The organism is Mycobacterium cajalii, assembly GCF_045809005.2.
GTDB lineage: Bacteria > Actinomycetota > Actinomycetes > Mycobacteriales > Mycobacteriaceae > Mycobacterium.
The window spans coordinates 1-55,951 of the sequence record NZ_CM141436.1; the positions used below are offsets into that span (position 1 = coordinate 1).

Sequence of the window (55,951 nt, forward strand, 5' to 3'; positions counted from 1 at the left end):
TTGACCGATGACCCCGGTTCGACCTTCACGACGGTGTGGAGCGCGGTCGTTTCCGAACTCAACGGCGACTCCGCGGGGGACAACGCCACCGGCAACCGTTCGACGCTCGTCACTCCCCTCACCCCACAGCAAAGGGCGTGGCTGAACCTCGTTCAGCCACTCACCATCGTCGAGGGCTTTGCTCTGTTGTCGGTGCCGAGCAGCTTCGTGCAAAACGAGATCGAACGTCATCTGCGCGAGCCCATCACCGACGCGCTGAGCCGCCGGCTCGGACAACAGATCCAACTCGGGGTGCGCATCGCTCCGCCCCCCGACAGCCCCGACGAAGGCGCCGTCGCACCGACGGAACACCTGGCCTACGACGCCGAACTCGACGCCGACGAGATCGACGAGGCCGACGAGAACGGCGACGTGCCCGTCGGCGCAGAGCACAGCTGGCCCAACTACTTCTCCGAACGCCCGCGCAACTCCGATTCCGCGGTCGCCGGCGGGACCAGCCTCAACCGCCGCTACACCTTCGACACGTTCGTCATCGGCGCCTCCAACCGGTTCGCCCACGCGGCCGCCCTGGCGATCGCCGAGGCACCGGCGCGCGCTTACAACCCCTTGTTCATCTGGGGTGAGTCCGGCCTGGGCAAGACCCACCTGCTGCACGCCGCCGGCAACTACGCGCAGCGGCTGTTCCCCGGGATGCGCGTCAAGTACGTCTCCACCGAGGAATTCACCAACGACTTCATCAACTCGTTGCGCGACGACCGCAAGGTCGCCTTCAAGCGCAGCTACCGCGACGTCGACGTGCTGCTGGTCGACGACATCCAGTTCATCGAGGGCAAGGAAGGTATCCAGGAGGAGTTCTTCCACACCTTCAATACCTTGCACAACGCGAACAAGCAGATCGTCATCTCCTCCGACCGGCCGCCCAAACAACTCGCGACCCTCGAAGACCGGTTGCGGACCCGGTTCGAGTGGGGTCTGATCACCGACGTCCAGCCGCCCGAACTCGAGACCCGCATCGCCATTCTGCGCAAGAAGGCACAGATGGATCGGCTTGCGGTGCCCGACGACGTCCTCGAGTTGATCGCCAGCAGCATCGAACGCAACATCCGCGAGCTCGAGGGGGCGCTGATCCGCGTCACCGCGTTCGCCTCGCTCAACAAGACGCCCATCGACAAGTCACTGGCCGAGATCGTGCTTCGTGACCTCATCGCCGACGCCAGCACGATGCAGATCAGCGCGGCGACGATCATGGCCGCCACCGCCGAATACTTCGACACCACCGTCGAGGAGTTACGCGGTCCGGGCAAGACCCGCGCGCTGGCTCAGTCCCGCCAGATCGCGATGTACCTGTGCCGCGAGCTCACCGATCTCTCCCTGCCCAAGATCGGCCAGGCATTCGGGCGTGACCACACCACGGTCATGTACGCCCAACGCAAGATCCTCTCCGAGATGGCCGAGCGGCGTGAGGTCTTCGATCACGTCAAGGAGCTCACCACACGGATCCGGCAACGGTCCAAGCGCTGACCGCGCCTCTTTTTTCGAAAAAACTTCTCACTCCCCTGTCACAACAGTCACAGCGGTGCATTGTGCGCAGGCATGTGCACAACCCTGCCGAACAACCGATCGCTGATCACACTCCAGTGCACACCCGGCGTTCATCCCCAGCCACTCAACGACCGACGCACAACCGCCGAGCGTGTCATCCACAACCCGATGAGTCCCCTAGCTGCGCCGACCCCTGCTGTCCCCAGCATGCACACGCCTTATTACTGGTACTGAGATATCTTCGATCTTCCTTCTTTGAAAACCGGCCCTGGGGACGTTCGGATCACACGGGTCCGCACCGTCGACGAACCGGCGCCTTGTCGGGCCCTGCGATTAGCTTTCAAGATGGCCCCCGACGATCTACGGTTGTTCTTCGGCTGCCGTTGCGGTCGTCATGGCTCGCTTTGTGCCATCGACGTTCGTCGCGGGGACCCACGCTAGTGGGAGGGCTAGCCCGGGGATTTGGACACGTGGCAGGTGAAGGGACGCTTTATGGACGTGGCGACGACAACAGCTGGCGTCACCGACCTGAAGTTTCGGTTGGTGCGGGAGTCCTTCGCCGATGCGGTGTCGTGGGTGGCGAAGAATCTGCCGTCCAGGCCGGCGGTGCCGGTCCTTTCCGGGATCCTGTTGTCCGGCGCCGACGACGGCCTGACCATTTCCGGGTTCGACTACGAGGTTTCGGCGGAGGCGCAAATCGCAGCCGAAATCGCTTCTCCGGGAAGTGTTTTGGTGTCGGGACGGCTGTTGTCCGACATCACGCGGGCGTTGCCCAACAAGCCCATCGATTTCTACGTCGACGGCAATCGTGTCGCATTGGCCTGCGGGAACGCCCGGTTCTCGCTGCCGACGATGGCGGTCGAGGATTACCCGACGCTGCCCGCCCTGCCGGAGGACACCGGAACTTTGCCCGCGGATTTGTTCGCCGAGGCGATCGGACAGGTCGCCATCGCCGCGGGCCGGGATGACACTTTGCCGATGCTGACGGGTATCCGCGTCGAAATCTCGGGTGACAAGGTGGTTCTGGCGGCCACCGACAGGTTCCGGTTGGCGGTGCGCGAGTTGACCTGGTCGGCGTTGTCCCCCGACGTGGAGGCGGCGGTGTTGGTACCGGCCAAGACGCTGGCCGAGGCCGCGAAAACCGGCACCGACGGATCCGAGGTGCGGCTGTCGTTGGGAGCCGGTGCCGGGGTCGGCAAGGAAGGCCTGCTCGGTATCAGCGGGAACGGCAAACGCAGCACCACCCGGCTGCTGGATGCGGAATTCCCCAAGTTCCGCCAGCTGTTGCCGGCCGAGCACACCGCGGTGGCCACCATGAACGTGGCCCAACTGACCGAGGCGATCAAGCTGGTTGCGCTGGTCGCCGACCGCGGTGCGCAGGTCCGCATGGAATTCGCCGACGGCATGCTGCGGCTCTCGGCGGGCGCCGACGATGTCGGGCGCGCCGAGGAGGACCTGCAGGTAGATTTCGCCGGCGAGCCGTTGACGATCGCGTTCAACCCGACGTATCTGACCGACGGCCTGGGGTCGGTGCACTCCGAGCGGGTGTCGTTCGGCTTCACGACCCCGGGCAAACCGGCACTGCTGCGGCCGGCGTCGGCCGACGACGGCCACCCGACCGGCCCCGGCCCCTTCGCGGCCCCGCCGACGGATTATGTCTACCTGCTCATGCCAGTTCGGCTGCCCGGCTAGGTGTACGTCCGGCATTTGGGACTGCGTGATTTCCGGTCCTGGGCGCAGGCCGACCTCGAACTGAGACCGGGACGCACGGTGTTCGTCGGTCCGAACGGATTCGGGAAGACGAACCTGATTGAGGCGCTGTGGTATTCGACGACGTTGGGTTCGCACCGAGTGGGCACCGACGCGCCGTTGATCCGGGCGGGCGCCGATCGGGCCGTGATCTCGACGATCGTCGTCAACGAAGGCCGGGAGTGTGCCGTCGATCTGGAGATCGCGGCGGGGCGCGCCAACAAGGCGCGACTGAACCGCTCGCCGGTGCGCGGCACGCGCGAGGTGGTCGGGGTGTTGCGGGCGGTGCTGTTCGCCCCGGAGGATCTGGCGCTGGTCCGCGGCGACCCGGCCGACCGGCGGCGTTACCTCGATGATCTGGCAACCGTGCGCCGGCCCAGGATCGCCGCGGTGCGTGCCGACTACGACAAGGTGCTGCGCCAGCGCACGGCGTTGTTGAAAGCCCTTGGCGGGGTAAGGCATCGGGGCGACCGGAGCGCGTTGGACACTCTCGACGTGTGGGATGCCCGGTTGGCCGAGCACGGTGCCGAGTTGATGGCCACCCGTATCGATCTGATCGAGCAGCTGGCGCCCGAGGTCGAAAAGGCCTACCAGTTGCTGGCGCCCGGGTCGCGTCCGGCCTCGATCGCTTACCGCCCGAGCCTGGGCGGGGACTGGGCGGGCGGCGGCGACCGTGAGGAGCTCGAGGCCGCGCTGGTCTCGGCGCTGTCGGTACGGCGCGATGTGGAGCTGGAGCGCGGGATGTCCCTGGTCGGGCCGCACCGCGACGACCTCGAGCTGCGGCTCGGCGAGCAGCCCGCGAAAGGCTTTGCCAGCCACGGCGAGTCGTGGTCGTTTGCGGTGGCGCTGCGGCTGGCCGCTTACGAGTTGCTGCGGGCCGACGGCGGAGAGCCGGTGTTGTTGCTCGACGATGTCTTCGCCGAACTCGACACCACCCGGCGCCGCGCCCTGGCCGGGGTCGCCGAATCGGCCGAACAGGTTCTGGTGACCGCGGCGGTGCTGGAAGACATTCCGGCGGACTGGGATGCTGAACGGGTGCACATTGAGTTGCGTGACGGGGAGTCTGGGCCCATGTCGGTGGTACGGCCGTGACCGGTGACGTCGACGGCAGCGACGACGGCGGCACCCCGTTGCCTGCCGGGTTGACCGGTATCGACCTGGTGCGCCGCACGCTCGAGGAGGCGCGCGCGGCCGCGCGCGCCCAGGGCAAGGATGCCGGACGCGGCCGGGCGGTCCCACCAACCCCGCGCCGGGTCGCCGGTCGGCGGCGAAGCTGGTCGGGCCCGGGGCCCGACGGGCGGGATCCCCAACCGCTGGGCCGGCTGGCGCGCGACCTGGCGAAAAAGCGTGGTTGGTCCGCCCAGGTCGCGGAAGGCACCGTCCTGGGCCACTGGTCGTCGATGGTGGGCCAGCAGATCGCCGACCACGCCACACCGGTCTCCCTCAGCGACGGGGTCCTGAGCGTGGCGGCCGAGTCCACCGCCTGGGCCACCCAGCTGCGCATGATCCAGGCGCAGCTGCTGGCCAAGATCGCGGCGGCGGTCGGCAATGGCGTGGTGACCTCCCTCAAGATCACCGGGCCGGTCGCCCCGTCGTGGCGGAAGGGCCCGCGGCACATCGCGGGCCGGGGACCCCGCGACACCTACGGATAGGTGGCGGGGGGCGTCGTTGGGGGCTGTCTCAGATCCGCCAGGACGAAACGGACCCGGGTCACGCACGTCAGGACGCGACCCAAATGAAGAAATCGAGCACACGGCGCGGCCAGGTGGGCAGAAACGCGCCCAGAAAATCGGTCCTGGCGGCCCCTCACGGTAGACTTGACCGGATGCGACCGCTGCGGTGACTGAACCGCTCGCATGAAACCCCGAGGAGATCATTCCGACCGTGGCTGCCCAGAAGAAGAAGGCACAAGACGAATACGGCGCTTCAGCCATCACCGTGCTGGAAGGGCTGGAGGCTGTCCGCAAACGCCCCGGCATGTACATCGGCTCCACCGGTGAACGCGGTCTGCACCACCTCGTCTGGGAGGTGGTCGACAACTCGGTGGACGAGGCGATGGCCGGCTACGCCAGCAAGGTCGACGTCCGCCTGCTCGACGACGGCAGTGTGGAGGTCGCCGACGACGGCCGCGGCATTCCGGTGGCGATGCACGCCACCGGCGCCCCCACCGTCGACGTGGTGATGACCCAACTGCACGCCGGTGGGAAATTCGGCGGCGAGAACAGTGGCTACACCGTCAGCGGCGGCCTGCACGGCGTCGGTGTGTCGGTGGTCAACGCGCTGTCCACCCGACTGGAAGTCAACATCCAACGTGACGGACACGAGTGGTTCCAGTGCTACGACCGCGCCGTCCCGGGCACCCTCAAACAAGGGGAGGCGACCAAGAAGACGGGAACGGTGATCCGGTTCTGGGCCGACCCCGAGATCTTCGAAACCACCCAATACGACTTCGAAACGGTCGCGCGCCGGCTTCAGGAGATGGCGTTCCTGAACAAGGGCCTGACGATCAACCTGACCGACGAGCGGGTCAGCAACGAGGAAGTCGTCGACGAGGTCGTCAGCGAGACCGCCGAGGCGCCCAAGTCCGCGCAGGACAAGGCGGTCGAATCGACGTCGCCGCACAAGGTCAAGCACCGCACGTTCCATTACCCGGGCGGTCTGGTGGATTTCGTCAAACACATCAACCGTACAAAGAGCGCGATCCACAGCAGCATCGTCGACTTCTCCGGCAAGGGCGAGGGCCACGAGGTCGAGATCGCGATGCAGTGGAATGCCGGCTACTCCGAGTCGGTGCACACCTTCGCCAACACGATCAACACCCACGAGGGCGGTACCCACGAAGAGGGCTTCCGCGCCGCGTTGACGTCGGTGGTCAACAAGTACGCCAAAGACCGCAAGCTGCTCAAGGACAAAGACCCCAACCTCACCGGCGACGACATCCGGGAAGGCCTGGCGGCCGTGATCTCGGTCAAGGTTGCCGAACCCCAGTTCGAGGGTCAGACCAAGACCAAGCTGGGCAACACCGAGGTCAAGTCGTTCGTCCAGAAGGTGTGCAACGAGCAGCTGACACACTGGTTCGAAGCCAACCCCTCGGACGCCAAAGTCATCGTCAACAAAGCGGTTTCCTCGGCACAGGCGCGCATCGCGGCCCGCAAGGCGCGAGAGTTGGTGCGCCGCAAGAGCGCCACCGATCTCGGCGGCCTGCCCGGCAAGCTCGCCGACTGCCGCTCCACCGACCCGCGGAAGTCCGAACTCTACGTGGTGGAGGGTGATTCGGCCGGCGGCTCGGCCAAGAGCGGCCGCGATTCGATGTTTCAGGCCATACTTCCGTTGCGCGGCAAGATCATCAACGTCGAGAAGGCGCGCATCGACCGCGTGCTGAAGAACACCGAAGTCCAGTCGATCATCACCGCGCTGGGCACCGGGATCCACGACGAGTTCGACATCAGCAAGCTGCGCTACCACAAGATCGTGCTGATGGCCGACGCCGACGTCGACGGGCAGCACATCTCCACGCTGCTGTTGACGCTGCTGTTCCGGTTCATGCGGCCGCTGATCGAAAACGGGCACGTGTTCCTGGCGCAACCGCCGCTCTACAAGCTGAAGTGGCAGCGCACCGAACCCGAGTTCGCCTACTCCGATCGCGAGCGCGACGGCCTGCTCGAGGCGGGGCAGAAGGCCGGCAAGAAGATCAACAAGGACGACGGCATCCAGCGCTACAAGGGTCTGGGTGAGATGGACGCCAAAGAGTTGTGGGAGACCACGATGGATCCGTCGGTGCGGGTGCTGCGCCAGGTCACCCTCGACGACGCCGCGGCCGCCGACGAGCTGTTCTCCATCCTGATGGGCGAGGACGTCGACGCGCGCCGCAGCTTCATCACCCGCAACGCCAAAGACGTTCGTTTCCTGGATGTCTGACCGGTCGGACGCGCCAACCCCAAACGAGGAATAGATGACTGACACCACCCTGCCGCCGGGTGACCAGCCCGGCGAGCGGATCGAACCCGTCGACATCCAGCAGGAGATGCAGCGCAGCTACATCGACTACGCCATGAGCGTGATCGTGGGCCGCGCGCTGCCCGAGGTGCGCGACGGCCTCAAGCCGGTGCACCGGCGCGTGCTGTATGCGATGTACGACTCCGGTTTCCGCCCGGACCGCAGCCACGCCAAGTCGGCGCGGTCGGTGGCCGAGACGATGGGCAACTACCACCCGCACGGGGACGCCTCGATCTACGACACCCTGGTGCGCATGGCCCAGCCGTGGTCGCTGCGGTATCCGCTGGTGGACGGGCAGGGCAACTTCGGCTCCCCGGGCAACGACCCGCCAGCCGCCATGAGGTATTGCGTCACTGAAGATGCGTTGGTGCGCTTACCGTTCGGGCAGTCCGTACGGATTGGGGATGTGGTTCCGGGTGCTGCGCACAATTCGGACAACGCGGTCGAGTTGAAGGTTCTGGATCGGCACGGCAACCCCGTTCTGGCGGACACACTGTTCCACTCGGGCGAGCATCAGACTTTCAGGGTACGGACGGTTGACGGCTACGAGGTCACGGGTACGGCCAACCATCCCTTACTGTGCCTGGTCGACGTCGGCGGCGTACCCACCTTGCTGTGGAAGCTGATCGAAGAGATCCGCCCCGACGACCACGTCGTGTTGCAGCGCACGCCACCGGTGGAACTCGGACCTGGTGACTGGCATGACGTGCTGGAAGCCCTGCTGCTGGGTGCTTTCATCAGCGAGGGCTTCGTATCCGAAACTCGCGCCGGGTTCAACAACCTCGACCGCGACTACTTCGACATGGTCGTCGGTGCGTACGACGCGGTCGTCGGAGGCCGGCGGTATGTATCCGCGCGGGTGATCGCCTCCGGTTCGATGTTGCACGAACTTGACGTGCAGAATCTGTCGGAACTGAGCAAGACACGGCTTGGTGGGTTGATCGGGCAACGCTCGGCCGACAAGTCGGTTCCGCATTGGCTCTGGCAGTCCCCTGCCGCAGTGAAACGCGTCTTCTTGCAAGCGCTGTTCGAGGGTGACGGCTCGTGTTCGGCGCTACCGCGCAACACAATTCAAATATCTTACTCGACACGCAGTAGGCAGCTTGCCATCGACGTTCAGCAGATGCTGCTCGAGTTCGGAGTCGTCTCAAGGCGATACCGGCATGCTGTTGGCGAGTACAAGGTCGTCATCACCAATCGTGCTCAGGCCGAATTATTCGCAACCCGTGTGGGTTTCGGCGGTGTTAAACAAACCAAGTTGACCAGCGTTCTCGCTGAGATGCCGACTTGTCGCGGACGGGACGGAGATTACGTACCCGGACTAGCTGCGTTCATCCGCAAGTCCGCCGGCGGCTCCTGGGCCGACCGCGACTGGCTCAACCGCCACAACGTCGACCGCATCCAACGCTGGCGCACGCGCGGCGACGAGATCCTGGCCCACATCGCCGACCCCGACGTCCGCGCCATCGCCACCGACCTCACCGACGGCCGGTTCTACTACGCGCGGGTTGCCTCCGTCACCGACGCGGGCGTGCGACCGGTGTACAGCCTGCGCGTCGACACCGAGGACCACGCGTTCCTCACCAACGGTTTCGTCAGCCACAACACCGAAGCGCGGCTGACCCCGCTCGCGATGGAGATGCTGCGCGAAATCGACGAGGAAACGGTCGATTTCGTCCCCAACTACGACGGCCGGGTGCAGGAACCGACGGTGCTGCCCAGCCGGTTTCCCAACCTGCTGGCCAACGGGTCGGGCGGCATCGCGGTCGGCATGGCGACCAACATCCCGCCGCACAACCTGCGCGAATTGGCCGAGGCGGTCTACTGGTGCCTGGAGAACCACGAGGCCGATGAAGAAGCCACCCTGGCCGCGGTCTGCGAACGCGTCAAGGGACCCGACTTCCCGACGCACGGGCTGATCGTCGGGTCGCAGGGCATCGCCGATGCCTACAAGACCGGGCGCGGGTCCATCCGCATGCGCGGTGTGGTGGAGGTGGAAGAGGATTCGCGCGGCCGCTCGTCGCTGGTGATCACCGAATTGCCCTATCAGGTCAACCACGACAACTTCATCACCTCGATCGCCGAGCAGGTCCGCGACGGCAGGCTCGCCGGAATCGCCAACATCGAAGACCAGAGCAGCGACCGGGTGGGGCTGCGCATCGTCATCGAGCTCAAGCGCGACGCCGTCGCCAAGGTGGTGCTCAACAACCTCTACAAGCACACCCAGCTGCAGACCAGCTTCGGCGCCAACATGTTGTCGATCGTCGACGGGGTGCCGCGCACCCTGCGGCTCGACCAGATGATCCGCCACTACGTCGCCCACCAGCTCGACGTGATCGTCCGGCGCACCACCTACCGGCTGCGCAAGGCCAACGAACGCGCCCACATCCTGCGCGGTCTGGTCAAGGCGCTCGACGCGCTCGACGAGGTGATCGCGCTGATCCGGGCGTCGGAAACCGTCGACATCGCCCGGGCCGGGCTGATCGAACTGCTCGACATCGACGACATCCAGGCCCAGGCCATCCTGGACATGCAGCTGCGGCGCCTGGCGGCCCTGGAACGCCAGCGGATCATCGACGACCTGGCCAAGATCGAGGCCGAGATCGCCGACCTCGAAGACATCCTCGCCAAGCCGGAGCGCCAGCGCGCCATCGTCCACGACGAGCTCGCCGAGATCGCCGACAAGCACGGCGACGACCGGCGCACCCGGATCATCGCCGCCGACGGCGACGTCAGCGACGAGGACCTGATCGCCCGCGAGGACGTCGTCGTCACCATCACCGAAACCGGGTATGCCAAGCGCACCAAGACCGACCTGTACCGCAGCCAGAAGCGCGGCGGCAAGGGCGTGCAGGGTGCCGGGCTCAAGCAGGACGACATCGTCAGGCACTTCTTCGTGTGCTCGACGCACGACTGGATCCTGTTCTTCACCACCCAGGGGCGCGTGTACCGGGCGAAGGCCTACGAACTGCCGGAGGCCTCACGCACCGCGCGCGGCCAGCACGTCGCCAATTTGCTGGCCTTCCAGCCCGAGGAGCGCATCGCCCAGGTCATCCAGATCCGCGGGTACGAGGACGCGCCGTACCTGGTCCTGGCCACCCGCAACGGCCTGGTCAAGAAGACCAAGCTGACCGACTTCGACTCGAATCGATCCGGCGGGATCGTGGCCGTCAACCTGCGCGACGGCGACGAACTGGTGGGCGCGGTGCTGTGCTCCGCTGACGAGGACCTGCTGCTGGTGTCGGCCAAGGGCCAGTCGATCCGGTTCTCGGCGACCGACGAGGCGCTGCGACCGATGGGGCGCGCCACCTCCGGCGTGCAGGGCATGCGGTTCAACGCCGACGATTACCTGTTGTCGCTCAACGTGATTCGTGAGGGGACCTTCCTGTTGGTCGCCACGTCGGGTGGTTACGCCAAACGCACCGCGATCGAGGAGTACCCGGTGCAGGGCCGCGGCGGCAAGGGCGTTCTGACGGTCATGTACGACCGCCGGCGCGGCCAGCTGGTGGGCGCGCTGATCGTCGACGAGGACAGCGAGCTCTACGCGATCACCTCCGGAGGCGGCGTGATCCGCACCGCCGCGCGCCAGGTCCGCAAGGCGGGCCGGCAGACCAAGGGCGTCCGGTTGATGAACCTCGGCGAGGGCGACACGTTGCTGGCCATCGCGCGCAACGCCGAAGCCAACGCCGACGATGTCGTGGAGGAAGCCGAGAATGCCGGGGAAGCCGACGACTCCGACGAGTAGCCGGTAACGATCCGGGCGGGCGCTGCCGCGCGGGCGCGCCGGGCAACTACACTCGGCCCGGTGACGAAGCGGGCCACTGCACGGCCCGAGCGCGATCCGACTGCCACCGCCTGGGTTGGCCGAGGTAGGACGGTAGGGAACGTTAGGAGTCGGGGTGACCTCACCGAGCGAGCCGGGCGCCCCCAACAAGGGCGACGGCCTTAATGGGGATGGTTCGGCCGAGCGGAGCGGCGCGCACCGCGCGACACCCGCACCGGGCGGCCGGGGTCAGGACACCGCGGAGTCCCCGCCGTGGCAGCGGGGCGCGTCCAGGGCCGCCGCCCAGTCGCCGCACCGTCAGGGCGAAGCACACGGCGAACCGCGGGCGTCGGGCGCGCCGGCCGGTGCCGACGCCCGGCTGAACCGGTTCGTTTCCGGTACGCCCGGGGCAGGCGCCGCCGGGCCCATCAGGAACCCCACCCAGGAGATCGACGCCGTGTCGGCGCGCGGCGAGGGCTCGCCGGCCGAGGCATACGCCAGCGAGCTGCCCGACCTGTCGGGCCCGGTGCCGCGTCCCCCGCAGCGCAAGGCCACACCGCCCGAGCGCGGCGCGGAGGCGTCGAAAGGGCCCGGATCGGGTCGTCCGGAGGCCCGGGAGCCGCGCGAGGACCGCGTGCAGGTGTCGCGGCGGTCGCGGGGGCCGGTCCGGGCGAGCATGCAGATCCGCCGGATCGATCCGTGGAGCACGCTGAAGGTGTCGCTGCTGCTGTCGGTGGCGCTGTTCTTCGTCTGGATGATCGCGGTGGCGTTCCTGTACCTCGTGCTCGGCGGCATGGGTGTGTGGGCCAAGCTGAACAGCAACGTCGGCGACCTGCTCAACAACACCAGCGGCAGCAGCGGCGAACTGGTGTCCAGCGGCACCATCTTCGGCGGCGCCATCCTCATCGGCCTGGTCAACATCGTCCTGCTGACGGCGATGGCGACGATCGCGGCGTTCGTCTACAACCTGACCACGGATCTGATCGGGGGCATCGAGGTGACGCTAGCGGACCGCGACTAGCGTGGATGCCAGCGTTTTTGGGGGTAGGGCGTCGATTGCGGTAATCTCGTCGCTCGGCCGTATGCGAGTGCGGGCCTATAGCTCAGGCGGTTAGAGCGCTTCGCTGATAACGAAGAGGTCGGAGGTTCGAGTCCTCCTAGGCCCACAACCATGGGTCCGTTGAGACGTTACGTCAGACTGGCATTGCCGCTGGGACTGCTCGCCGCGGTCGCGGCGGTGGTGCGGTCGCGACGTGAGGTCGAGGTCTGGCACATGGCGGTCGCCGATACTCCCGACCCCGGCAACGGTCAGGGGCCTTAGCTCAGTTGGTAGAGCACCGCCTTTGCAAGGCGGGTGTCAGGGGTTCGATTCCCCTAGGCTCCACAGATACATCCGGAGCTGGACAGCGCGCGGTCGGGTTCGCCGGGGCTCGAGCCCGGCGGTTGAGCAATCGAGTCTTTTAATGCGGTCCGTCGGCTTTCGGCGCAGGTGAGGGCTCGAACAACGCCGGATCGGCCAGGATGACGGTGGGCGACACATCGCCTATCCGTGTCATCACCATGGGTGTCCGGTAAACCGCGCCTTGAACGCCGCACTCGTTGGTGAAGGTGTTCTCGGTCAGGAAGCCGCGCAGCGTGCCGTCAGGCTGGGGCTTCAACGACCAGCTACTTGTTTCAGCGCCGGTGGCGGTCAGGCTTTCTCCGGGGCAGAACGTCGACTTGATATACGGTGCGTTCCGCCAGTGACCGTCGGCGAAATCGAGAACTTCCGCCGCGTCACCCACGGCCTCCCGGTGGTACTGGTCCAGCATTGCGCCCGTCGCGACGCATCCCGCTGATGTGCATGAGGACCGAAAGGCCCAGAAATACGCGGTGTCGGTGATGGTGCCGGCTATCGGGGCGCCGTTGACCGTCTGGTTGGCATAGTCATAGTCCACGCGATAAGTGCCCTCGAGCACCGGACCGGGAACGGTCGGAGCCGGGCCGCTGTTCCGCGGGACGGCAACCGTCGCTGGGTCGGCCACCGTGACACCCGGCGGCACGTCGCCCGTCCGCGTGGCCACAAAAGGGGTCTGGAACACATCCCCCCGATAGCCGCATTGATTGGTGAGCACGGTGTCGGTCGAAACGCCGCGCAGCGTGCCGTCGGGTCGGGGCTCCCACGTCCAGGCGATCACTTCGGTATCTGTGCCCGCGACGACGCTTTTTCCGTCCGCGCCGAGGCAACGCTGATACGTCCGTCGGCTTTGCCGAGGTGTGCTTTCCTGCCAACGATTGCCGGTGAACCGGACAATGTCTGTATCGGCTGGTGTGTTCGGCACTCGGTGATCGTTGCCGTCGAGCTTGGTCCCGGTGGCGATGCACCTGGCGTGTGTACACGACGAACGAAACGCCCACCAAGCGGTGTTTTCCCGGTTGTTGTTGCCGTCGGGTGGAGGGTTGGGAGTGCCGTTGACCGTGGTCTTCGCGGAGTTGTAGTCCAGCCGATAGGTGCCGTCGAGTACGGCAGCAGCGGCTGGCACGGCGGGGGTTGGTTGAGAGCCGGTGTTGTTTGCCTCGATCATGTATCCGATGACGCCGGTGGCGACCAATATCGCCACCGCCATAGCCGCTCCGACGAGGACCGCTGGGCGCCTGCGCTTGTCCGTCGCCGTGGTCGGCGTCGGCGTGGTGGGCGCTCGAGGGGCGGACCCGTCGGCCGGTCCGCCGACCGCGACGGTGGCCCGCGCACCGAGCGCGGTGGCGAACTTGCGGCACCGCTTGAACCGGTCGGCGGGATCTTTGGCCAACGCCTTCGACAGCACTGGATCGAAGTCCGCCAATTCCGGGCGTCGATCACTCAGCTTGGGCGGTGCCGCATTGAGGTGCTGGCTTATGACGGCCACCGGGGAATGCTGATAGGGGGGTCCACCCGTCAACAGGTGAAACGCGTTGGCCGCCAATGCGTACTGGTCGGCACGCCCGTCGATAGGCGCGCCCGTCAACTGCTCGGGCGCGGCGTAGGCGACCGTTCCCACCGTCATCTTGGTAGCGGTCAGTCCGCTGACATCGCCGAGCCGCCGGGGGACGCCGAAGTCCGCCAACAAGATCCGGCGTCGGCCGCCATGCGGCGCAGTGAGCAAGATGTTGGCCGGTTTGACGCCGCGATGCAGCAGGCCCCGACGATGGGCGTAATCGAGGCCGTCAGCCACCGCGGTGACGATCGTGCACACCTCATCAACCGGCATCCCGGCCGGGTAGTGGTCTTTGACCAGCCGCCCGGCGTCGGTGCCCTCGACGTAGTCCATCGCGATCCACAGTTGGCCCTCGAACTCGCCGCGATCGTGCACTCGGACGATGTTCGGGTGCGACAGTGTGGCGGCGAGGTCGGCTTCCCGGTGAAACCTGTCCCGGAATTCCCGGTCCGCTGTCATTGCCCGGGGGAGGATCTTCAAGGCGTCGCGACGCGGCAGCCGGGGGTGTTGAGCGAGGTAGACCGCGCCCATTGCGCCATATCCGAGCTGGCGCACGATGGTGTATCCGGCAAAAGTGGTGCCGCTCGCCAACGGCATGCGGGAATACTATCGCCACCGTCGCGGCGCTGAGCCGGGCCGGTCGGCTGGGCAGCGCACCGGCCGGTGGCCGCGGACGCGCCGTGGTGCAGACGGACGGGGTTGCGGTGTGAGGCCGGTCGTCAAGGACGCGGCTGCACGTCGACGCTGGGCGGACGCGGGGACGGTTCCTGAGGCCGCTGACGCGTCGAACGCCGGACGACGCTGAATGTCACCGCCCCGCCGGCCAATACCGCCGCGGCGGCTCCCGCGATCAGTAAGGGCCTCTTACTGCGGCGACGTCGCGCCCGGCGCGCGTCGCGCAACGCCTGCGGCAGGTTGGTGACGACTTCCTGGGCGGCGGCCAGCTCGTGGCCGATCGTTTCCTGGGCGGCCGCCACGTCGCGGGCCAGCCGGCCCTCCCGGTAACGGCGGCGCAGCCCGCCGGCGGAGGCCTGCGCGGCGTCGACGCCAAGTCCCACCACGCCTCGGGTGACGTACACCGGCCCCACCACCGAGTAGGTCAGTCCTCGGGCCAGCCGCTCCCGATGGGTCAGCCGGGATTCCGCCTTCGCGTTCATCTGCCGCCTTTCTGCGCCGGTCTGTGGGCCGGTCGTGAAACCTGCTGTGAAAGTTAGCCCAGAGGCCGTCCGGGATCTCCACAGACTGCCACCAAAGGGGCGCCGGCGGGACCCTTGGCTCGGGATTGCGCGCCGCGGTGGCACCGGCTGCGGCGAGGCCGGCGCGTGATGGCAGACTTGGCAGTCGTGACCAACAGCCCCATTCAGACTGCCACTGCCACGCTGCACACCAACCGCGGCGACATCAAGGTCGCCCTGTTCGGGAACCACGCGCCCAAGACCGTCGCGAACTTCGTCGGCCTGGCGCAGGGCACCAAGGACTACTCGACCCAGAACGCGTCGGGCGGATCCTCGGGCCCGTTCTATGACGGTGCCGTGTTTCACCGGGTGATCCGAGGCTTCATGATCCAGGGCGGCGACCCGACGGGTACCGGCCGCGGCGGTCCGGGCTACAAGTTCGCCGACGAGTTCCACCCCGAGCTGCAATTCGACAGGCCGTATCTGCTGGCGATGGCGAATGCGGGGCCGGGTACCAACGGTTCGCAGTTCTTCATCACCGTGGACCAGACGCCGCACCTGAACCGGCGCCACACGATCTTCGGCGAAGTCACCGACCCCGAGTCGCAAAAGGTCGTCGACGCGATCGCGACGACGGGCACCGACGGCAACGACCGTCCGACCGAGGCCGTCGTCATCGAGTCGATCACCATCGCCTAGGGCCGCGTCCCGGGCCGCCGGGAGGCTTGCGCTGCACCGAACGTGAACGTGTTGTGATAATCCGTGCGAGTTTTCGCAGTGGCTTCACGTTCGACGGCGCCCGCGCTCAGCGCCGCTTGCGGCCGGCGTAACCGGCTGCCGTAAGCGCGTCGAGCACGTCCAGCGGGTTGGTGCCGAGGTCCCAACGGGAAAGCAACACCATGCCGCCGTCGACCGTTTCGATCTCGAGTAGCCGGACCGTGCGCCCGTAACGGCGGAACTCGGCGATGCGGATGATCTTGACGTCTGAGGTTTGCATTACCTGCGTTCGGAACCAGCCCCGCAGCGCCAGGCCGTCGGGGGTGATTGCCAGCTTCGGACGCGCGCGCCACGTCAGCGCCGCAAACAACATCAGGCCCGCCGCGGCAATCGAGGTCATGACCCGCCCCGGCACGTCTGTGACCATGGTCACACTCGCGATAGCCATGAAAACGCCCGCGAGGCCACAACCAGCGATTCCAGCCGGACGTGGCGCCCATTGTGTTTGCTGCATGCGGTTCTCGGCCCCTCCCACCACTGCCTATGCAGTTATCCACAAGCGCTATCAACAGTGGGGATAAATCACACGCGTGTCATTGGGTGGTCACGACGTTGCTGACGCGACGGCGGACCGACCCCTATTTGAATTCATTACCCGGCGGGCCCCGCTCAGTGCCAGCGCATCGTGAGCAGCAAACCCGTGATCATGAAAGCGAACGCGATGGCATAGTTCCAGGGGCCCAGTTGCGCCATCCAGTTGAGCGCCGTGGGTGCCTGGCTGCCGACCGCGGCCAACTGGAACACCATCAGCCAGACGAGCCCGATCAGCATCAGGCCGACGAACAGCGCGACGAACCACACACTCGACGGCCCGACTTTCACCTTCACCGGGGTGCGGCTGACGGCGCCGACGGTGAAGTCGTTCTTCTTGCGGACCTTCGACTTGGGCATGGGTACCTCGCGGATATGTGGGGTTACCTGGACGACACGGTGAGGGCAACGGGATGCAACGATAACGAGGAGGTTGCACACCCAGCTTGGGTATGAGACTAGCTCACCTGGCAGGCCGACCGGGAAATGGAGAAACGATGAGCGACACGCGCCGCTCGCCGTGGCGGTTCGGCGTTCCGCTGGTCTGCCTGTCGGCCGGTGTGCTCCTGGCGGCGACGCACGGGGTGTCCGGCGGCGCCGAGATCCGCCGCAGCGACGCGCCGCGGCTGGTCGACCTCGTCCGCGAAGCCCAGGCGTCGGTGAACGACCTGACCGCGCGGCGGGACGCGCTGTCGAACGCCGTCGACGCAGCCCGCGGCCGGTCACCGGATGCCGCGCTGGCCGACCTGCTGCGGCAGTCCGCCCGGCTGGCCGGCGAGGCGGGCATGGATCCCGTGCACGGCCCGGGGCTGGTGGTGACCCTCGACGACGCCCAACGCGACGCCAACGGCCGCTTCCCGCGGGACGCCTCCCCCGACGACCTGGTGGTGCACCAGCAGGACATCGAAGCCGTCCTCAACGCGTTGTGGAGCGCAGGCGCGGAGGCGATCCAGATGCAGGACCAGCGGATCATCGCGACGTCGGTGCCGCGTTGCGTCGGCAACACCCTGCTGCTCAACGGGCGTACCTACAGCCCGCCCTACACCGTCGCCGCGATCGGCGATCCCACCGCCATGCAAGCCGCCCTTGCCGCCGCACCCCTGGTGACTCTCTACAAGCAATACGTGGTCCGGTTCGGCCTGGGTTACCACGAACAGGTCGAGTCCGACGTGCGGATCGTCGGCCACACCGGGCCGCTGCGGATGCACTACGCGCAGCCCGTGCCGCCGGTGACCACCGCCCCCGGTCGGCGCGGACGGTAGCCTGTCACGATGCGGATCCTGGTTGTCGACAACTACGACAGCTTCGTGTTCAACCTCGTGCAATACCTGGGACAGCTCGGCGTCCAGGCCGAGGTGTGGCGCAACGACGACGCCCGGCTCGCCGACGAGCCGGCCGTCACCGCGCAGTTCGCCGGTGTGCTGCTGAGCCCCGGACCGGGCACGCCGGAACGCGCGGGCGCGTCGATAAGCCTCGTCCGGGCGTGCGCGGCGGCGCGGACGCCGCTGCTGGGGGTCTGCCTGGGCCACCAGGCCATCGGCGTCGCGTTCGGTGCCCGGGTGGACCGTGCGCCCGAGTTGCTGCACGGCAAAACCAGCAGCGTCTTCCACACCAATGTGGGCGTGCTGCAAGGCCTCCCGGATCCGTTCACCGCCACCCGCTACCACTCGCTGACGATCCTGCCGGAGTCGCTGCCGCCGGTGCTGGAGGTGACGGCCCGCACCCGCAGCGGTGTGATCATGGCGGTGCGCCACACCGAGTTGCCGATTCACGGCGTCCAGTTCCACCCGGAGTCGATCCTGACCGAGGGCGGGCACCGGATGCTGGGAAACTGGCTCGCCGACTGCGGATGGGCGCGCGACGACACGCTGATCCGCCGGCTGGAGAACGAGGTCCGCGCCGCTGTGCGGCCGCATCTGCCCCCGGATCCGGTGGCTACTGACCGAACTTCAGCGTGATGATGCCGTCGCGGTTGACCCCGGCCCCGGCGGGCGGGTTCTGATACACGACCTTGTTGTGCATGGAACCGCCGGCGTCGACGTCGGGACCCTTGTCCAGCACCCCGATCCAGCCCAGCGCGCGTAACCGCGGTTCGGCGTCGGTCCAGAACATGTTGGTCACGTCGGGCATCACGAACTGGTTGCCCTTGGAGACCTGCAGCTCGATGACCGAGTCGACCGGGACCGTGGTGCCCTTGGGCGGGTTGGTGCCGATCACCTCGCCGGCCGGCCGGGGACTGTCCACGTCGGCCTGACTGAACTTGGTGAAGCCGTACACGGTGAGGTTCTTCTGCGCGACGTCGACGGTCTGGCCCGCCACGTCGGGGACCTGCTTGGTCTCGGGGCCGGAGCCGACGATGACGGTGATGACGTTGGTGATCGCCGAGGTCTGGTTGGCCGGCGGGTTGGTCCCGATGACCTTGCCCATCAGGTCCGGGGTGGACGGCGAACTGGCCTGCTTGAACTTGGTGAAGCCGGCGGCTTTGAGCTTCTTGACCGCGTCGCCGTAGCTCAGCGAGGAGACGTCGGGCACCTCGCGCTGCTCGGGTCCGGTGGAGACGTTGATGGTGATCTCGTCACCGGCACTCACCGACGCGTTGGCGTCGGGGTCGGTGTTGATGACGTGGTCCGGTGGGATCGTCGAATCCGGCTTCTGCAGGGTGCGCGTCTTGAAGCCGCGGTTCTGCAGTACCGCGATGGCGTCGGCGGAGACCTGGCCCCGCACGTCGGGCACCTGGACGTCGCGGGTGCCGCCGCCGAACGTGTTGAAGGCGATGACGACGACGATCGTCAGCACCGCGAGCACGGCCACCGCGACGACCCAGCGGGCGACCGAACCGCCGAGCCGCTCGTCGTCGGTGTCGGCGCCGCCCAGCGCCTGGCGGGGCAGCGGGTCGGTGCGGGGGTGTCCGCCGTGTCCGCCCGAGTGCGAGAGCAGCGACGTGCGCTCGGCGTCGGTGAGCACCTTGGGCGCCTCCGGTGGCTCACCGTTGTGCACCCGCACCAGATCGGCGCGCATCTCGGCCGCGGTCTGGTAGCGGTTCTCCGGGTTTTTGGCCAGCGCTTTGAGGACGACGGCGTCGAGGTCGGCGGAGATCCCCTCATGGCGATGCGACGGGGGAATCGGGTCTTCCCGCACATGCTGATAGGCGACCGCGACCGGGGAGTCGCCGGTGAACGGCGGCTCGCCGGTGAGGATCTCGTACAGCACGCAGCCGAGCGAATAGACATCGGATCGCGCGTCGACGGAATCGCCGCGGGCCTGCTCGGGCGACAGGTACTGGGCGGTCCCGATCACGGCCGCGGTCTGGGTGACGCTGTTGCCGCTGTCGGCGATCGCGCGCGCGATGCCGAAGTCCATCACCTTGACGGCGTTGGTGGTGCTGATCATGATGTTGGCCGGCTTGACGTCGCGGTGGATGATGCCGTTCTGGTGACTGAAGTTCAGCGCCTGGCAGGCATCGGCGATGATCTCGATGGCGCGCCGCGGGGGCAGCGGCCCCTCGGTGTGCACGATGTCGCGCAGGGTGACGCCGTCGACGTACTCCATCACGATGTAGGGCAGCGGGCCGGCGGCCGTCTCGGCCTCGCCGGTGTCGTACACGGCCACGATGGACGGGTGGTTCAGCGCCGCGGCGTTCTGGGCCTCCCGCCGGAAGCGCAGGTAGAAGCTGGGGTCACGGGCCAGATCGGCGCGCAGCACCTTGACCGCGACGTCGCGGTGCAACCTGACGTCGCGCGCCAGGTGAACTTCCGACATGCCCCCGAAGCCGAGGATCTCGCCCAGCTCGTAGCGGTCGGACAGATGCTGCGGGGTGGTCATCGCGGTGTCTCGTGTCGGGCCGGCAGCGCGACCGGGGTCAACGGGAGGCCCCGAACCGTGAACCGCGGGGGGCCCAGGCCGGAGGGGGTCTTGCTCGGCGATGACGGGCCCGAGGATCCCGAGGAGGAGGGCGGGCCGCCGGTGTCGGTGACCGTCGGGGGCGGCGTCGGCTGTTGCTGGGCGTCGCCGCGGGAGTTGATCACGATCAGCACCGCGATGATGATCGCCAACGCCCCGAGCACGCCCGCGGCCCACAGCAGCGCGCGCTGGCCCGACGAGAACGTGCGCCGCGCCGGGGGTGGCCGATGCCCGCCGGTGGTCGGCCGGGACCGGCGCGCCGCCGGGCTGCGCCCACTCGAGGCGCCCGCGACCCGGGTCGGGGCGCCTGCGGACGGGATGGCGGCCGGCGAGGCGCGCCCGGGCGGCGGTGACTGGCTGGGCCTCGGCGGACGGCGGCCGGCGCGCACCGCGGCGACCGCGTCGGCGAACGGTCCCCCGCTGCGATAACGCATCCCGGGGTTTTTGACCAGGGTGATCTCGATCAGCTCGCGGACGTTGGGCGGCAATTCGGCGGGCAGCGGCGGCGGGGGTTCCTTGATGTGCTTCATCGCCACCGTCAGCGCGCCGTCGCCGGTGAACGGCCGCTTGCCGGAGACGACTTCGTAGCCGACCACGCCGAGGGAGTAGACGTCACTGGCCGGGGTCGCGTCGTGGCCCAGCGCCTGTTCGGGCGCGATGTACTGGGCGGTGCCCATCACCATCCCGGTCTGGGTCACCGGTGCGGCGTCGACGGCCTTGGCGATACCGAAGTCGGTGATCTTGACCTGGCCGGTGGGGGTGATCAGGATGTTGCCCGGTTTGACGTCGCGGTGGACCAGTCCGGCGGCGTGGGCGACCTGCAGGGCCCGGCCGGTCTGCTCGAGCATGTCCAGGGCGTGCCGCAGCGACAGCCTGCCGGTGCGCTTGAGCACCGAGTTCAACGGCTCGCCGTTGACCAGCTCCATGACCAGGTAGGCGGTGCGCCCCTCCCCGTCCAGCTGGCTCTCGCCGTAGTCGTGGACGGCGGCGATGCCCGGGTGGTTGAGCATCGCGGTGGTGCGCGCCTCGGCGCGGAAGCGCTCGATGAATTCGGGGTCCTGGGAGAACTCCTGTTTGAGCACCTTGACCGCGACGCGCCGGCCCAGCCTGCTGTCGACGGCCTCCCAGACCTGACCCATGCCGCCGGTGGCGATCAGGCGTTGCAGGCGGTACCGGCCGGACAGCGTCACACCTACTCGCGGGCTCATGGTCCCCCCTGTAGCGCGGCTTCGATCACGGCCCGTCCGATCGGCGCGGCGAGTGCACCCCCGGTCGCGGACAGGCGATCTCCGCCGTTCTCCACCACGACCGCGACGGCGACCTTCGGCGCTTGCGCGGGCGCAAACGCGATGTACCACGCGTGCGGTGGGGTGTGTCGCGGATCGGTGCCATGTTCTGCGGTACCAGTTTTCGATGCGATCTGCACGCCGGGAATGGCCCCTTTCTGCTGCGCGACCTTCTCGGCGCTGACCATCAGCTCTGTCAGCTTAGCCGCGACCTGCGGTGACACCGCGCGGCGCTGTGCGTAGGGCACGGCGGTGCTGATGTTGGACAGGTCCGGGCCCTTGAGGCTTTCGACCAGGTACGGCTGCATCGTCACCCCGTTGTTGGCGATCGTCGCGGCGACCTCGGCATTCTGCAGCGGCGTGACGGCGACGTCTTTCTGTCCGATGCTCGACATCCCCAGGGCGGCGGCGTCGGGGATCACCCCGACGGTGGATTCGGCGACCTGCAGCGGGATGACGGGCGGGGCGCTGTCCAGCCCGAACGAATGCGCCGTGCCGCGCAGCGCCTCCGTACCGGTCATGAGCCCCAGCTGGACGAATGCGGTGTTGCACGATTTGGCGAACGCCTCGGCGAGCGACACCGTCGGTTCGGGTCCGCATGGCGTCCCACCGTAGTTCTCCAAGGTGGCGCTGCTGCCGGGCAGCGGGATCGAGGGTGCCGCGGTCAACTGCTCGCCGACCGTGGCGCCGGCCTCCAGCGCGGCCGCGGTGGTGATCACCTTGAATGTGGAGCCCGGCGGATAGGTTTCGGAGATGGCGCGGTTGGCCAGCGGATTGCCCGGGTTGTCACGCAGTCGCTGCCAGGCCTGCGCCTGCAGTTGGGGATCGTGCGAGGACAGGAGGTTGGGGTCATACGACGGCGACGACACCATCGCCAGGATCTTGCCGGTGGACGGCTCGATGGCGACGATGGCGCCTTTGCACGGCGGCCCCCCGCAGCCCTGCTGCATCGCGTCCCAGCCGGCCTGCTGGACCCGCGGGTTGATCGTGGTGTCGACGTTGCCGCCGCGCGGATCGCGGCCGGTGAGGAAGTCGGCTAGCCGCCGTCCGAAGAGCCGCGCGTCCGAGCCGTTGAGCACCGGGTCCTCGGCGCGTTCCAGGCCCGAGCTGGAATAGCGCAGCGAGTAGAAGCCGGTGACCGGCGCGTATACGTCGGGGTCCGGGTAGACCCGCAGGAACCGGTAGCGGCTGTCGGTGGCGACCGAATAGGCCAGCAGCTGGCTTCCGGCGACGATCTGGCCGCGTTGACGCGAGTACTCGTCGAGCAGGATCCGCTGGTTGCGGGGATCGGCCCGTAGCCCGTCGGCGGCGAAGACCTGCGTCATCGTGGCGTTGAGCAACAGCAGCACCATCAACGCCATCACGGTGACCGAGATGCGGCGGAGGGAGGCGTTCATACCCGCTGTATCACCTCGGTGCCGGCCGACGCGATCGACGACGTGTTGCGCGCGCGGGTGCGCAGCGGGCGCCGCGCGCTGTGGGAGATCCGCGCCAGGATGGCCAGCAGCACATAGTTGGCCAGCAGCGACGACCCGCCGTAGGACATCCACGGCGTGGTCAGTCCGGTGAGCGGGATCAGCTGCGTCACCCCGCCGACGACGATGAACAGCTGGATCGCCAGCGCCGACGCCAGACCGGCGGCCAGCAGCTTGCCGAAGCTGTCGCGGGTGGCGATCGCGGTGCGCAGGCCGCGGACGATGACGATGGTGTACAGCAGCAGGATGCTGGCCAGCCCGACCAGCCCGAGCTCTTCCCCGAAGGCCGCGATGATGAAATCGGTCGCCGCGGCGGGCACGGTGTCGGGCTGGCCGTTGCCCAGGCCGGTGCCGAAGATGCCGCCGGTGGCGAAGCTGAACAGCGACTGCACGATCTGGTAGCCGCTGCCGTCGGGATCGGCGAACGGATCCCACCACGTCTGCACGCGGACCCGGACGTGCTCGAAGGCGAAGTACGCCGCGACACTCCCCGCGGCGAACAGCACCAGCCCGATGACCACCCAGCTGAATCGCTGTGTGGCCAGGTACACCACGACCAGGAAGGACGCATAGAGCAACAGCGAGGTGCCCAGGTCCTTCTCGAAGACCATCACCCCGATCGAGATCACCCAGGCCGCCAGCAGCGGCGCGAGGTCGCGTGGGCGGGGCAGCGTCATGCCCATGACGTGCTTGCCGACGCTGGTGAACAGGCCCCGCTTGGCGATCAGGACCGCCGAGAAGAAGATCAGCAGCAGGATCTTGGAGAACTCGGCCGGCTGGATCGAGAAGCCGGGGAGGCGAATCCAGATCTTGGCGCCGTTCTGTTCGGACAGCGAGGCGGGGAGCAGCGCGGGCACCGCCAAGAAGATCAGGCCCGCCAGCCCGCAGATGTAGCCGTAGCGCGCCAGCTGGCGATGGTCCTTGAGGAAGGTGACCACCAGCGCGAACGTGGCCACCCCGACCAGGGTCCACAACATCTGCTGGGTCGCGCTGGGATGGTGGCGGCCGCTGAGTTCGTTGTCGGCGAGGTCGAGTCGGTGGATCATCACCAGGCCGAGTCCGTTGAGCAGCGCCACGATCGGCAGCAGCAGCGGGTCGGTGTAGGGGGCGAACCGCCGAACGGCCAGGTGTGCGCCGCCGAACACGGCCAGGAAGACCAACCCGTAGATCGCGAAACCCCAACGCACGCCGCGTTCCTGGTTGGCCTGCACGATGAGCAGGGCGGCGACGGTGATCAGCGCGGCGAAGCCCAGGAGCAGCAGTTCGGCGTTGCGCCGGGTCGGTAGCGGAGGCGTGACCGCGACTGGCGGCTGGAGCTGGGTGGTCATGCCACCGTCCGGCAGTCGATGCCCGGCTGAGGTGGGGGTGGAGGGAGTGCGGTCACCGTTTGTGCGGGGGGCGTCGTGGGCGACGTGGTCGCAGGCGACGCCGGCATGGTGCCGGAGGGGGCGCTGGTGGGGGTCCGGGTGGGACTCGTGGAACGGGGTGAGGTGGTGTTCGACGAGGGCGGGGGCGCGGTCGTGTTGCTGGTGGTTGTCGTGGTTGTCGTGGTTGTCGTGGTTGTCGTGGTCGGCGGAGAGGTGGCGCGGGGTGGCGGGCAGGGGGGCAGCAGCGAGTTGGCGGACAACTCACGCAGCTGCGCGATCGCGTCGTCGAGCGTCCCGGACGGTAGCCCGGCCTGGACCTGGGCCCGTTCGGGCGGGCGCAGGTCCTGCAGCTGCATCAGGTGGCAGTCGAGGGTGCCGCGGCTCTGGCTGAAGCTGACGAGGGAAAGCTCGTTGCGGGCATTGAGGCACCCGATCAGGTACGGCTCGTGCATGGAGATGCCCAGGAGCGAGCCCTGGATTCCGCGCACGATCGACACCAGGCCGTTGTACTCGGCGACGTAGTAGTTGCTGCGGATGATTGCCCGGCCGATCGCCAGGCCGGCGAGCGCCACGAGCACCACCAGCGTGGCGACGATCGCCGTCCGCCGCCGCGACCAGCGCGGGCGGCTCGGCGTTTCGGCTTGCGGCGCAACACGTTTGGCGGCTTCTTTGCGCGGCCCGATAGCGGAGGCGCGGCCGGCGGAGGTGTTGGGCAGCGTCAGTTGGTCGTCTTCGCCGGACACCGCACCGGCGAGAATCGGCTGGGTCTGGCCGTAGTCGTAATCGACGACGTCGGCGACGACGACGGTGACGTTGTCGGGCCCGCCGCCGCGCAGCGCCAGCTCGATGAGGCGGTACGCGGCCTCGGCGACATCGGGGATCTGCAGCGCCTCCTGGATGGTTTCGTCGCTGACCGGGTCCGACAAGCCGTCCGAGCAGAGCAGGTAGCGGTCACCGGCGCGCGCCTCGCGCATGGTCAGGGTCGGTTCGACCTCATGTCCGGTCAGCGCCCGCATGATCAACGACCGCTGCGGGTGGCTGTGCGCCTCCTCCCGGGTGATGCGGCCTTCGTCGACCAGGGTCTGGACGAAGGTGTCGTCCTTGGTGATCTGGGTCAGCTCACCGTCGCGCAACAGGTAACCGCGCGAGTCACCGATGTGCACGAGTCCAATGCGGTTGCCCGCGAACAGGATTGCGGTCAACGTGGTGCCCATGCCCTCGAGCTCGGGCTCCATCTCGACCTGCGCGGCGATGGCGGCGTTGCCGGCGCGCACCGCGGCGTCGAGCTTGGCGAGCAGATCGCCGCCGGGTTCGTCGTCGTCGAGATGGGCCAGGGCCGCGATCACCAACTGGGAAGCGACCTCGCCGGCGGCGTGGCCGCCCATCCCGTCGGCCAGGGCCAGCAGCCGCGCGCCGGCGTAGACGGAGTCTTCGTTGTTCGCGCGTACCAGGCCGCGATCACTGTGGGCGGCGTATCGCAAAACCAGCGTCACGGGCGCAACTCGATCGCCGTTTTGCCGATCCGGATCGGCGTTCCCATGGGTACTCGTACCGCAGTCGTCACCTTTGCCCTGTCAAGGTAAGTGCCGTTGGTCGATCCTAGATCTTCGACGTACCATTCCGTGCCGCGCTGAGAGATCCGGGCATGCCGTGTCGAGGCATAGTCGTCGGTCAGCACCAGAGTCGAGTCGTCGGCGCGCCCGATCAACACCGGCTGACCGCTGAGCGTGATCCGCGCGCCGGCCAGCGCGCCTTCGGTCACCACCAGGTAGCGGGCGGCGTCCCGGCGTTGCCGGGACGGCAGCAGCGTGCCCCGCAGTGCCAGGCCGCGGCGTACCATGACAGCGCCGGTCGGAGCGTAGATGTCGGTCCGCAGTATGCGCAGCACGGACCAGATGAATACCCACAACAACGTCAAAAACCCGGCACGCGTCAGCTGCAGTACCAGTCCCTGCATCTGGCGTCCTTTCCGTCCTCGCTCGGTACTCGCGGCACCCGTGACACCGAGCACATCAGCAACGTCACGATACTTGGACGGTCGTCGTGGCGGGGCGAAGCGCGGCGGCGGTGAGCCTGGGGGCGTCAGTGAATGCGAACGATGATCTCAGAATGACCCAGCCGGATCACATCGCCGTCGGCCAGCTGCCATTCCTGCACCGGTGCGTTGTTCACGGTGGTGCCGTTGGTGGAATTGAGGTCGGAAAGCAGCGCGACCTGCCCGTCCCAGCGGATCTCCAGGTGGCGGCGCGACACCCCGGTGTCCGGCAGGCGGAACTGGGCGTCCTGGCCGCGGCCCACGATGTTGGAACCCTCGCGCAGTTGATAGGTCCGACCGCTGCCGTCGTCGAGCTGCAGGGTGACGGCAGTCCCGGGGGCGCCGTAGCCGCCCTGGCCGTAACCGCCGTAGCCGCCCGGTTGCTGGCCGTAGTCGCCGTACTGGCCGTAGTCGCCGCCCTGGCCGTAGTCGGCCTGTTGACCGTAGTCGGGCTGTTGACCGTAGTCGGGCTGTTGACCGTAGTCGGGCTGTTGACCGTAGTCGTAGTCGCGGTGTGCGGTCTCGGAGTACCCCGGGCCCTGGGGGCCTTGCGGGGCGTATCCCCCGCCGGGGACGCTCTCGGCGTACTGCGTGTGGTCGCCCGGTCCGTAGTCGGGGCGGCTGTATGCCTGGCCGCCCTGCTGGTAGCCCTGGTCGTATCCGCCGCCCTGGTCGGGGTAGGCCGGCCGTTGCTGTTGGGGGCCCTGCTGGGGCGCGTAGCCACCCTCCTCCGGGCGGCCCGGGCCGCGACCGTAGTCGCCGTAGCCGCCGCCACCCGGCTGACCGCCACCGGGCGGGCCGTAGCCGCCCTGGCGGTAACCCTGGTCGTAGCCCTGTCCGCCGTAGCCGGGCGGACGCTGTTCATACGACTGCGGGTAACCGCCTTGGTCCGGGTAACCGCCTTGGTCCGGGTACCCGCCCTGGTCTTGATAACCGCGCTGGTCCTGATAGCCACGCTGATCCGGGTAGCCGCCCTGCTCCGGGTACCCGCCGCGCTGGTGGTCTTGGTAGCCCCCACCCTGCTCGGGGTAGCCGCCCTGGTCCGGATAGCCGCCCTGGTCCGGATAGCCGCCCTGTTCGGGAGGGCGGGGTGGCGCGTATCCGCCCTGCGGCGGGTAGCCGCCCTGCTCCGGCCGGTGCCCCCCTCGGGGGTCCGGCCCACCGGGCCGGTCCGGGCCACCCTGCGAATCGTCTTGCGGACGCCCGTAGCGGTCGTCGTAGTACTCCTCGCCGGGCCGTCCCTGCCCCTGATCCCCGCGGTAGCTCGAATTGTCAGTCATTGCTGCTACTCCTCGTTCTGCGCCGAACGCGTGATTCGATTGTGGCCGGAGCGGATCGTCGACCGTCGGGCGGGGCTTGGCGTCGGGGTTGACAGCACCGCGTGTGCGGAACTGGCCGGTGTGCAGGTTCGACGTCTGCTCGAACCGGACGACCACCTCACCATACGTTTGCCACCCCTGTTCATGGATATAGTCGGCCAAGTACCGCTCGAAAGCGCTCGACGTCAGGTCCGGATCGGCGCCCACTTTCGCGAAGTCGTGCACACCGAGGGTAATGATGTATTCGTTGGGCGCCAAAAGACGATTGCCCTGAAGCGGCCGCACGCCGTACTCGGCCTCGCGGCGCAGCAGGGCCTCCACCTCCTGTGGAACGATCGATCCTCCGAATACCCGGGCGAACGCATCACCGACGGTTGCCTCGAGCTTGCGCTCGATCCGCTGCGCCAGGCCCCGGTGGCTACCCATGTCTCAGCACGCACCCGCACACGTCCGGGCATTCGGCCGATGCACGGCAAACGCCTCGCCCGCGTGTCGCGTCACCCAAGCATGGTATCGGTACACCACGACGATGCGGCACCTCGGAAACTCTGAGAATATGGTATCCGCGCAGCTCAATGCGGTTGCAGGAAGCGGCGGTCCCTTCGGAGCGCCCCGGGCGGCACGAGCCAGTTGGGTCCGCGGCCACTACAGTGGTATGTTCCAGCGGTTGATTTTCGGGGCGAGTGGCGGAATGGCAGACGCGCTGGCTTCAGGTGCCAGTGTCCTTCGGGACGTGGGGGTTCAAGTCCCCCTTCGCCCACCGGAGTGATGTCTCACGACATCGGAATTGGTCCGAACCCCCGTCGGGGTTCGGATTTTTTCTTTGGGCGCCCGGTGGCGGTCCAGTACGGTGGTCGTCCCTGGCGGGTCAGCCGGCGCGACGCCGGACGAGTTCTCCGAATTGGTCGATGCGGTCTGTGCTGGCAGCTGCAAGAATTGGCGATATCAGAGAATAAAGAATAGGCCCACATGGAAGCCCACAATGCTTCGGTCTGAACATGAAATTTCGTTGTATGCCCGCACCGGGTCACCGGGCGTATCAAAAGCGTACGCGGTGAGCTGATCTACGACGCAATGCCGCACTGGATGTCCGAATCGCCTCGTAGACCGATAAGTCGCGACACCGGGCAGCGGGAGTGCGAAACCCTCTATGAAGCTTGCCAGTAATACCCCAGCACTTCGTCAGCACATGCCCATGACAGTGCAACGCACCGCCGGAATGGGATCCATAGCTTTCACACTGCTGATACTCAAGGAACACCTAGGAGCAGGCGCGCACATCCGATTTTCGGATCAAATGAAAGCTTGTCGTACCGAGCGGCAATGCGGCCCTTACGTTGATTCGTGCACACGCAAACTGCCGGGAGGTTCGAGGTGTCATTTGTATTCGCGCAGCCGGAATTCGTACAAAATGCGGCATCAGAGTTGGCGGGCATCGGTTCGGCGATCCGCACCGCCAATGCCGCGGCCGCGGCCCCGACGACCGGTGTGCCGGCAGTGGGCACCGACGAGGTGTCGTTAGCGGTGACATCGCTGTTTTCCTCACACGCCGCGGCATATCAACAGGTGAGCACGCTCGTCGAAGATTTTCACGCCCGGTTCGTCCAGACATTGATCGGAGCCGGCCAGACGTATGCGGCGGCCGAGGCCCCAACGTTCTGCCGTTGCAGAGCCTGGAGCAAGGCCCCGTAGCTGCGATCAACGCAGCCGGCGGTGCCGGCGGCGTGGGCAACATCGCCGCAGCCGCCCAGACGAACGCTGGCCAACTACGGCTACGGCAATGTCGGTCAGGGCAACGTCGGCTTCTTCAACACCGGGACCCCAAGAGAAACACCGGAACTTCGGTATCGGCAATGTCAGCCCGAACTTCACCCCGACCAATCCGTCGACCCAGTTCGGCAACCTGGGTCTGTTCAACAACGGGATCGACAACATCGGTATCGGCAACGTCGGCGGCAACAACCGGGGCCTGCCCGTGCCCCTGCTGGGCCTGCTGGGCGTGGGCAACCACGGCACCTTCAACCAGGGCCTGTTCAACACCGGCAACTACAACACCGGCATCGGTCTGGTCGGCGACCACCTCATCGGTGTCGGCCCGTTGCACGTCGGCGACTAGTCGAGACGGGCAAGAAGTTTTCAAAAATCTGTGCCGCCAGGGCTTTCGGCCGAGGCGCCAGGGCCGCCGCTCCGCAGATGTCCTTCGCGCAGCAGCGCGTTGACCGACTCTTCCCAGCGGTGCATCTGGGCGGGCGTGCCGAACGGTTGCGGAAGGTGACGGTCGAGGTGAGGACGCAGTACCAGGGTGCCCAGGACCAGGATCAGCGGGTGCAGCGGCGCCCATAGCCGATCCAGGTCCGGTCGGGTCTGTTCCAGGTCGCTGAGCTCGTTCCACCGATCGGCGCCGAGGGTGGCCAGCGCATCGAAAAGGACTGTCCCCAAGGGCCGCCCGCTGACCACCGCGTCGAGAACGTAGTCGACGACGTCGGGTTGTTCGACGAGCAGAGCGGTCACCCGGCGTCCCATCTCGGCGACCGAGTCAGCGGGCGGATCAGGGATCGGCTGCGCCATCACCGCACCGACCACCTCGAGGACGTGGGCGTCCACGGCGGCGATGAGGTCGGCCTTGGTGGCGAAATAATGTTGCACCAACCCCAGGGAAACCTCCGCCGCGGCGGCGATCGTGCGCAGCGAGGTCGTCGCCGTGCCCTGGGCGGCGAAGAGTCGAAGTGCCGCGGCCCGGATCCGCGTGGCGCTCGGCGAACTCGCCGGATCGGCTGCGGCCGGACCCGCTGGTGCTGATGTCATCTCCGACACTGTACGAACCCAGCTGTAATACACATGTGCAATACTGATGTATTGTGACATGCATGACGCGGTCGCCCGACGATCAGGTGACGATCAAGTTCGTCCGAGACTTCCAAACCTCCGATGGGTCGGTCAGCTACACCAAAGGTTCGGAGTTCCGCGTCGACGCCGCCACCGCCGATGCGCTGCTATTGGCCGGCGTCGTCGTGACGGTTTCCGCGCCGCGGGCCATGTAGTCCCGGGTGACTCCGATCCGCCCGCCCTGCTCGAGGGGCCCGACTCAACGAGGCCCACGCCACGCCGCTGCGACGCTGCTGCCCGACATCAATCTGGATGCGTCCGCGCTCATCGGCCACGAACCGTGGCAGTAGCCCGTATGTCGCCGCGTCGAGGAGCCCTTGTGCGCCAAGCGCATTCAGCACCGACCGCGCTCGCGCCGGGACATCGCCAGCATCCATGACAACCCTTTGAAGCCGGTCGCGATCAGACGTGACACTGCTGGTTACGCGGGCTTCAAGCCCAAGGGCGCCGGCGGGCCGCCGTCTTCGGCGCAGCCGAGCAGATCGAGTTGCAGCCATGCGACGTCGTGCCAGGTGCCGTGTTTCCATCCCACCCGCCGGAACAGGCCGGCCGGCGCGAATCCGAAGGACCGATGAAAGGCATCGCTTGCCGGGTTGGGTTGGGTGAAGCCGGCGAAAGCCCGGCGGTATCCGCGGTCTGCGAGCCGGCCAAGCAACTGGGTGTAGAACTCGCGGCCACCGCCGGAGCGGTGCCGGCCGCCGGCGAGGTAGATGCTGGTCTCCGTCGACCACTGATACGCCGCGCGGGAGTTGAACGGGTGCGCGTAGGCGTAACCGATCAACTCACCGTCGCGCTCGAGGACAAGCCACTCGTGGGCTATCCGTGTCTCGGCGATCCGGGCGGCCATCTGCTTCGGTGTCGGAACGGCGGTTTCGAAGGTGATCGCCGTGTTCTCGACGTAGGGACGGTAGATCGCGGCACAGGCGCCGGCATCCTCGGGGCGCGCGGGACGCACCAGGCTATGTGCTGCCATGCCGACCACCTTCCCAGCCCATGGCTTTCCCCGCGCGCGGGTTCCGCAGCGCACGAGCCTTCTGCGCGGATCGCGCTTGACATCGTGCCCGAGCGGGTAGATGTCCTAAGGAGATCGCCCCTCCCCTCAACAGATTGGGTACTCATGATGATCGAGAATCCGACCGCCCGTCGTTTCGTCGTGGCCGCAGCGCTGACGACGGCCGTCGGGCTGGGCACACTGACCGCGGCCTGCGGCTCGAGCGGACACGAGAACAAACCGTCGACCACGACGGTCACGACGACGGTCACCCCGCCCACCACCACCCCGACCACGCCGCCCCCACCGCCCGCCGAGCCGGGAGGACCGGGCGGAGGGACCGGGCCCGGCGGGGTCACCACCAACGCGCCGGGTGGCGCGGGCGCCGGGGCGGGTCCCGGCGGGGCGAGCGCGGGTGTGCCGGGCGCCGGGGCTTCGGCCGGGCCCAATGGCGCCGGGGCGTGCGCCGGTGGCGTCTGCGTCGGGACTCCCCCCGGCTAGTAACCGCTCCGCTGCGGGCGGCAGCGTCGGGGAAAACTACCTGCTGGACCGGGTCCGCAGCCACCGCAGGACGTCGTCGGTGACGGGGTCGGTGAGGTCGTCGAATTCGGGATGTTTGCGCAGCACCGTGCCGATCATCGAGCACACCGGGACGATGCGCTTGCCCGCATCGCGGGCGTCGTTGAGCGCCTCCTCCACCAGAAGGGTCGCCAGGCCGCGTCCACCGAATTCGGGGTGGATTTCCGTGTGGTCGAAGACCCGTTGGTCGCCGCGGTCGGCGAACGAGGCATGACCGACGACCCGGTCGCCGACGGCAATCGTGTACCGGGCCTCCTCGGCGCTGATGGTGGCGTGCGCACCGGTCTTGTCGGCAGGCATCTGATCTCCCCTGGGGTTCCGGTGTGCGGACAATCGCGACCGTACCCGCTCACTTGCCGGGCGGCCGCAGGACCTTCATCGCCAGCCGCATGATCGGTGCGGGAACGCGATCCTGCACGGATAGGGCCGTGTCGGCGGCACGGGACCGCAGCGGGGCGCCGCGGCCGAAAATCCGGTTCAACGGTCCCCCGGACGGCTCGATCACCACGTGCAGCGGCGGGGTGCCGACGGCGGCGCCCAGCGCGTTGGCGATGACCATCCGCTGGATCTCGCTGGTGCCTTCGAAGATGGTGTACAGCTTGGCATCTCGATACCGCTTCTCGACCGACCATCGGCCGGGTCTGTTCGAAGGTACCCAGCGTCGCCGAGCCGGACCGCTTGCCGCCGGCCACCACTTCGCGCGCCTTCGCGAGCTTGTGTTCGAGTTTGTCCTGTCCGCCAAGGAGGTTGGCGCCGGGCACGCGCACGCCTTCGAGCAGCAGCTCGGCGGTGTGCGAGGCCCGGCAGCCGAGCTTGTCCAGCTTGCGCACCAGCCTCAGACCGGGAGTCCCGCCCGAGACGATGAACAGTGCCTGCCCGCGGTGGCCGAGTTCCTCGTCGACCACCGCGTTGACGACGTGCACGTTGGCGATGCCGCCGTTGCCGATCCACATCTTGTGCCCGTCGATGACCCAGTCGGCGCCGTCGCGGCGGGCGTGGGTGCGCAGGTTCCGTACGTCGCTGCCGCCCTCGGGTTCAGAGATCGCCAGCGCCGCGAGCTTGAGATCGCCTGGGGCGCCGAAGCATTCGGGGCCCCATTCCAGCATCTGCTCGGGGGTCGCGGCCTGGCCGACGGCCGAGAGCGCCAGCGCCGGCATGACGATCGCCAGCCCGATCCCGGCGCAGCCCCAGAACAGCTCCTCCATGAACATCGGCAGCGACAACCCGGTGGGGTCGCCGACGAGATCGCGGTAGAAGAGCGGACCGTAGAAGCCGCGCTGGGCCGCCTCCTCGAGCACGGGCCACGGAAATTCCTGGCGCTGGTCGTAGTGGAGTGCAACCGGCCGGATCACTTGCTCGGCAAACTCGTGGGTGCGGCGGGCCAGGTCGTGTTGCGCTGCCGTCGGTGTCAGGTCGAAAGTCATGATGCGCCTTCGGGTCTCGACGGGCTCGGTCGTGCCGAAGCTCGACTACCCGGCCAATCGGCACAGCAAACGGTCCCGTGGGCCTTTCAGGCGGCCGAGCGCGGCCCGGCGTGGGCGATCGGCAGATGCAGTACCACCGCCGCCGCCGGAACGGCATCGTGTTCGTGCCGGGCCAGCAGGGCCGCGTTGTCGGGGAGCTGACGCGAATTGATCTCCCCGCTCGCGATGCGGCGCAACGTGTCGTGGGCGCGGGCAAGCTGTTCGCGCTTGCGGTACTGACCGCCGGGCAGTTTGACGCCCGCCCAGACGCCGTACTCCTCCCGGTGCGCGATGGCGTGCTGGGCGCACCGGCGCTGTTGCGCCAACGGGCACCGGCGCAGGCACTGTATCCGGGCCTCGGTGGCAGACGCTTCGTACGCCCGTGCCTTTGCCGCGCCGTCGGCGCCGTCGTCGTCGGGATAGCCGAACCACAGTTCCGGATTGGTTGTGCAGGGATGTCCCATGCCGCTCTCCTCCTCAGGCTGAAACGTCGACAGAAGCGTATACATATAGGGGCCCGGCGCGCAAGATAAACGCGACAAAAACGTATAACCAAGGAGGGGCTCGCGCGCTGTGTAATATCCGCCCTATGGCCGGAGCGTGTGGTGAGCCGTGAATCGGCCGGCGCGGCCATCCGCGCGTTGCGCGAATCGCGCGACCTTTCGCTGGCCGACCTCGCCGCGACCACCGGCGTGAGCGTCATGGGCCTGAGTTTCCTGGAGCGCGGAGCCCGCAAGCCGCACAAAAGCACAGTTCAGAAGGTTGAGAACGGGCTCGGCCTGCCGCCGGGCACGTATTCGCGGCTGCTGGTGGCCGCCGATCCGGACGCCGAGTTGGCGCGGTTGATGGCGGCGCAGCCGCCGGACGCGACGGCCGCCCGGCGCCCGGGGACCGTGGTGGTCGACCGGCACAGCGACACCGAGGTGCTGGAAGGGTATGCCGAAGCGCAGCTCGACGCCCTCAAGTCGGTCATCGAACGACTACCGGCGACGACATCAAACGAATATGAGACGTATATTCTCTCTGTGATCGCGCAGTGCGTGAAGGCGGAGATGCTGGCCGCCGGTTCCTGGCGGGTGGCCGTGAACGCCGGCGCGGATTCGACGGGCCGGCTCATGGAACACCTGCGGGCTCTCGAGGCCACGCGCGCCGCCTTGCTGGACCGGATGCCGCAGAGCCTGGGCGCGCGTTTCGACCGCGCCTGCGCGCGCTCGTCGCTGCCGGAGACGGTCATCGCGGCTCTGCTGGGTGTCGAGACCGCGGACATGTGGGACATCCGCAACAGGGGGGCCGTGCCACCGGGGGCCCTCCCCCGCGTCCGCGCCTTCACCGAGGCGGTCGAATCGGCGGCTCGCGACGCGGCGGAGCGCGACGACTCCGAGGGGGATCAGTGATCGAGAGTGAACTCATGGTGCTCGACCGGGCCCATCGCCTGTTCGCCGGCCACCCCGAAGCGCCGGCGTGGGACGCGGGACGCCCGCCGCACCGCGGTGCGGCGCGTTACCCGCAGGCGCCGAATGTCGGTGCAGGACAACGCGCCTACGAACTCGCCGCCGATCGCGGCCGGGAACTGCGCGCGGCGGCGGCCCACACGGATGCCGAGACCGGCCACGTCGTCGCCGAAGCCCACCGGGACCGGGAACGTGCCCACGCGCTGACCAAGAGCGTCGTCGACGAGGCCCGCGCCGACGCCGCCACGCCCCCGCGGACGCCGATGGCCCAGCGAGAGGCGATGCGCCGCCGGGCGGCGCGGCTGCGCGCGCAACGGGCGCACGTGCTGGCGGCCCGGGCGCGGTCCCGACGACACGCCGCGGCGCTGCGGGCCCTGGGATACCGGCTCGTGCACCATCGCGGACCGCGGGGGGTGGGACTGTCCCCGAACGGTCGCGCCGCCCGCGCGGTGCGCGCCGCGTTGTCGCGGCTGGGACGACCGTACGTCTGGGGCGCGGCCGGCCCCGACCGGTTCGACTGTTCCGGGCTGGTGCAGTGGTGCTATGCCCAGGCCGGGGTTCACTTGGACCGCACCACCTATCAGCAGATCCACGACGGCGTCCCAGTGCCGCGTTCGCAAGTCCGCCCGGGTGACCTGGTGTTCCCGCACGCCGGTCACGTGCAGCTGGCGATCGGCAACGACCTGGTCGTCGAAGCGCCCTACCCGGGGGCGTCGGTGCGGATCAGCCGGTTGGGCGGCAACGTTCAGATTCGACGCCCGCTATGACGAACCACCGCCCCGCCACCCGACGAAGGGGTTGAACATGTCCGAGCAGGCCGGGCCCTCGGTGGCTGCGCTGCGCGCAGGCCAGGCGGCGCTGGCGGGCCGACACGCCACCGCGGCCGACGCCGACCGTGTCCTGGCGGACGTGCTGGCCGGCGTGCACGCCGCAACCCGGGAGAGCATCCGTCGCCTCGATGCCATCGCCGCGGAGGTCGACCGCGCCGTCCTCGACCGGGCGGCCCTGGCCGCCGATACTCCCCTGGGCGCGCGTGAGTTCCACAACTTCCTGGTCGCCAAGCTGCGTGAGATCAGGGCGGTCGTCGCCGACGCGGACGAGCTCGGCCGCGCGAAACGGGCTGTGCTGGAACGCCTGCGGGCACAGTACGTCGCCCCGGTCGGCTAGCGGGGCCGTCCGTGCACAGCCGCGCCCCCAGTGAATTGTCGACCCCAATCCGCCTGGGTACTGTCGCCCGTCATGGAGGGGCCCACGCCGGGAGCGGCTGCCGACGCCATAGCGGCCGCCGAAGCGGCGCTGGCCCAGCAGAATTCGGCGGTTTCGCAGCTGGACCTGCAGGTCGTTGCGGCGATCCTGAACGCACACCTGACGACCGTCGAGGGCAAAGAAGCGTTGAGCGGGTTGCAGCAGGAGACCGAAGCCGCGGTGCGCACGCGCTCCGACCTGGACACCCCGGCGGGTGCGCGCGACTTCCAGCGGTTCCTCATCGGCAAGCTCAGGGACATTCGAGCGGTCGTGCTCGACGCGAGCCTCGATGACACGTCGAAATCGGCGCTGATGGCCGCCTGGACGTCGCTGTACGGCGCCGCCAAAGGCGGCGCGGACACCGTGGACGACCCACCGGAGGAGGCGGAGGCGTCGGACGACCCCGGCGGCGAGTGGGATCCGTTGCTCGACATGCTCTCGGCCGACGACCCCGGCGCGCCGGGTACCGACCTGCCCGGACCCGGCCCTGCGGAAGGCGTCGCGGCCCCGCCGGCCGTGGCGGCCCCGGCGCTGCCGGCCCTTCCCGCCTTCGGGGCCGGACCGCTGTCGGGACCGGGCACGGCCCCGGGTGCCCCGGCCGACTGGGCCCTGCCGGCTCGCGGTCTGCAGGACGGCGAGCTCGAGTCGGCGCTGCGCGACCTCGACGACGAAGGTCTGCAGCGACCCGAAGAGCCGGATCCGGGTGACGAAACGGCACCCTCGACGCAGGACGCCGAGAACCATGACGGGCCGGACACCACGCACGCACCCGCGGTGGGACCGACCGCGGTCATCCTGCCCGACGGCGAGGCGGTGACCGCCGCCAGCCCGCAGGTGGCCGCGGCCATCAAGGCCGCGGTCAACGGAACGCCGATCGCCGAGGCGTTTGCGCGGCAGGGCATCACCATCCCCGCGCCGGGCACGGCGGTCGCCGATCCGATCGACCCGCAAGACGTCACGCCCGGCGATATCGGCGTGCTCACCGACCGTCACGCACTGGCCCTCGGGCCCGGTAAGGCGCTTGTGGACGGGCAGATTCGGCACATCGCCACCGTGAGCGGGCCGGACTTCCTAGGCTGGGAGCACCCACCGGCGGCGACGGCCGCAGCGGCGGCCCCGACCGGGCCCGACGCACCGACACCGACCCGGCCGGCGGGCACGTGACCAGCGACAAGACCACTGCCAACAGCGAACTCGCCGGTTCCGCCGGCGGCGCATGAACAGGAGACAGCGGATGGCCGATTCGATCCACGTGGAGCCCGCGCAGCTGCGGCAGGCCGCCGCCCAGCACCAGGACGCCTCCGACTACCTGCGCACCGTGCCGTCGACGCATGCCGCGATCCAGGAGAGCCTGGACTCCCTGGGGCCGATCTTCGGCGACCTGCGCGAGGCCGGGCGCGAACTGCTCGAGCTCAGGCGCCAGTGCTACGAGCAGCAAGCCGACGACCACGCCGACATGGCCGACAAGCTGCGGGTGTCGGCGAGCAGGTGGGAACAGCACGAGCAGGATGCGGCCAGCGAATTCGGCGGCATCGGCGACGGCGGTCGATGACCGACCCCAATCCCGCCTTCGACACCGTCCACCCCAGCGGGCACATCCTCGTCCGGTCCTGCCGCGGCGGCTACCTGCACAGCGTCATGCTGAGCGACGAGGCGATGGAGACCGACGCCGAGACGCTGGCGCGGGGCATCCTGCTGACCGCGGACGTGTCGCATCTGAAGGCGCTGCTGGAGGTGCGCGACGAGATCCTGGCCGCCGGCCACACGCCGTCGGCTCAGGTGCCCACCCCCTACGATCTCGACGCCGCGATCGAAAAGCTGCTGGCGCACGATATGCGGCGCCGCGACGGTGTGCGGTAGCCGCGCCGCCGGGACGCGGGACGGGCCAGCTAGCCCAGCCGCGTCTCGACCGCACCGGAATCCGGCGCGATATCGGTGGGTGGCTCGATCGGGTTGGGGCCGAACAACTCCCGCGCCCGTGCGAGCAGGGCGCGCACTTCGTCGAGTTGCTGCTGCAGGGCAGATTCAGCCATGCCTGCACGCTACCCAGGCCTGCGCGGCCGCACAATTCACCGACTCAGCCATGCGCGCGTGAGATGCCGTTACGCTGGGCCGGTGGTGATGGATCGGATAACGGCGCGCCGGCGCCTGCGGAGGGCCACCCGAGAATCGTTGGCGATTCCGGCCTTCAGCGCTCCGGTCGATTGCACCCCGTGGGTGACGGGCGGGCTCTGGCCCGCCTTGCTCTCACCGGTCACCGACGAAACCGCCACGCTCGCAGAGTATTTGAAGGCCGATCTGCAGCGAATCGTCGAAAGCGCCAACGACGTGCTGAAGAAGCTGCAGCGGGCGGGACTGGTGGAGTCGATCCGGCAGGAAGAGGAGGCCCGGATCGTCGACGAGGCCCGTGCCCTGGCCGTGCAACGGGTCGAGTCGACGATCCGCCAGTTGCACGCGCTCAGGGGTGACGCGCCGGCGGCCGGTCACGACGCCGCAGCCCCGCCGGGCCGGCACCGCGCCACCGTGGCGGGGAATGCCGAGCAGGAGGCTGCGCCCGCAACCGAGGTCACCCAGGTCATCGAGGTCGTCGAGGCCGCCGGGGCCGAGTCGCCCGACCAGCGACTGCGCCGTCTGCTGACCTTCGCGGCCCGTCAGGCACCACGGCTGAACTGGGCGGTCGGCGACCGCTCCGACGGCAGCACGGTCCTGGTCACCGACCTGGCCCACGGGTGGATACCGCCGGGCATCACGCTTCCCGCCGACGTGCGACTGCTGCCGCCGGAGCGGCGCAGCGGCACGGTCGCCGGCCTGGTAGGTGACGCCACGCGCGTCGCGGCCTACGCTCCCGGGGACCGCCTGGGCTGGCCGGACGACTTCGACCCGACGACGTCCTCGCTGCGCCCCCGCGAACTGCCCCCGGTCCCGGATGGGAGGCGGGTGCTGAGCGACGCGACGCGTGAGCGCGCCGGCCTGCCCCGGCTCGTGCACGCGTTGGCCGCGGCCGCGGCCGGCGGGATCCGGGTCCTCGACGACGAGGTGGACCTGCTGCGGGTGCATCTCGACACCGCACTGCACCAGCTGCCGGTGCAGCATCGCGGTGCGGGCCCCGGCTTGTTGCGCAACTGCCTGCTGCTGGCGGCCACCGAGGCCGCCGTCACAGGGGATGCGACCTCGGCGAACTACCACCTGGCCTGGTTCCAGAAACTGGACGCACCGGCGGGTCAGTGAGCCCGCGATCATGAATTGACGCTGGTCGGAGCGCTGAAGGATACTTGGCGGCGTGTCGGGATCGGGCGGTCGCGCGAACCTGAGCGACAGGGATCTCGTCGACGCGGTGCTGCGCGATCTGAGCGAGGCGGCCGACAAATGGGAGGCGCTGGTCGCCCAGGCCGAGACCGTCACCTACAGCGTCGACCTCGGCGACGTCCACGCCGTCGCCAACGCCGACGGCAGGTTGCTGCAGCTGACGCTGCACCCCGGCGTGGTGACCGGCTACAGCCACGGGGAGCTGGCGGACCGGCTGAACCTGGCGATCGCCGCCCTGCGCGAAGAGGCCGAGACGCAGAACGAGGCCGCCTACGGCGGCCCCCTGCAGTGAGCGCGCCGCGCCGCCTCAGCGGCCGGCGCCGGGCGGGCCGGCGAAAGCCTGGGCGATCTCCAGCCAGCGCCGCGCGTCGGCGCCCTCGGCGGCGATGTCCAGTTCGCGCAGCGGGCGCCGCTGAGTGACCAGGAAGCAGAAGTCCAGGGCCACGCCGGTGACCCGCTGGGGGGCGTCGGGTGGTCCCCACGACCAGGTGTCGCCGTCGGGGGCCCGCAACTCGACGCGGAACGGCTCGGCCGGGGCTGCCAGGTTGTGGACGAAGAACGCGTAGTCGCGGGTCCGCACCCCGAGGTGGGCGATCGACTGCAGTCGCGGCGTGGCGGGCCGGGTGACGCCGAGGGCGTCGGCGACGTCGAGGCCGTGCGCCCAGGTCTCCATGAGCCGGGCGGTGGCCATCGACGCCGCGCTCATGGGTGGGCCGAACCACGGCACCTTGCGCCCCTCCGGCACCGCCAGCAGCGCCTCGTGCAGTCGCGCCCGGTTCACCCGCCAGTCGCTGAGCAACCCCGACGGCGGTAGGGCCGCCAGTTCCGCCGCGCCCGCGTCGACGAAGCCGTTCGGGTCGGCCGCGGCGGCCTCGAGCGCGGCCTCGAACGCGGCCTCATCGGTGATCGCGGTGAGCGCGACCCGGTCAGTCCACAGCAGGTGCGCGATCTGGTGGGCGATGGTCCAGCCCGGCGCGGGCGTCGGAAGGGCCCACTGGTCCTCCGCAAGCGGCGCCACCAGGGCGTCGAGGTCGTCGCTCTCGGCGCGCAGGTCGGCCACGATCGGCCCGGGGCCGGCCATCATCGCCTGCCCACGAAGGCGTGGACGAGCAGCCCGCCCAGGTACAGAGCCGACCCGAACAGCGCGAACGCGGGGGCGTGCCCGTCGGCTGGGATCAACGCCGCGGCCACGGTGATCGCGGCGATGAACGCGACCCAGAAGAGCGCGTCCTGCACCGCGAACACGTGCCCGCGCAACGCGTCGTCGACGTCGATCTGCATCGCGGAGTCCGCGCACAGCTTGACCACCTGGCCGGCCACGCCGAGCAGGAAGCCGCACACCACCATGACCGGAATCCGCAACCCGGCGCCCGCGGTCTGCATCAGCGCGGCGGCGGCCAGCGCGCCGTTGGCCGTGGCGTAGCGGCCCCACCGGCGCACCGCGACCGGCGTCAGCAGGTTGGCCAGGAACGCCCCGAGGCCCGTGGCGGCGAAGAAGATCAGCGCGGTGCCCAGTCCCCCGGCGGCCGGCCCGCTCAGGTGGCGGACCAACAGCAGGATCAGCAGCGAGTTGATGCCGACCGCCATCCGGTGCGCGGCCAGCCCCGACAGGGTGCCGGCCACCGTCGGGTAGCGCACGACCGTGCGCGCCCCGTGCAGCCAGCCGGTGAGGACCGCGTACAGCGCCGACCCGTGGATGGCGCGCACCGTGTCGTCCGGGCCGAGCACCCGGGGGCCGAACCGCAACGACAGCAGCAACGCGATCGACACCGGGATCGCGGTGAGGAAGATGATCGCCGAGGCGCCGTCGTCGCCGGCGCCCATCAGCAAGCGGGGCACCAGCATGAAGTTGGCGCCCAGGAACGCCGCGACGGCGCCCGACGCGGTGGCGACCGCGTTCATGGTCACCACCTGTTCGCGCGGCACCACGTGCGGCAGGGACGCCGACAGCCCGGACCCGACGAACCGCGCCAGGCCGTTGGCGAACAACGCCGCGATCAGCAGCGCCACGTCTCCGGCCCGCACGGCCAGAATCGTGCCGATCGCGGCGATCAGGACCAGCCGGGCCGCGGTGGCGCCGACCAGCACCAGGCGCCGATCCCAGCGGTCCATCAGCGCCCCGGCGAACGGCCCCAGCAGCGAGTAGGGCAAAAACAGCACCGCGAACGCGCGGGCGATCGCCATCGGGTCGGCGGCCCGGTCCGGGTTGAACAGCAGCGCTCCGGCCATCCCCGCCTGGAACAGACCGTCCCCGAACTGACTCGCCATGCGCACCTGCAGCAGCCGCCAGAAATCGGGCAAACCGCGCACCGACCGCCAGATGTCCGCGGGTGCGCGCGTGGGCGTCCGGGTTTGAGTCACAGAACCGACTTCCGTGAGGGGGCAGGCACAATCGCTGCGGTCGACGCCGCTTCCCACAACAGTACAAATATTTGCGGGCGACGCTCGATTCCCCCGGGCGGGGCTGCCCGGGGATGCGATGATGGTGTGATGGCCCCGCCAGAAGATCCGGAGGACTTTGTCGCTCGCGCCGCACAGCGGGTGCGTGCGGGCACCTTGCTGCTGGCCAACACCAATCTCCTCGAACCGACGTTTCGGCGCAGCGTGATCTACATCGTGGAACACAACGAGGGCGGCACGCTGGGTGTCGTGGTCAACCGGGCCAGCGAGACGGCCGTGTACAACGTGCTGCCCCAGTGGACCAAGCTGGTGGCCAAGCCCAAGACGATGTTCATCGGGGGCCCCGTCAAGCGCGACGCGGCGCTGTGCCTGGCGACGCTGCGCGTCGGCGCCGACCCGCAGGGTGTGCCGGGTTTGCGTCACGTCACCGGCCGGGTGGTGATGGTCGACCTGGACGCGGACCCGGACACGATCGCGCCGCTGGTCGAGGGCGTGCGGATCTTTGCCGGATACTCCGGCTGGACGATCGGTCAGCTGGAAGGCGAGATCGAGCGCGACGACTGGATTGTGCTGTCGGCCTTGCCCTCCGACGTCCTCGTCGGGCCGCGGACCGACCTGTGGGGGCAGGTGCTGCGCCGGCAGCCGCTACCGATGTCGCTGCTGGCCACCCATCCGATCGACGTCAGCCGCAACTGAGCCCGGGCGCCGTCAGCCGCAGGACTGCGTGCAGCCGGCGCAGGCGCCACCGCAGCCGGGGGCCGTCGCCGCCTGATTCAGCGCGAAGCGCGCGCTCTGCCACGAGCCGGCGGCCAGCGTCCCCAGGGCGCCGGCGACGCACACGATGAGCACGACCAGGGCGGTGTGCGGGGCTGCGGCCAGGGCCACGACGCCGCCGGCGGTGAGCATCACCGCGGCCGCCAGCTGGGTGGGGGCCATCGCCCGCAGCGCCCGCTGCACGGTGTCGGCGGTGTGGCCCCGGGAAAGCGACCAGATCCCGAACCCGGCGGATGCCACCGCCGCACACACGCACAACACCCCCGCGATCAGCATGGGCACACAATACGAGCCGGCCCGGGAACGCGCGCGCCAGGGCCTGCGCCGACGCTAGCGTTGCGGGCCGAGGTGGAGGTTGGGCAGCGGCGGCAGGCCCGGCACCAGGGCCAGCAGGTTGGGCATGGGCTGCTGGGGCGGCGTCTGGTTGGACAGGGCCGCCTGCCCGGGAAGGCCCAGTGGGGTCGTGGCCGGCGCCGTGGCGGGAAGCCCGACCGGCGCCGTAGCGGGCGCGGCGCCGGGCACGGTGGCGGGCACGGTGCCGGGTAGGCCGACGGGTGCCGCGGCGGGTGCCTGAGCGGCGGCGGGTGCCTGAGCGGGCGCGGGGGCCGGTGCGCCGGGCACGGCGACCCGGAACCCGTTGATGATGGCGTCGGTGGCCGGCGCGTCCGCCACCGCCTGGGCGCGGTCGGTGGTGACCGCCAGCGACACCAGATATCTGTCGTGCCCGGAGGTGGCGACGACGTGGCGCCGCGACGTGTTGAGCATCATGTCACCGTCGCGGTAGGTGCCCTCGATCACCGACGACGGGAACCCGTCGAAGTCGGCCATGGAGGCGTTCGTGGCCTGCCAGGCCGGGAGCTTCTGGCTGTCGACGTAGCCGTGCGTGATGGCCTCTCCGGGATCGAAGGTGCCGACCAGTTTGTAAACCACGACCTGCGCGTTCGAGGTGTAGATGCTGTTGCCCTGGCGGTCGGCGATCACCGCGAACGCGTCGGGCACGTTGGGGTCGGGCACCTGGGTCCAGCGGGTGGGCACCGGCAGTGTGATGTCGAGCGCCTTGAATCCCTGGGGCTTCTGGGCTTCCAGCTTGACGCCCTTGGTCTGCAGGTACTCGCGGAGCGTTCCCGTGGTCGCGGGTGCCGCCACCGGTGGCGCCGGTGCGACCGGGGGGGCGGCTCCGGCCGCCGCGGCGCTCGGCGGGACCAACGCATTCGACACGGGTGGGGTGGCGACGACGCGGTTGCCGCCCACCCCGCCGGGTACCGTGGCGACGTTGGGCTGCACCGGTGCCGGCGCGGGCACGGCGGGCGCGGGTGCGGGAAGCACGGGATCCGCCGATGCCTTGGCGCCCGCGACAACCCCGACGGCGATCAAGCCGGCAACCATACCCCCGAGAAATGCCCGCCGGGCGGGGGCGAACTGAATCATCTGCGTCGGTCCTTCCCACGAGGCTTCGGCACGAGCGCCCGTCGTTAGGGGCTGACTGTATCCAGTGGTCAAATGCGGTGAACAGGCCCGAAATAGAGCTGGGATGAAGCTCTGATCGCCGCGCAACGGAAACGAGACCAACCCGTGGCCGGCGGGAGCGCCGCGGCGGTCCTTATACCCTGTTGGCGTGACCGAATCCCCGACCGCCGCGAGCGGCAGTGCCGCAGCGCCAGGTCCAGTGCCGGACTCCGATGCGCCGCCGCACCGCTACACCGCGGCGCTGGCGAGCCGCATCGAGAGCGCCTGGCAGGACAACTGGGCGCGGCTGGGCACGTTCAACGTCGCCAATCCGGTGGGTGCGCTGGCGCCGCCGCAGGGGACGCCGGTGCCCGAGGACAAGCTGTTCGTGCAGGACATGTTCCCGTATCCGTCGGGGGAGGGGCTGCACGTCGGCCACCCGCTGGGCTACATCGCCACCGACGTGTACGCGCGCTACTTCCGGATGACCGGCCATAATGTGCTGCACGCGTTGGGATTTGACGCTTTTGGGCTGCCCGCCGAGCAGTACGCGGTGCAGACCGGCACCCATCCGCGGACCCGGACCGAGGCCAACATCGTGAACTTCCGCCGTCAGCTGGCCCGGCTCGGTCTCGGCCACGACAGCCGGCGCAGCTTCTCGACCACCGACGTCGAGTTCTACAAGTGGACGCAGTGGATCTTCCTGCAGATCTACAACGCGTGGTACGACACGGCGGCGGGCAAGGCCCGCCCGATCGCCGAACTGGCCGCCGAATTCGACTCCGGTGCACGACGCCTCGACGACGGGCGGGACTGGGGCGCGCTGTCGGCGGGGGAGCGGGCCGACGTGATCGACGGCCACCGCCTGGTCTACCGCGCGGACTCGATGGTGAACTGGTGTCCCGGGCTGGGCACGGTGCTGGCCAACGAGGAGGTCACCGCCGACGGCCGCAGCGACCGCGGCAACTTCCCGGTGTTCCGGAAACGGTTGCGGCAGTGGATGATGCGCATCACCGCCTATTCCGACCGGCTGCTCGACGACCTGGACGTGCTGGACTGGCCCGATCAGGTCAAGACCATGCAGCGCAACTGGATCGGCCGTTCGACCGGCGCGCAGGCGCTGTTCTCGGCGGCCACGCGCGACGGTGCGGCCGTGGACGTCGAGGTGTTCACGACCCGGCCCGACACGCTGTTCGGTGCCACGTACCTGGTCCTGGCGCCCGAGCACGACCTGGTCGACCGGCTGATCGCCACCGCCTGGCCGGGCGGCGCCGATCCCGCCTGGACCTACGGCGCCGCCACGCCGGCGCAGGCCGTCGCCGCCTACCGCCGCGCGATCGCCGCCAAGTCCGACCTGGAGCGCCAGGAGAGCAGGGAGAAGACCGGCGTCTTCCTGGGCGCCTACGCGACCAACCCGGCCAACGGCGAGCCGGTGCCCGTCTTCATCGCCGACTACGTGCTGGCCGGCTACGGCACGGGGGCGATCATGGCGGTACCCGGCCACGACCAGCGGGACTGGGACTTCGCCCACGAGTTCGGTCTGCCGATCGTGGAAGTCATTGCCGGCGGCGATGTTTCGCAGGCCGCGCACACCGGCGACGGGGTGTTGGTGAATTCCGGTTTTCTCGACGGCATGGACGTGGCGGCGGCCAAGAAGGCGATGACGGCCCGCCTGGAGTCCGACGGCCGCGGCCGCGCCCGCATCGAATTCAAGCTGCGCGACTGGCTTTTCGCGCGCCAGCGGTACTGGGGTGAGCCGTTCCCGATCGTCTACGACGGCGACGGACGCCCGCACGCCCTCGACGAGGCCGCCCTGCCCGTCGAACTGCCCGACGTGCCGGACTACTCGCCGGTCCTGTTCGACCCCGACGACGCCGGCAGCGAGCCGTCCCCGCCGCTGGCCAAGGCGACCGACTGGGTGCACGTCGAACTGGACCTGGGGGAGGGGCTGAAGCCCTACAGCCGCGACACCAACGTGATGCCGCAGTGGGCGGGCAGTTCCTGGTACGAGCTGCGCTACACCGACCCGCACAACTCGGAGCGGTTCTGCGCCAAGGAGAACGAGGCCTACTGGATGGGCCCGCGGCCCGCCGAGCACGGCCCGAACGACCCCGGCGGCGTCGACCTGTACGTCGGGGGAGCCGAACACGCGGTGCTGCACCTGCTGTATGCGCGGTTCTGGCACAAGGTCCTCTACGACCTGGGCCACGTCAGCTCCCGGGAGCCCTACCGCCGCCTGGTCAACCAGGGCTACATCCAGGCGTTCGCCTACACCGACGCCCGCGGCTCCTACGTACCAGCCGACGACGTGGTCGAACGCGACGGGCGCTTCGTCTACGCGGGGCCCGGTGGCGAGGTCGAGGTCTTCCAGGAGTTCGGCAAGATCGGCAAGAGCCTGAAGAACTCGATCTCGCCCGACGAGATCTGCGACGAGTACGGCGCGGACACGCTGCGGGTCTACGAGATGTCGATGGGCCCGCTGGAGGCGTCGCGCCCCTGGGCCACCAAGGACGTCGTCGGCGCGCACCGCTTCCTGCAGCGGGTGTGGCGGTTGGTGGTCGACGAGGGCACCGGTGCGAGCCGGGTGGCCGACGCGCCCGAGCTGGACCCCGCAACCCTGCGGGTGCTGCACCGCACCATCGCCGGGGTGTCGGAAGACTATGCGGCACTGCGCAACAACACCGCCGCGGCCAAGCTCATCGAGTACACCAACCACCTCACCAAGGAGCACCGCGACGCGGTGCCGCGCGCGGCGGTCGAGCCGCTGGTGTTGATGCTGGCGCCGCTGGCCCCGCACCTGGCCGAGGAACTGTGGTCGCGGCTGGGCCACAGCGCCTCGCTGGCGCACGGTCCTTTCCCGCAGGCCGACCCCGCCTACCTCGTCGAGGACACCGTCGAGTACCCGGTGCAGGTCAACGGCAAGGTGCGCGGGCGGGTCGTGGTCGCCGCCGACGCCGACGCCGGGTCACTGGAAGCCGCCGCGCTGGCCGACGAGAAGGTGCAGGCGTTCCTGGCCGGCGCCACCCCCCGCAAGGTGATCGTGGTCCCCGGCCGGCTGGTCAACCTGGTGATCTGAGGCCCGTCAGCGCGGCCGCAGCACCACCTCGTGGACGTGACCGTCGGGTGCGGTCCCGACCGCCCCGGCGACCGCGGCCGCGACGGTCTCGGGCCGCAGGAACCTGGCGGGGTCGTACTCACCGCCCTCGAACGCGACGAGTTCGCGTTGCATGTCGGTGTCGGTGCGGCCCGGAAAGATCGTGGTCACCCGAAGATCCGGCTCGTCCTCGCGCAGCGAGTCGGCGAACGCCCGCAGCGCGAACTTGCTGGCCGAATACGAGGCCATGCCCGGTGACACCCGGCGCCCCGCGCCGGAGTTGATGAACACCACCTGGCCGCGGGCGCGCCGCAACGCCGGCAACAGCGTCAAGGTAAGCCCCACCGCGCCAAAGACATTCACCTCGAAGGTGGCGCGCCACTCCTCGACGGCGGACTCGGCGACGTGGCCGGGAACGGACACCCCGGCGTTGTGCACCAGCACGTCGAGCCCGTCGATCACCTCGCAGCCGGATTCGATGCCGTCGGGGTCGGCCAGGTCGAGGGGGAACGTGGTGGCGTCGAGCCGCTCGGCGACGGCGTCGAGCCGCCCGGAGGGCCGGCCGGCCAGCAGCAGGGTGTGCGTCGGCGCGAGCGCGGTGGCGATCGCCGAGCCGATTCCGCCGCCGGCGCCGGTGATGAGTGCAGTGGGCATGTCCCGAGCCTAGGCGATGGCCGAGAATCGTTGACCGGCAGCTGGTTTCACGCCTGCTTGCGCGCGGGTGACTCTCCGGCGGGACCCGACGTCGGCTCGCCGGAGGCCAGCCGTTCCAGCGGCGCGAGGGCCTGCATCAGGGTGTCCAGGTCGGAGCCGGGCAGCTGGGTGAGCATCGCGGCCAGGGCGGCGCGCCGGTTGGCCAGCGACTCGCTGAGAACCGCCCGTCCGCGCGGGGTGATGTCGACGAGCACGGCCCGTAGGTCGGACGGATCCCGCGAACGCTTCACCAGCCCGATCTTTTCCAGCCGCCGGATCGCGACCGTGGTGGTGGGGGTGCGGACCCGTTCGTGCGCGGCCAGGTCCGTCATGCGGATGGGTCCCTGATCCAGCAAAGTCACCAGGATCGACAGCTGCGCCAGGGTGAGCTCGCCGGTCGTGTCGGTGTTGGGGTCGCCGCGGCGCAGGATCGAGAAGAGCTTGGACAGAGCGCGATGCAGACCTTCCGCCAGCTCCGTCACCTCGGCCGCGGTGGACTCGCTTTCCGCCATAATCCGCCCAGTCTAACCCGAGGTGGGGCGCCGACGAGATAGCTCACGCCGACTATTTTTAGGTCATCAAAGAACTTGGTCCAGGAAGCGCTGCAGGCGCTCCGTCTGCGCGGCTTCGAAGATCTGAGCGGGCGGACCCGATTCCACGACCTTGCCGTGATCCATGAAAACGACGGTGTCGGACGCGGAGCGGGCAAACCCCATCTCGTGGGTGACGACGATCATCGTCATGCCCTCGGCGCCGAGCGCGGCGATCAGTTCGAGAATGCCCTTGACCGTCTCCGGGTCCAGCGCCGACGTCGCCTCGTCGAACAGCATCACCTGGGGGGCCATCGCCAACGCGCGGGCGATCGCGACCCGTTGTTGCTGGCCGCCGGACAGCATGGCGGGCCGCGCGCCGGCCTTGTGCTCGAGCCCGACGCGCTCCAGCTGCGTCCGCGCCAGGTCGCGGGCCGCGCCGGCGGACAGTCGGCGCAACTTGCGCGGCGCCAGCGCGACGTTGTCCAGCACGCTGAGGTGGGGGAAGAGGTTGAAATGCTGGAACACCATGCCGATGCGCTGACGGAGTTCGTCGGGGTCGTCGCGCAGCACCGACCGGCCGTCCAGCAGGATGTCGCCGCTGTCGGGTTCGTGTAACCGGTTCAGGCTGCGCAGCAGCGTCGACTTGCCCGACCCGGACGGTCCGACCACGGCGGTCGTGCTGCCCGCGGGAACCTCGATGTCGACGCCGCGCAGCACCGCCAGCCCGCCGAGAGTCTGGTGGATTGCCTTGGCCGCCAACGATACCGACGAGCGACCCGCCGTGCCGGTCGTCACGTCATCTCCTGGTCGAACACCGCTTCGGTGTCGGCCGCCGGTTCGGACGGGGCGCGCCCGCGGCGCAGCCGGGTGTCGATGTGGTTCACCAGATGAGTCAGGGGCACAGTCAGACTCAGGTAGAACAGGCCGGCGGCCACCAGCGGCGACAGGTTGCCGGTCTGCGCGTTGAGGTCGCGCCCCACCTGGAACAGCTCGCGCTGGTCGGCGACCAGGCCCAGGAAGTACACCAGCGCCGAGGCCTTCAACAGCGCGATGAACTGGTTGACCAGCGCCGGCAACACCCGCCGGATGCCCTGCGGCACCACCACCAACCGCATCGCGGCGGGGTAGCTGAAGCCCAGCGCGCGGGCGGCCTCCAGCTGGCCGGGGTCCACGCTCTGGATTCCCGAGCGCAGGATCTCGCCGATGTAGGCCGCGGCCATCATCCCCAGGGCGGCAATGCCCAGCGGATAGGGGTTGTGGTTGGTCAGGCCGCCGACCAACGGCCCGAAACCCAGCCCCACGATGAGGATGATCACGACCTCGGGAAGGCCGCGGAACACGTCGGTGTACACGCGTGCCGGCCAGCGGACCCAGCGCGAGTGCGAGATCCCCGCGATCGCCAGGCCCATGCCGAGCAGCAGCCCGATGACGCCGGCGCTGCCGGTCAGGATCAACGTGTTGGGCAGGCCGGTGGCGAACAGGGTCGGGACGGCCTGCCGGTAGAGGTCCCAGTCGAGGAAGGAGTCGCGCAGCTGCGCCAGCCCCGATTTCGGGGCGGTGGGGTCCACCGGCCGGCTGTGATGTTCGGCGGCGATCGCGGCGAAGTCCGGCAGGCTGGGCGCGGCAACGGCTTTCGAGCCCGGTTTCCAGCCGGGTGGCAGGGTGCGCGGCACCCAGTGCGAATACAGGTTGGCCCAGGTGCCGTCCGCGATCACCGCGTCCAGCCCGGAGTTCAGCGCGTCCAGCAGCGGCTTGTTGTCCTTGGCGACCGCGTACGCCACGAAGCCGCCCGGGCTGTAGGTGTTCGCCACGATCACCGCCGGATCTCCGGACCGCAGCGTGGTCGACGCCTGCAGCGCCGGAGCCACCCACGCGTCGATCTGACGCGTCTTGAGGCTGGTGTACACGGTGGCGAAGTCGGGATATTTCACCGGCTGCAGGTGCAGGGTGTCCACGACGTAGGCCTCCTCGACGGTGCCCTGGACCACCCCGATGCGCTGGCCGGCGGTCAGGTCACCGAACGACGTGATCGGCGACCCGGGCGGTACCACCAGCGAGTAGTAGCCGAAGTCGTAGCCGTTGGTGAAGGCGACGGTGCGCCGCCGCGCGTCGGTGGCCTTGATCGACGCCGACCCGACGTCGAAGCGCCGCGACGCGACCTGGGCGAGCAGACCGGCGAAATCCGTTCCGACGAAGCGGACTTGCAGGCCCAGCTTCTTGGCGATGGCGATCAGCAACTGGTTGTCGAAGCCGCTGAAGCCGCCGGTGGGGTTGATGCACGCGTTCGGCGGGGCATCCGAGAGCGTGCCGACGGTCAGCACACCCGGTATGCCGAGCCCCAGCGTGTCGACGTCCACCGCGCTCAGCGGTTCCACGGTGGCGGTGGTGTACCGGTCGCCCCGCTCGGTGGCGGCGCGGTTGATCAGGTCCTTCGGCAGCACCGTTGCGCTGTCCAGGCCGGCCGGCGCGCACTGGTTGCGGTCGGCGGCGGCCCGCGGCGCCAGCGCGCCGGACAGGCCGCACACCAGCAGGAGCGTCGCCACGAGACGGCCCACCCACGAAGTCATCCGTGCCACCGTATCGACCCGCCGGTGGCCCGGCCCGCCGCGGACCGCTCAGAGCGCGATCGACGGCTCGCCGAGGACCGCGTCGGAGCCGGCGAGCACCGGGACGGCCTCGGCGGGGACGGGGACGATGTCGTCGGGCGCGGTGAAGACCCTGCGCCGGGACAGCTCGGCCAGCATCGCCTGGGCCGTCCCGTAGGAGCGGCCGACGCACGCCGCGCGCGCGGCCTCGGGATCGCGCCGGTGTATCGCGACCGTCTCGTCCTCGTAGAACGGCAGCACGTCGCCGTGGCCGTTCTGGTAGCTCACCTTGAACGCGTGGGGGATCAGTTCCTGCGAGGCGCGCAGCATGGCGTGCAACCGCGGTCCCGCGTACTCGTCGTTGACGGTGCGCCGGTACTCCGCCGCCGCCGCGAAGAACGTCCGCGAATCCTTGGCGGCCCGCAGCGAGCGCAGCAGCGCGTCGAGCTGACCGAGGATCCGCGGCGTGGGGTTGGCGGCCGCGCGCGCCGAGGCGGTGCCGTTGAGCAGGCCCTCGAGTTCGTAATGCTCGAGCACGGTGGCCTCGTCGAACCGCTCCACGAACGCGCCGCGGTGGTAGCGGGTCGACACGATGCCGTCGTGTTCGAGCTGGACCAGCGCCTCCTGGATCGGAACGCGACTGACTCCCAGGCCGACGGCGATCTCGTTGCGGTCGACGCGGTCGCCGCTGCGCAGCTTGCCCGTCAGCAGCAAATGCAGGATATGCGCGACGACCTGGTCCTTCTCCTTGACCCCGTATTTCTTCGGCATCTGTTCTCGCGTCTCTTTCAACGGCTTTTCAGCGACTCTTTCAGCGACCGTCGGCCAGCCAGCGCTGTGAAGTTTCTCATGACTTCGCGCGTGCTACCAGATGTTGGGCCGATGAAGCCGGGGCAAACAGCAGGCGCGGCGGGCGGCCGGCTATCCCCGGCTATCGCGCCACTTGCACAGCTCTGCGGCGGCGCTCAGGTCATAGTCCGGGCCGTCGCAGCCGACGGTCAGCATCGTGACACCGTGCCCCACCAGCGCTTCGGCGTTGGCGACCAGCCCGCCGCCGCCGCCATCGACCGCGGCCGAGCGTTCGATCCCGGACGGGTCGCGGCCGACGTCGGCGCAGTGCCGGGCAAGCACTTCGGACTTGGCCGCGAAGTCGTCGGCGGAGGTGAAGCTGTGCCAGATCCCGGCGTGCTGGGCGACCAGCCGCAACGTCTTGCGCTCGCCGCCGCCGCCGATCAGGATCGGAATGTCGCGGGTCGGCCGCGGATTCAGCTTGGCCAGCCGGTCTTCGATCAGCGGCAGCGCGTCCGCCAGGTCGTCGAGGCGGCTGCCGACCGTGCCGAACTCGTAGCCGTACTCGTCGTAGTCCTTTCGCTTCCACCCGGAACCGATGCCCAGGATGAGCCGGCCGTCGCTGATGTGGTCGACGGTGCGGGCCATGTCGGCCAGCAGTTCGGGGTTGCGGTAGGAGTTGCAGGTCACCAGCGCGCCGATTCCGATGCGCGAAGTCTGCTCGGCCCAGGCCCCCAGCATCGTCCAGCATTCGAAGTGGGCCCCGTCGGGATCGCCGAACAAGGGGAAGAAGTGGTCCCAGTTGAACGCGACGTCGACACCGATGTCCTCGCAGCGGCGGACGGCGTCACGGATCTGGCCGTAGTGCGGGGCGTGCTGGGGCTGCAACTGCACGCCGATGCGAACGGGGAAGGTGGGAGTCATACCCCCCACCGTAGGCTCAGCGGGCGCCCCGCACCGCGCGCAGCAGGTCGATCAGCGCGCGCGGCTGGTCGCTCTGCACCGAGTGCCCGGAGTTCTCGACGACGTGCGCGCCACGGAAATGCCGTGCGCGCCTGCCGAGTTCGGCCGCGTCCTCGTCGTTGACGAAGCCCGATGACCCGCCGCGGATGAGCGTCACGGGCGCCGCCAGGGCGTCGACGTCCTCCCACAGGCCGGCGAAGTCGGGGAATTCGCGGATGGTGTCCCAGCGCCACGTCCAGTTGCCGTTGTCCAGCCGCCGCGAGTTGTGGAATACGCCGCGGCGCAGCGCCTTCACCTCGCGGTGCGGCGCGGCAGCGACGGTCAGATCCAGCATCGCCTGGAAACTGGGGAACTCCCGCTCGCCGTGCATCAGGGCCACCGTGCCCTGCTGCTCCTTGGTCATCTCGGAATGACGTTGCAGCGCCGACGGGGTGACGTCGATGAGGACGAGCTCGTTGACGAGGTCGGGCGCCAGCGCCGCCACCCGCACCGCGGTCAGCCCGCCCAGCGACATGCCGACCACCAGTTCGGCCGACGGCGCGTGCTCGCGCAGCATCGGCAGCAGGGTGGCCGCGTTGTTGTGGGGCGAGTAGTCGCCGTCGTCGCGCCACGCGGAATGGCCGTGACCGGGCAGGTCGACGGCCAGCGCAGGTTCGCCGAGCCCGACGATCACGGTGTCCCAGGTGTGCGCGTTCTGCCCGCCGCCGTGCAGGAACACGATCCGTGGGGGAGTGCCGCCCCAACGCAGCGCGCTGATCCGGTCGTTGCCGGTGCCGGACTCGACCCGCTGCACCTCGGGCGGCGGGCCGGTCACGCCGGCCTGCTCGGCGTTCTCGGTCAGCAGGGAGAACTCCGACAGGCCGGTCAGCTCGTCCTCAGACATCTCGCTCACGGCTCTGACACTAAAGGACCGCTAGAGGATATAGCGGCGCCTGATGCCATGAAATCGTTCCCACATCGCGGCCGTGCGTTGCGCCGCGTCCACCATGGCGGTGTCCTCCGGGAGGGTGGCCATCAGCCCGTCGAGGGTGACGGTCCGGGTGTCCAGCACGGCGGGCTCGCCCTCGAGCATGTGCCGGTAGGTCAGGTTGCCGCACTCGAAACCCTGGGTGTCCAGCCAGTTGTGCACGCCGGGATCGCGATGCGCCAGCACGAGGCGGATGCGCCCGTCGCGGTCGACGCTGGTGCGGCTCGGCGTGTAGCTGACCGGGCGGTACAGGTAGTCCATGCTGTTGAAGAAGGCGCCCATGTTGGTGAACATCCACAGCCCGTCGTGGGCGTCGAACTCGACGATCAGCGCCTCGTCGGGGGCCAGCTCCCAGTACATGTTGGCCGCGGCCCGGCCGCGCCTGCCGTCGGCCTCGGTGGTCCCGATGCGGGGGAACGCGTTGGGATGCCCGGCGTCGACGCCGCCGTGGGTGAAGGGGAACTCGGGCCAGTCGGACATCAGGCCGGTGACGAAGTCACCGGCCCAGCCCATCGCCTCGGCCATCCCCGCGGGCGTGGGCAGCGGCTTGGGGGAGGTCATCTCGACGCGCTCGATGCGCATCCGCGCCGGCACCTCGTCCCACCGGTCGAAGCCCTGACGTATGAACAGTTTTCGCGATCCCGGGGTGGTGGGCAGCCAGTTCGGGCCGCGTTCCGGCCCGCCGATGTAGAGCTCGAACGTCCCGTCGTCCTCGACGTGGAGCCGATGGCCGAGCAGGTTGGCCTCCGGGGTGTCGCCGAAGGGCTCGTGCAGCACGCCCGGCCCGGGCGTGCGGGGTCCCTGGACGGTGACGTTGAAGAACCGCGACGTGCCGCGGGTCCCGGTGAGCAGGTAGGTCGACTCGCCGTCGATCCACGCCTGCTGGTAGGTGAAGTCGGCGCAGTCGCCGCCGAGCTTGCGGGTCGGGCCGCAGAACGTGTGCAGCACCGGGTAGCGGGTGTCGCGGGTTTCCAGCGCGAGGTCGAAGGCCTGGCCCAGGTTCTGGGTGAGGAAGCGGAACGCGTCGGCACGCTGCACCCCCGAGGCGGGGTTGGCGTCTTTGAAGACCCCTTCGCCCGCACGCTGCAGCGCGGCGCAGAATTCGGTCCACGCCGCCCGCAGTGCCGCGTCGTCGGGGCCGTCACCGTAGGCCATGGTCATGCCCCCAGTCTGTCGAGCATCGCGCCGACGACATCGCATGCGCGCCAGGCGGATTCGAGCCTGCCCCCGGCCTCGATGCGGGGTCCGATGAGTTCCAGGTCGAAGCCGCGCCGATATCCGCCGGCCAGCGTTCGGGCGACGAACGCCTCGAGGGGGATCGTGCCGTCGCCGGGAACGGCGCGGCCCGGCAGCGCCCGGTCGCCGAGCACGTAGTCGCTGAGCTGGACGAGCGCGGTGCGCGGCAGCGCGCGCCCCACCATCTCCTCGAAATCGCCTTCGGCCCAGCAGTGGAACACGTCGATGCAGATACCCAGCCCGGCCATCTCGGCCAGGGTGACGGTGTCGCGCAGCGTGTGCGCGAGGTGGATGTCGGCGTACAGGCTGGAGGCGTTCTCGATCGCCAGTGTCACCCCGGCCGCCTGCGCCCGTGCGACGCAGGGCGCAACCATGTCCGAAAAGCGTTGGGCTGCTTGGCTCCAGGTGAGCCCGCCGCGGCCCCCGGTGAGCAGGTAGACGGTGCGCGCGCCCACCCCCGCGGCGGCGTCGATCACGGCGCCCAGTGCGTCTTGCGCGGCCCGCGGGTCGCCGGCCAGGGCGCCGCCCGCGAAGACGTGACAGACCGCCTCGACCGTGAAGACGTTGCGCTGCAGCAGTGTTGGGAACAACGGATCGAGCAGCTGGCCGTCCAGGACGCTCAGCCGCGACACCCCGAGCGTCTGCCAGTGCGACTCCAGCTCGGCCAGGGGGGTGCCGTAG

Annotated in this window: 54 protein-coding genes, 3 tRNA genes and 1 pseudogene (1 of these 58 cut by a window edge); 28 read left to right on the forward strand and 30 right to left on the reverse strand. The window is 69.2% G+C overall.

Annotated features, from left to right (window positions below):
* The 10 genes from dnaA (at position 1) to ACJ512_RS00050 (ending at position 12,434) form a co-directional block, all read left to right on the forward strand.
* On the forward strand, positions 1–1,521 hold the full coding sequence (gene dnaA, locus ACJ512_RS00005) for a chromosomal replication initiator protein DnaA (protein WP_407687957.1): 1,521 nt from the start codon (positions 1–3) through the stop codon (positions 1,519–1,521).
* 513 nt (positions 1,522–2,034) lie between these two features.
* Entirely contained in the window at positions 2,035–3,234 is a 1,200-nt protein-coding gene (dnaN, locus tag ACJ512_RS00010; protein ID WP_407687956.1) for a DNA polymerase III subunit beta, read from the forward strand.
* Positions 3,235–4,383, forward strand: a complete 1,149-nt coding sequence (recF, locus tag ACJ512_RS00015) for a DNA replication/repair protein RecF (RefSeq protein WP_407687955.1) — start codon at positions 3,235–3,237, stop codon at positions 4,381–4,383. It abuts the gene before it with no gap.
* Positions 4,380–4,943, forward strand: coding sequence for a DUF721 family protein (locus ACJ512_RS00020; RefSeq protein ID WP_407687954.1), 564 nt, complete (start codon positions 4,380–4,382; stop codon positions 4,941–4,943). The genes recF and ACJ512_RS00020 overlap by 4 nt, the downstream gene beginning before the upstream one ends.
* Positions 4,944–5,175: 232 nt before the next feature.
* Positions 5,176–7,209, forward strand: a complete 2,034-nt coding sequence (gene gyrB, locus ACJ512_RS00025) for a DNA topoisomerase (ATP-hydrolyzing) subunit B (protein WP_407687953.1) — start codon at positions 5,176–5,178, stop codon at positions 7,207–7,209.
* Between the two features lie 34 nt (positions 7,210–7,243).
* A complete protein-coding gene (gyrA, locus tag ACJ512_RS00030) occupies positions 7,244–11,032 on the forward strand; it encodes an intein-containing DNA gyrase subunit A (protein WP_407687952.1) in 3,789 nt (1,262 codons plus the stop codon).
* Positions 11,033–11,186: 154 nt separating this feature from the next.
* Positions 11,187–12,071 carry a DUF3566 domain-containing protein gene (locus ACJ512_RS00035; protein ID WP_407687951.1) on the forward strand — a complete coding sequence of 295 codons (885 nt, stop codon included), beginning with the start codon at positions 11,187–11,189 and terminating at the stop codon, positions 12,069–12,071.
* 71 nt (positions 12,072–12,142) lie between these two features.
* Positions 12,143–12,216: transfer RNA gene (locus tag ACJ512_RS00040), tRNA-Ile, on the forward strand.
* Between the two features lie 5 nt (positions 12,217–12,221).
* Complete coding sequence (locus ACJ512_RS00045; RefSeq protein ID WP_407687950.1) at positions 12,222–12,371, forward strand: hypothetical protein; 150 nt, start codon at positions 12,222–12,224, stop codon at positions 12,369–12,371.
* Positions 12,362–12,434 (forward strand) — tRNA-Ala (locus ACJ512_RS00050). The genes ACJ512_RS00045 and ACJ512_RS00050 overlap by 10 nt, the downstream gene beginning before the upstream one ends.
* Before the next feature lie 76 nt (positions 12,435–12,510).
* Here the strand turns inward: ACJ512_RS00050 and ACJ512_RS00055 are convergent.
* A complete protein-coding gene (locus tag ACJ512_RS00055) occupies positions 12,511–14,601 on the reverse strand; it encodes a serine/threonine-protein kinase (RefSeq protein WP_407687949.1) in 2,091 nt (696 codons plus the stop codon).
* A gap of 122 nt (positions 14,602–14,723) precedes the next feature.
* Positions 14,724–15,161, reverse strand: coding sequence for a cell wall synthesis protein CwsA (gene cwsA / locus ACJ512_RS00060; RefSeq protein WP_407687948.1), 438 nt, complete (start codon positions 15,159–15,161; stop codon positions 14,724–14,726).
* Positions 15,162–15,329: 168 nt separating this feature from the next.
* Between cwsA and ACJ512_RS00065 the strand changes: the two genes are divergently transcribed.
* The gene (locus ACJ512_RS00065) at positions 15,330–15,878 is read left to right on the forward strand and encodes a peptidylprolyl isomerase (RefSeq protein ID WP_407687947.1); all 549 of its coding nucleotides are present in this window, start codon (positions 15,330–15,332) and stop codon (positions 15,876–15,878) included.
* Between the two features lie 106 nt (positions 15,879–15,984).
* Here ACJ512_RS00065 and ACJ512_RS00070 read toward each other — a convergent pair whose 3' ends face one another.
* Together ACJ512_RS00070 and crgA are read right to left on the reverse strand one after the other, a co-directional pair.
* Positions 15,985–16,410 (reverse strand): PH domain-containing protein, encoded by a 426-nt coding sequence (locus ACJ512_RS00070; protein ID WP_407687946.1) that lies wholly within the window; start codon positions 16,408–16,410, stop codon positions 15,985–15,987.
* Between the two features lie 155 nt (positions 16,411–16,565).
* On the reverse strand, positions 16,566–16,847 hold the full coding sequence (gene crgA, locus ACJ512_RS00075) for a cell division protein CrgA (protein ID WP_293344438.1): 282 nt from the start codon (positions 16,845–16,847) through the stop codon (positions 16,566–16,568).
* Between the two features lie 137 nt (positions 16,848–16,984).
* On the opposite strand from crgA, the gene ACJ512_RS00080 reads away from it, so the two are divergent.
* Both ACJ512_RS00080 and ACJ512_RS00085 read left to right on the forward strand, forming a co-directional pair.
* Entirely contained in the window at positions 16,985–17,749 is a 765-nt protein-coding gene (locus tag ACJ512_RS00080) for a DUF881 domain-containing protein (RefSeq protein WP_407687945.1), read from the forward strand.
* Between the two features lie 9 nt (positions 17,750–17,758).
* Complete coding sequence (locus ACJ512_RS00085; protein WP_407687944.1) at positions 17,759–18,445, forward strand: aminodeoxychorismate/anthranilate synthase component II; 687 nt, start codon at positions 17,759–17,761, stop codon at positions 18,443–18,445.
* Here ACJ512_RS00085 and pknB read toward each other — a convergent pair.
* The 7 genes from pknB to ACJ512_RS00120 form a co-directional block, all read right to left on the reverse strand.
* Positions 18,423–20,309 carry a Stk1 family PASTA domain-containing Ser/Thr kinase gene (gene pknB, locus ACJ512_RS00090; RefSeq protein ID WP_407687943.1) on the reverse strand — a complete coding sequence of 629 codons (1,887 nt, stop codon included), beginning with the start codon at positions 20,307–20,309 and terminating at the stop codon, positions 18,423–18,425. The two genes, ACJ512_RS00085 and pknB, sit on opposite strands and share 23 nt — an antisense overlap.
* On the reverse strand, positions 20,306–21,595 hold the full coding sequence (locus ACJ512_RS00095) for a serine/threonine-protein kinase (protein ID WP_461479928.1): 1,290 nt from the start codon (positions 21,593–21,595) through the stop codon (positions 20,306–20,308). The genes pknB and ACJ512_RS00095 overlap by 4 nt, the downstream gene beginning before the upstream one ends.
* Positions 21,592–23,070 (reverse strand): D,D-transpeptidase PbpA, encoded by a 1,479-nt coding sequence (pbpA, locus tag ACJ512_RS00100; RefSeq protein WP_407685402.1) that lies wholly within the window; start codon positions 23,068–23,070, stop codon positions 21,592–21,594. The genes ACJ512_RS00095 and pbpA overlap by 4 nt, the downstream gene beginning before the upstream one ends.
* Positions 23,067–24,476 carry an FtsW/RodA/SpoVE family cell cycle protein gene (locus ACJ512_RS00105; protein WP_407685403.1) on the reverse strand — a complete coding sequence of 470 codons (1,410 nt, stop codon included), beginning with the start codon at positions 24,474–24,476 and terminating at the stop codon, positions 23,067–23,069. The genes pbpA and ACJ512_RS00105 overlap by 4 nt, the downstream gene beginning before the upstream one ends.
* Entirely contained in the window at positions 24,473–26,008 is a 1,536-nt protein-coding gene (locus ACJ512_RS00110; protein ID WP_407685404.1) for a PP2C family protein-serine/threonine phosphatase, read from the reverse strand. Before ACJ512_RS00110 ends, ACJ512_RS00105 begins: the two co-directional genes overlap by 4 nt.
* The gene (locus ACJ512_RS00115; RefSeq protein WP_407685405.1) at positions 26,005–26,472 is read right to left on the reverse strand and encodes an FHA domain-containing protein FhaB/FipA; all 468 of its coding nucleotides are present in this window, start codon (positions 26,470–26,472) and stop codon (positions 26,005–26,007) included. The genes ACJ512_RS00110 and ACJ512_RS00115 overlap by 4 nt, the downstream gene beginning before the upstream one ends.
* 125 nt (positions 26,473–26,597) lie before the next feature.
* The gene (locus tag ACJ512_RS00120; RefSeq protein ID WP_407685406.1) at positions 26,598–28,295 is read right to left on the reverse strand and encodes an FhaA domain-containing protein; all 1,698 of its coding nucleotides are present in this window, start codon (positions 28,293–28,295) and stop codon (positions 26,598–26,600) included.
* Between the two features lie 251 nt (positions 28,296–28,546).
* On the opposite strand from ACJ512_RS00120, the gene ACJ512_RS00125 reads away from it, so the two are divergent.
* From ACJ512_RS00125 to ACJ512_RS00135, 3 genes are all read left to right on the forward strand, one after another.
* Positions 28,547–28,629: transfer RNA gene (locus ACJ512_RS00125), tRNA-Leu, on the forward strand.
* A gap of 614 nt (positions 28,630–29,243) precedes the next feature.
* Positions 29,244–29,561 carry a PE family protein gene (locus ACJ512_RS00130; protein WP_461479929.1) on the forward strand — a complete coding sequence of 106 codons (318 nt, stop codon included), beginning with the start codon at positions 29,244–29,246 and terminating at the stop codon, positions 29,559–29,561.
* Between the two features lie 88 nt (positions 29,562–29,649).
* The gene (locus tag ACJ512_RS00135) at positions 29,650–29,985 is read left to right on the forward strand and encodes a hypothetical protein (RefSeq protein WP_407685408.1); all 336 of its coding nucleotides are present in this window, start codon (positions 29,650–29,652) and stop codon (positions 29,983–29,985) included.
* A 20-nt stretch (positions 29,986–30,005) separates the two neighbouring features.
* Here ACJ512_RS00135 and ACJ512_RS00140 read toward each other — a convergent pair whose 3' ends face one another.
* On the reverse strand, positions 30,006–30,674 hold the full coding sequence (locus tag ACJ512_RS00140; protein ID WP_407685409.1) for a TetR/AcrR family transcriptional regulator: 669 nt from the start codon (positions 30,672–30,674) through the stop codon (positions 30,006–30,008).
* Between the two features lie 62 nt (positions 30,675–30,736).
* Here ACJ512_RS00140 and ACJ512_RS00145 point away from each other — a divergent pair, with 62 nt between their 5' ends.
* The gene (locus ACJ512_RS00145; protein ID WP_407685410.1) at positions 30,737–30,910 is read left to right on the forward strand and encodes a hypothetical protein; all 174 of its coding nucleotides are present in this window, start codon (positions 30,737–30,739) and stop codon (positions 30,908–30,910) included.
* A 266-nt stretch (positions 30,911–31,176) separates the two neighbouring features.
* Here ACJ512_RS00145 and ACJ512_RS00150 read toward each other — a convergent pair whose 3' ends face one another.
* Positions 31,177–31,728: a GNAT family N-acetyltransferase gene (locus tag ACJ512_RS00150; protein WP_407685411.1), complete on the reverse strand. Its 552-nt coding sequence runs from the start codon at positions 31,726–31,728 to the stop codon at positions 31,177–31,179.
* 144 nt (positions 31,729–31,872) lie between these two features.
* Between ACJ512_RS00150 and ACJ512_RS00155 the strand changes: the two genes are divergently transcribed.
* Positions 31,873–32,247 (forward strand): hypothetical protein, encoded by a 375-nt coding sequence (locus tag ACJ512_RS00155; RefSeq protein ID WP_461479930.1) that lies wholly within the window; start codon positions 31,873–31,875, stop codon positions 32,245–32,247.
* 36 nt (positions 32,248–32,283) lie between these two features.
* On the opposite strand, the gene ACJ512_RS00160 is transcribed toward ACJ512_RS00155, so the two are convergent.
* The 3 genes and pseudogenes from ACJ512_RS00160 to ACJ512_RS00170 form a co-directional block, all read right to left on the reverse strand.
* A complete protein-coding gene (locus ACJ512_RS00160; RefSeq protein WP_407685413.1) occupies positions 32,284–32,625 on the reverse strand; it encodes a GNAT family N-acetyltransferase in 342 nt (113 codons plus the stop codon).
* A 49-nt stretch (positions 32,626–32,674) separates the two neighbouring features.
* A pseudogene (locus ACJ512_RS00165) lies at positions 32,675–33,749 on the reverse strand (acyl-CoA dehydrogenase family protein).
* 86 nt (positions 33,750–33,835) lie between these two features.
* Entirely contained in the window at positions 33,836–34,252 is a 417-nt protein-coding gene (locus ACJ512_RS00170) for a WhiB family transcriptional regulator (protein ID WP_407685414.1), read from the reverse strand.
* Between the two features lie 141 nt (positions 34,253–34,393).
* On the opposite strand from ACJ512_RS00170, the gene ACJ512_RS00175 reads away from it, so the two are divergent.
* From ACJ512_RS00175 to ACJ512_RS00200, 6 genes are all read left to right on the forward strand, one after another.
* Entirely contained in the window at positions 34,394–35,182 is a 789-nt protein-coding gene (locus ACJ512_RS00175; RefSeq protein WP_407685415.1) for a helix-turn-helix domain-containing protein, read from the forward strand.
* Complete coding sequence (locus tag ACJ512_RS00180; protein WP_407685416.1) at positions 35,179–36,006, forward strand: C40 family peptidase; 828 nt, start codon at positions 35,179–35,181, stop codon at positions 36,004–36,006. The genes ACJ512_RS00175 and ACJ512_RS00180 overlap by 4 nt, the downstream gene beginning before the upstream one ends.
* A 37-nt stretch (positions 36,007–36,043) precedes the next feature.
* A complete protein-coding gene (locus ACJ512_RS00185) occupies positions 36,044–36,406 on the forward strand; it encodes a DUF4226 domain-containing protein (RefSeq protein WP_407685417.1) in 363 nt (120 codons plus the stop codon).
* Positions 36,407–36,478: 72 nt separating this feature from the next.
* A complete protein-coding gene (locus ACJ512_RS00190) occupies positions 36,479–37,648 on the forward strand; it encodes a DUF4226 domain-containing protein (RefSeq protein ID WP_407685418.1) in 1,170 nt (389 codons plus the stop codon).
* Between the two features lie 70 nt (positions 37,649–37,718).
* Positions 37,719–38,036 carry an ESX-1 secretion-associated protein gene (locus ACJ512_RS00195; RefSeq protein WP_407685419.1) on the forward strand — a complete coding sequence of 106 codons (318 nt, stop codon included), beginning with the start codon at positions 37,719–37,721 and terminating at the stop codon, positions 38,034–38,036.
* On the forward strand, positions 38,033–38,344 hold the full coding sequence (locus tag ACJ512_RS00200; protein ID WP_407685420.1) for a DUF2694 family protein: 312 nt from the start codon (positions 38,033–38,035) through the stop codon (positions 38,342–38,344). The genes ACJ512_RS00195 and ACJ512_RS00200 overlap by 4 nt, the downstream gene beginning before the upstream one ends.
* A 29-nt stretch (positions 38,345–38,373) precedes the next feature.
* Here ACJ512_RS00200 and ACJ512_RS00205 read toward each other — a convergent pair whose 3' ends face one another.
* Positions 38,374–38,517, reverse strand: a complete 144-nt coding sequence (locus tag ACJ512_RS00205) for a hypothetical protein (RefSeq protein WP_407685421.1) — start codon at positions 38,515–38,517, stop codon at positions 38,374–38,376.
* An 88-nt stretch (positions 38,518–38,605) separates the two neighbouring features.
* On the opposite strand from ACJ512_RS00205, the gene ACJ512_RS00210 reads away from it, so the two are divergent.
* Together ACJ512_RS00210 and ACJ512_RS00215 are read left to right on the forward strand one after the other, a co-directional pair.
* Positions 38,606–39,712 carry a DUF5632 domain-containing protein gene (locus ACJ512_RS00210; RefSeq protein ID WP_407685472.1) on the forward strand — a complete coding sequence of 369 codons (1,107 nt, stop codon included), beginning with the start codon at positions 38,606–38,608 and terminating at the stop codon, positions 39,710–39,712.
* A gap of 52 nt (positions 39,713–39,764) precedes the next feature.
* Positions 39,765–40,082: a DUF2710 family protein gene (locus ACJ512_RS00215; protein WP_407685422.1), complete on the forward strand. Its 318-nt coding sequence runs from the start codon at positions 39,765–39,767 to the stop codon at positions 40,080–40,082.
* A gap of 15 nt (positions 40,083–40,097) precedes the next feature.
* Here ACJ512_RS00215 and ACJ512_RS00220 read toward each other — a convergent pair whose 3' ends face one another.
* Complete coding sequence (locus ACJ512_RS00220) at positions 40,098–40,871, reverse strand: TIGR03084 family metal-binding protein (RefSeq protein WP_407685423.1); 774 nt, start codon at positions 40,869–40,871, stop codon at positions 40,098–40,100.
* Positions 40,871–42,151, reverse strand: coding sequence for an MFS transporter (locus ACJ512_RS00225; protein WP_407685424.1), 1,281 nt, complete (start codon positions 42,149–42,151; stop codon positions 40,871–40,873). The genes ACJ512_RS00220 and ACJ512_RS00225 overlap by 1 nt, the downstream gene beginning before the upstream one ends.
* Positions 42,152–42,280: 129 nt before the next feature.
* Between ACJ512_RS00225 and ACJ512_RS00230 the strand changes: the two genes are divergently transcribed.
* Complete coding sequence (locus ACJ512_RS00230) at positions 42,281–42,886, forward strand: YqgE/AlgH family protein (RefSeq protein WP_407685425.1); 606 nt, start codon at positions 42,281–42,283, stop codon at positions 42,884–42,886.
* A gap of 12 nt (positions 42,887–42,898) precedes the next feature.
* Here the strand turns inward: ACJ512_RS00230 and ACJ512_RS00235 are convergent, their stop codons facing one another.
* Together ACJ512_RS00235 and ACJ512_RS00240 are read right to left on the reverse strand one after the other, a co-directional pair.
* A complete protein-coding gene (locus ACJ512_RS00235; RefSeq protein WP_407685426.1) occupies positions 42,899–43,240 on the reverse strand; it encodes a hypothetical protein in 342 nt (113 codons plus the stop codon).
* Between the two features lie 54 nt (positions 43,241–43,294).
* Positions 43,295–44,392 (reverse strand): LpqN/LpqT family lipoprotein, encoded by a 1,098-nt coding sequence (locus tag ACJ512_RS00240; RefSeq protein ID WP_407685427.1) that lies wholly within the window; start codon positions 44,390–44,392, stop codon positions 43,295–43,297.
* Between the two features lie 187 nt (positions 44,393–44,579).
* On the opposite strand from ACJ512_RS00240, the gene leuS reads away from it, so the two are divergent.
* The gene (gene leuS / locus ACJ512_RS00245; protein WP_407685428.1) at positions 44,580–47,486 is read left to right on the forward strand and encodes a leucine--tRNA ligase; all 2,907 of its coding nucleotides are present in this window, start codon (positions 44,580–44,582) and stop codon (positions 47,484–47,486) included.
* Between the two features lie 6 nt (positions 47,487–47,492).
* Here leuS and ACJ512_RS00250 read toward each other — a convergent pair whose 3' ends face one another.
* The 9 genes from ACJ512_RS00250 to ACJ512_RS00290 all read right to left on the reverse strand — a co-directional run.
* A complete protein-coding gene (locus ACJ512_RS00250; RefSeq protein ID WP_407685429.1) occupies positions 47,493–48,158 on the reverse strand; it encodes an SDR family oxidoreductase in 666 nt (221 codons plus the stop codon).
* Positions 48,159–48,205: 47 nt separating this feature from the next.
* Entirely contained in the window at positions 48,206–48,709 is a 504-nt protein-coding gene (locus ACJ512_RS00255; protein WP_407685430.1) for a MarR family winged helix-turn-helix transcriptional regulator, read from the reverse strand.
* Positions 48,710–48,775: 66 nt separating this feature from the next.
* Entirely contained in the window at positions 48,776–49,525 is a 750-nt protein-coding gene (locus tag ACJ512_RS00260; RefSeq protein ID WP_407685431.1) for an amino acid ABC transporter ATP-binding protein, read from the reverse strand.
* Positions 49,522–51,297, reverse strand: coding sequence for an ABC transporter substrate-binding protein/permease (locus ACJ512_RS00265; RefSeq protein WP_407685432.1), 1,776 nt, complete (start codon positions 51,295–51,297; stop codon positions 49,522–49,524). The genes ACJ512_RS00260 and ACJ512_RS00265 overlap by 4 nt, the downstream gene beginning before the upstream one ends.
* Before the next feature lie 48 nt (positions 51,298–51,345).
* Positions 51,346–52,086, reverse strand: a complete 741-nt coding sequence (locus tag ACJ512_RS00270) for a GntR family transcriptional regulator (protein ID WP_407685433.1) — start codon at positions 52,084–52,086, stop codon at positions 51,346–51,348.
* 150 nt (positions 52,087–52,236) lie between these two features.
* The gene (locus ACJ512_RS00275; RefSeq protein ID WP_407685434.1) at positions 52,237–53,028 is read right to left on the reverse strand and encodes an LLM class F420-dependent oxidoreductase; all 792 of its coding nucleotides are present in this window, start codon (positions 53,026–53,028) and stop codon (positions 52,237–52,239) included.
* A gap of 16 nt (positions 53,029–53,044) precedes the next feature.
* The gene (locus tag ACJ512_RS00280; protein ID WP_407685473.1) at positions 53,045–53,950 is read right to left on the reverse strand and encodes an alpha/beta fold hydrolase; all 906 of its coding nucleotides are present in this window, start codon (positions 53,948–53,950) and stop codon (positions 53,045–53,047) included.
* A gap of 30 nt (positions 53,951–53,980) precedes the next feature.
* A complete protein-coding gene (locus tag ACJ512_RS00285; RefSeq protein WP_407685435.1) occupies positions 53,981–55,195 on the reverse strand; it encodes a DUF1214 domain-containing protein in 1,215 nt (404 codons plus the stop codon).
* Positions 55,192–55,951, reverse strand: partial view of a sugar phosphate isomerase/epimerase family protein gene (locus ACJ512_RS00290; protein WP_407685436.1) — the 3' portion only. It continues 41 nt past the right edge of the window; only the last 760 of its 801 coding nucleotides appear in the window; its start codon lies off the right edge, out of view; the stop codon is at positions 55,192–55,194. Before ACJ512_RS00290 ends, ACJ512_RS00285 begins: the two co-directional genes overlap by 4 nt.

Coding starts and splice junctions, on each gene's coding strand:
- dnaN (WP_407687956.1), top strand. CDS start 2,035: ATGGACGTGGCGACGACAACAGCTGGCGTCACCGACCTGAAGTTTCGG.
- gyrA (WP_407687952.1), top strand. CDS start 7,244: ATGACTGACACCACCCTGCCGCCGGGTGACCAGCCCGGCGAGCGGATC.
- ACJ512_RS00045 (WP_407687950.1), top strand. CDS start 12,222: ATGGGTCCGTTGAGACGTTACGTCAGACTGGCATTGCCGCTGGGACTG.
- ACJ512_RS00055 (WP_407687949.1), bottom strand. CDS start 14,601: ATGCCGTTGGCGAGCGGCACCACTTTTGCCGGATACACCATCGTGCGC.
- cwsA (WP_407687948.1), bottom strand. CDS start 15,161: ATGAACGCGAAGGCGGAATCCCGGCTGACCCATCGGGAGCGGCTGGCC.
- ACJ512_RS00065 (WP_407687947.1), top strand. CDS start 15,330: ATGGCAGACTTGGCAGTCGTGACCAACAGCCCCATTCAGACTGCCACT.
- ACJ512_RS00070 (WP_407687946.1), bottom strand. CDS start 16,410: ATGCAGCAAACACAATGGGCGCCACGTCCGGCTGGAATCGCTGGTTGT.
- crgA (WP_293344438.1), bottom strand. CDS start 16,847: ATGCCCAAGTCGAAGGTCCGCAAGAAGAACGACTTCACCGTCGGCGCC.
- ACJ512_RS00080 (WP_407687945.1), top strand. CDS start 16,985: ATGAGCGACACGCGCCGCTCGCCGTGGCGGTTCGGCGTTCCGCTGGTC.
- ACJ512_RS00085 (WP_407687944.1), top strand. CDS start 17,759: ATGCGGATCCTGGTTGTCGACAACTACGACAGCTTCGTGTTCAACCTC.
- pknB (WP_407687943.1), bottom strand. CDS start 20,309: ATGACCACCCCGCAGCATCTGTCCGACCGCTACGAGCTGGGCGAGATC.
- ACJ512_RS00095 (WP_461479928.1), bottom strand. CDS start 21,595: ATGAGCCCGCGAGTAGGTGTGACGCTGTCCGGCCGGTACCGCCTGCAA.
- pbpA (WP_407685402.1), bottom strand. CDS start 23,070: ATGAACGCCTCCCTCCGCCGCATCTCGGTCACCGTGATGGCGTTGATG.
- ACJ512_RS00105 (WP_407685403.1), bottom strand. CDS start 24,476: ATGACCACCCAGCTCCAGCCGCCAGTCGCGGTCACGCCTCCGCTACCG.
- ACJ512_RS00115 (WP_407685405.1), bottom strand. CDS start 26,472: ATGCAGGGACTGGTACTGCAGCTGACGCGTGCCGGGTTTTTGACGTTG.
- ACJ512_RS00120 (WP_407685406.1), bottom strand. CDS start 28,295: ATGGGTAGCCACCGGGGCCTGGCGCAGCGGATCGAGCGCAAGCTCGAG.
- ACJ512_RS00135 (WP_407685408.1), top strand. CDS start 29,650: ATGTCGGTCAGGGCAACGTCGGCTTCTTCAACACCGGGACCCCAAGAG.
- ACJ512_RS00140 (WP_407685409.1), bottom strand. CDS start 30,674: ATGACATCAGCACCAGCGGGTCCGGCCGCAGCCGATCCGGCGAGTTCG.
- ACJ512_RS00145 (WP_407685410.1), top strand. CDS start 30,737: ATGACGCGGTCGCCCGACGATCAGGTGACGATCAAGTTCGTCCGAGAC.
- ACJ512_RS00150 (WP_407685411.1), bottom strand. CDS start 31,728: ATGGCAGCACATAGCCTGGTGCGTCCCGCGCGCCCCGAGGATGCCGGC.
- ACJ512_RS00155 (WP_461479930.1), top strand. CDS start 31,873: ATGATGATCGAGAATCCGACCGCCCGTCGTTTCGTCGTGGCCGCAGCG.
- ACJ512_RS00160 (WP_407685413.1), bottom strand. CDS start 32,625: ATGCCTGCCGACAAGACCGGTGCGCACGCCACCATCAGCGCCGAGGAG.
- ACJ512_RS00170 (WP_407685414.1), bottom strand. CDS start 34,252: ATGGGACATCCCTGCACAACCAATCCGGAACTGTGGTTCGGCTATCCC.
- ACJ512_RS00185 (WP_407685417.1), top strand. CDS start 36,044: ATGTCCGAGCAGGCCGGGCCCTCGGTGGCTGCGCTGCGCGCAGGCCAG.
- ACJ512_RS00190 (WP_407685418.1), top strand. CDS start 36,479: ATGGAGGGGCCCACGCCGGGAGCGGCTGCCGACGCCATAGCGGCCGCC.
- ACJ512_RS00195 (WP_407685419.1), top strand. CDS start 37,719: ATGGCCGATTCGATCCACGTGGAGCCCGCGCAGCTGCGGCAGGCCGCC.
- ACJ512_RS00200 (WP_407685420.1), top strand. CDS start 38,033: ATGACCGACCCCAATCCCGCCTTCGACACCGTCCACCCCAGCGGGCAC.
- ACJ512_RS00205 (WP_407685421.1), bottom strand. CDS start 38,517: ATGGCTGAATCTGCCCTGCAGCAGCAACTCGACGAAGTGCGCGCCCTG.
- ACJ512_RS00210 (WP_407685472.1), top strand. CDS start 38,606: ATGGATCGGATAACGGCGCGCCGGCGCCTGCGGAGGGCCACCCGAGAA.
- ACJ512_RS00220 (WP_407685423.1), bottom strand. CDS start 40,871: ATGGCCGGCCCCGGGCCGATCGTGGCCGACCTGCGCGCCGAGAGCGAC.
- ACJ512_RS00230 (WP_407685425.1), top strand. CDS start 42,281: ATGGCCCCGCCAGAAGATCCGGAGGACTTTGTCGCTCGCGCCGCACAG.
- ACJ512_RS00235 (WP_407685426.1), bottom strand. CDS start 43,240: ATGCTGATCGCGGGGGTGTTGTGCGTGTGTGCGGCGGTGGCATCCGCC.
- ACJ512_RS00240 (WP_407685427.1), bottom strand. CDS start 44,392: ATGATTCAGTTCGCCCCCGCCCGGCGGGCATTTCTCGGGGGTATGGTT.
- ACJ512_RS00250 (WP_407685429.1), bottom strand. CDS start 48,158: ATGCCCACTGCACTCATCACCGGCGCCGGCGGCGGAATCGGCTCGGCG.
- ACJ512_RS00255 (WP_407685430.1), bottom strand. CDS start 48,709: ATGGCGGAAAGCGAGTCCACCGCGGCCGAGGTGACGGAGCTGGCGGAA.
- ACJ512_RS00265 (WP_407685432.1), bottom strand. CDS start 51,297: ATGACTTCGTGGGTGGGCCGTCTCGTGGCGACGCTCCTGCTGGTGTGC.
- ACJ512_RS00270 (WP_407685433.1), bottom strand. CDS start 52,086: ATGCCGAAGAAATACGGGGTCAAGGAGAAGGACCAGGTCGTCGCGCAT.
- ACJ512_RS00275 (WP_407685434.1), bottom strand. CDS start 53,028: ATGACTCCCACCTTCCCCGTTCGCATCGGCGTGCAGTTGCAGCCCCAG.
- ACJ512_RS00280 (WP_407685473.1), bottom strand. CDS start 53,950: ATGTCTGAGGACGAGCTGACCGGCCTGTCGGAGTTCTCCCTGCTGACC.
- ACJ512_RS00285 (WP_407685435.1), bottom strand. CDS start 55,195: ATGACCATGGCCTACGGTGACGGCCCCGACGACGCGGCACTGCGGGCG.